This is a genomic window from Brachybacterium sp. SW0106-09, assembly GCF_001293905.1.
Classification (GTDB): domain Bacteria; phylum Actinomycetota; class Actinomycetes; order Actinomycetales; family Dermabacteraceae; genus Brachybacterium; species Brachybacterium conglomeratum.
In genome coordinates this window covers 57435-112960 of record NZ_BCAK01000058.1, presented here as the reverse complement: position 1 = coordinate 112960, position 55526 = coordinate 57435, and the positions used below count along the sequence as shown (strand labels likewise).

53 protein-coding genes and 1 riboswitch (2 of these 54 cut by a window edge) are annotated in these 55526 nt (G+C 71.9%); of the genes, 19 read left to right on the top strand and 34 right to left on the bottom strand.

What is annotated here, in order from left to right; genetic code table 11:
• Both Y09_RS16090 and Y09_RS16085 read left to right on the top strand, forming a co-directional pair.
• Window positions 1-740, top strand: partial view of an Fpg/Nei family DNA glycosylase gene (locus tag Y09_RS16090; protein ID WP_053918879.1) — the 3' portion only. It extends 292 nt beyond the left edge of the window; 740 of the gene's 1032 nt are visible here — the last part of the coding sequence; its start codon lies off the left edge, out of view; the stop codon is at window positions 738-740.
• Window positions 741-769: 29 nt separating this feature from the next.
• On the top strand, window positions 770-1246 hold the full coding sequence (locus Y09_RS16085) for a GNAT family N-acetyltransferase (protein WP_234695770.1): 477 nt from the start codon (window positions 770-772) through the stop codon (window positions 1244-1246).
• A 16-nt stretch (window positions 1247-1262) separates the two neighbouring features.
• Here the strand turns inward: Y09_RS16085 and Y09_RS16080 are convergent, their stop codons facing one another.
• From Y09_RS16080 to Y09_RS16055, 6 genes are all read right to left on the bottom strand, one after another.
• Window positions 1263-1664 carry an ankyrin repeat domain-containing protein gene (locus Y09_RS16080; protein ID WP_053918877.1) on the bottom strand — a complete coding sequence of 134 codons (402 nt, stop codon included), beginning with the start codon at window positions 1662-1664 and terminating at the stop codon, window positions 1263-1265.
• Between the two features lie 12 nt (window positions 1665-1676).
• Window positions 1677-3734 carry an ATP-binding cassette domain-containing protein gene (locus tag Y09_RS16075; RefSeq protein WP_053918876.1) on the bottom strand — a complete coding sequence of 686 codons (2058 nt, stop codon included), beginning with the start codon at window positions 3732-3734 and terminating at the stop codon, window positions 1677-1679.
• A 26-nt stretch (window positions 3735-3760) separates the two neighbouring features.
• Window positions 3761-4342, bottom strand: coding sequence for an ECF transporter S component (locus tag Y09_RS16070; RefSeq protein ID WP_053918875.1), 582 nt, complete (start codon window positions 4340-4342; stop codon window positions 3761-3763).
• Between the two features lie 47 nt (window positions 4343-4389).
• Window positions 4390-4495, bottom strand: a riboswitch (TPP riboswitch).
• A 31-nt stretch (window positions 4496-4526) separates the two neighbouring features.
• Window positions 4527-5093, bottom strand: coding sequence for a hypothetical protein (locus Y09_RS16065; RefSeq protein WP_053918874.1), 567 nt, complete (start codon window positions 5091-5093; stop codon window positions 4527-4529).
• Window positions 5090-7114: a M13 family metallopeptidase gene (locus Y09_RS16060; RefSeq protein WP_053918873.1), complete on the bottom strand. Its 2025-nt coding sequence runs from the start codon at window positions 7112-7114 to the stop codon at window positions 5090-5092. Before Y09_RS16060 ends, Y09_RS16065 begins: the two co-directional genes overlap by 4 nt.
• Window positions 7115-7145: 31 nt before the next feature.
• On the bottom strand, window positions 7146-7949 hold the full coding sequence (locus tag Y09_RS16055) for a hypothetical protein (RefSeq protein WP_053918872.1): 804 nt from the start codon (window positions 7947-7949) through the stop codon (window positions 7146-7148).
• A gap of 70 nt (window positions 7950-8019) precedes the next feature.
• On the opposite strand from Y09_RS16055, the gene Y09_RS16050 reads away from it, so the two are divergent.
• Window positions 8020-9075 (top strand): ADP-ribosylglycohydrolase family protein, encoded by a 1056-nt coding sequence (locus Y09_RS16050; protein WP_053918871.1) that lies wholly within the window; start codon window positions 8020-8022, stop codon window positions 9073-9075.
• Window positions 9072-9809 (top strand): endonuclease/exonuclease/phosphatase family protein, encoded by a 738-nt coding sequence (locus Y09_RS16045; RefSeq protein WP_053918895.1) that lies wholly within the window; start codon window positions 9072-9074, stop codon window positions 9807-9809. Before Y09_RS16050 ends, Y09_RS16045 begins: the two co-directional genes overlap by 4 nt.
• A gap of 18 nt (window positions 9810-9827) precedes the next feature.
• Here Y09_RS16045 and Y09_RS16040 read toward each other — a convergent pair whose 3' ends face one another.
• Together Y09_RS16040 and Y09_RS16035 are read right to left on the bottom strand one after the other, a co-directional pair.
• Window positions 9828-10586, bottom strand: coding sequence for a PIG-L deacetylase family protein (locus Y09_RS16040; RefSeq protein WP_053918870.1), 759 nt, complete (start codon window positions 10584-10586; stop codon window positions 9828-9830).
• Window positions 10583-11791, bottom strand: a complete 1209-nt coding sequence (locus Y09_RS16035) for a glycosyltransferase (protein WP_053918869.1) — start codon at window positions 11789-11791, stop codon at window positions 10583-10585. The genes Y09_RS16040 and Y09_RS16035 overlap by 4 nt, the downstream gene beginning before the upstream one ends.
• 125 nt (window positions 11792-11916) lie before the next feature.
• Here Y09_RS16035 and Y09_RS16030 point away from each other — a divergent pair, with 125 nt between their 5' ends.
• Window positions 11917-12516 (top strand): trans-aconitate 2-methyltransferase, encoded by a 600-nt coding sequence (locus Y09_RS16030; protein WP_053918868.1) that lies wholly within the window; start codon window positions 11917-11919, stop codon window positions 12514-12516.
• A gap of 60 nt (window positions 12517-12576) precedes the next feature.
• Here Y09_RS16030 and Y09_RS16025 read toward each other — a convergent pair whose 3' ends face one another.
• From Y09_RS16025 to Y09_RS16005, 5 genes are all read right to left on the bottom strand, one after another.
• Window positions 12577-14358 (bottom strand): HNH endonuclease, encoded by a 1782-nt coding sequence (locus tag Y09_RS16025; protein WP_053918867.1) that lies wholly within the window; start codon window positions 14356-14358, stop codon window positions 12577-12579.
• Between the two features lie 352 nt (window positions 14359-14710).
• Window positions 14711-15352 (bottom strand): response regulator transcription factor, encoded by a 642-nt coding sequence (locus tag Y09_RS16020; RefSeq protein WP_053918866.1) that lies wholly within the window; start codon window positions 15350-15352, stop codon window positions 14711-14713.
• The gene (locus tag Y09_RS16015) at window positions 15340-16659 is read right to left on the bottom strand and encodes a sensor domain-containing protein (protein WP_053918865.1); all 1320 of its coding nucleotides are present in this window, start codon (window positions 16657-16659) and stop codon (window positions 15340-15342) included. The genes Y09_RS16020 and Y09_RS16015 overlap by 13 nt, the downstream gene beginning before the upstream one ends.
• Before the next feature lie 99 nt (window positions 16660-16758).
• On the bottom strand, window positions 16759-17178 hold the full coding sequence (locus Y09_RS16010; protein ID WP_053918864.1) for an SRPBCC family protein: 420 nt from the start codon (window positions 17176-17178) through the stop codon (window positions 16759-16761).
• On the bottom strand, window positions 17175-18143 hold the full coding sequence (locus Y09_RS16005) for an NAD-dependent epimerase/dehydratase family protein (protein WP_053918863.1): 969 nt from the start codon (window positions 18141-18143) through the stop codon (window positions 17175-17177). Before Y09_RS16005 ends, Y09_RS16010 begins: the two co-directional genes overlap by 4 nt.
• Window positions 18144-18252: 109 nt before the next feature.
• Here Y09_RS16005 and Y09_RS16000 point away from each other — a divergent pair, with 109 nt between their 5' ends.
• A complete protein-coding gene (locus tag Y09_RS16000) occupies window positions 18253-18948 on the top strand; it encodes a TetR/AcrR family transcriptional regulator (protein ID WP_053918862.1) in 696 nt (231 codons plus the stop codon).
• On the opposite strand, the gene Y09_RS15995 is transcribed toward Y09_RS16000, so the two are convergent.
• A complete protein-coding gene (locus Y09_RS15995) occupies window positions 18935-19270 on the bottom strand; it encodes a hypothetical protein (RefSeq protein ID WP_053918861.1) in 336 nt (111 codons plus the stop codon). The genes Y09_RS16000 and Y09_RS15995 overlap by 14 nt on opposite strands.
• Before the next feature lie 145 nt (window positions 19271-19415).
• Between Y09_RS15995 and Y09_RS15990 the strand changes: the two genes are divergently transcribed.
• Entirely contained in the window at window positions 19416-20192 is a 777-nt protein-coding gene (locus tag Y09_RS15990) for a class I SAM-dependent methyltransferase (RefSeq protein WP_053918860.1), read from the top strand.
• A 16-nt stretch (window positions 20193-20208) separates the two neighbouring features.
• Here the strand turns inward: Y09_RS15990 and ilvD are convergent, their stop codons facing one another.
• The 3 genes from ilvD to Y09_RS15975 are packed head-to-tail and all read right to left on the bottom strand — an operon-like array spanning window position 20209 to window position 24995.
• Window positions 20209-21951, bottom strand: coding sequence for a dihydroxy-acid dehydratase (gene ilvD, locus Y09_RS15985; protein WP_053918859.1), 1743 nt, complete (start codon window positions 21949-21951; stop codon window positions 20209-20211).
• Window positions 21952-22001: 50 nt separating this feature from the next.
• On the bottom strand, window positions 22002-23261 hold the full coding sequence (locus tag Y09_RS15980) for an alpha-hydroxy acid oxidase (protein ID WP_053918858.1): 1260 nt from the start codon (window positions 23259-23261) through the stop codon (window positions 22002-22004).
• A gap of 48 nt (window positions 23262-23309) precedes the next feature.
• The gene (locus Y09_RS15975) at window positions 23310-24995 is read right to left on the bottom strand and encodes an L-lactate permease (RefSeq protein WP_053918857.1); all 1686 of its coding nucleotides are present in this window, start codon (window positions 24993-24995) and stop codon (window positions 23310-23312) included.
• Window positions 24996-25251: 256 nt separating this feature from the next.
• On the opposite strand from Y09_RS15975, the gene Y09_RS15970 reads away from it, so the two are divergent.
• A complete protein-coding gene (locus Y09_RS15970) occupies window positions 25252-26037 on the top strand; it encodes a FadR/GntR family transcriptional regulator (RefSeq protein ID WP_053918856.1) in 786 nt (261 codons plus the stop codon).
• 27 nt (window positions 26038-26064) lie between these two features.
• Here the strand turns inward: Y09_RS15970 and Y09_RS15965 are convergent, their stop codons facing one another.
• Genes Y09_RS15965 through Y09_RS15950 form a run of 4 tightly spaced genes read right to left on the bottom strand, consistent with a single transcriptional unit; the run spans window position 26065 to window position 30429 of the window.
• A complete protein-coding gene (locus tag Y09_RS15965) occupies window positions 26065-27231 on the bottom strand; it encodes a bifunctional 2-methylcitrate synthase/citrate synthase (protein WP_053918855.1) in 1167 nt (388 codons plus the stop codon).
• Window positions 27232-27236: 5 nt separating this feature from the next.
• Window positions 27237-28190, bottom strand: coding sequence for a methylisocitrate lyase (gene prpB, locus Y09_RS15960; protein ID WP_053918854.1), 954 nt, complete (start codon window positions 28188-28190; stop codon window positions 27237-27239).
• The gene (locus tag Y09_RS15955; protein WP_053918853.1) at window positions 28190-29707 is read right to left on the bottom strand and encodes an MmgE/PrpD family protein; all 1518 of its coding nucleotides are present in this window, start codon (window positions 29705-29707) and stop codon (window positions 28190-28192) included. Before Y09_RS15955 ends, prpB begins: the two co-directional genes overlap by 1 nt.
• Window positions 29704-30429 (bottom strand): GntR family transcriptional regulator, encoded by a 726-nt coding sequence (locus tag Y09_RS15950; protein WP_053918852.1) that lies wholly within the window; start codon window positions 30427-30429, stop codon window positions 29704-29706. Before Y09_RS15950 ends, Y09_RS15955 begins: the two co-directional genes overlap by 4 nt.
• 376 nt (window positions 30430-30805) lie before the next feature.
• Between Y09_RS15950 and nagE the strand changes: the two genes are divergently transcribed.
• Complete coding sequence (nagE, locus tag Y09_RS15945; RefSeq protein WP_053918851.1) at window positions 30806-32746, top strand: N-acetylglucosamine-specific PTS transporter subunit IIBC; 1941 nt, start codon at window positions 30806-30808, stop codon at window positions 32744-32746.
• Window positions 32747-32824: 78 nt separating this feature from the next.
• Here the strand turns inward: nagE and Y09_RS15940 are convergent, their stop codons facing one another.
• Window positions 32825-33673, bottom strand: a complete 849-nt coding sequence (locus Y09_RS15940; protein ID WP_053918850.1) for a spermidine synthase — start codon at window positions 33671-33673, stop codon at window positions 32825-32827.
• Window positions 33674-33745: 72 nt separating this feature from the next.
• Here Y09_RS15940 and Y09_RS15935 point away from each other — a divergent pair, with 72 nt between their 5' ends.
• From Y09_RS15935 to Y09_RS15915, 5 genes are all read left to right on the top strand, one after another.
• The gene (locus Y09_RS15935; RefSeq protein WP_053918849.1) at window positions 33746-34228 is read left to right on the top strand and encodes a GNAT family N-acetyltransferase; all 483 of its coding nucleotides are present in this window, start codon (window positions 33746-33748) and stop codon (window positions 34226-34228) included.
• Between the two features lie 172 nt (window positions 34229-34400).
• The gene (locus Y09_RS15930; RefSeq protein ID WP_053918848.1) at window positions 34401-34685 is read left to right on the top strand and encodes an FmdB family zinc ribbon protein; all 285 of its coding nucleotides are present in this window, start codon (window positions 34401-34403) and stop codon (window positions 34683-34685) included.
• A gap of 58 nt (window positions 34686-34743) precedes the next feature.
• Window positions 34744-36000: a formamidase gene (fmdA, locus tag Y09_RS15925; RefSeq protein WP_053918847.1), complete on the top strand. Its 1257-nt coding sequence runs from the start codon at window positions 34744-34746 to the stop codon at window positions 35998-36000.
• Window positions 36001-36112: 112 nt separating this feature from the next.
• A complete protein-coding gene (locus Y09_RS15920; protein ID WP_053918846.1) occupies window positions 36113-36679 on the top strand; it encodes an AAA family ATPase in 567 nt (188 codons plus the stop codon).
• On the top strand, window positions 36676-37401 hold the full coding sequence (locus Y09_RS15915) for a DNA alkylation repair protein (RefSeq protein ID WP_082358928.1): 726 nt from the start codon (window positions 36676-36678) through the stop codon (window positions 37399-37401). The genes Y09_RS15920 and Y09_RS15915 overlap by 4 nt, the downstream gene beginning before the upstream one ends.
• A 28-nt stretch (window positions 37402-37429) precedes the next feature.
• Here the strand turns inward: Y09_RS15915 and Y09_RS15910 are convergent, their stop codons facing one another.
• On the bottom strand, window positions 37430-38338 hold the full coding sequence (locus tag Y09_RS15910) for an alpha/beta fold hydrolase (protein WP_053918845.1): 909 nt from the start codon (window positions 38336-38338) through the stop codon (window positions 37430-37432).
• Between the two features lie 88 nt (window positions 38339-38426).
• On the opposite strand from Y09_RS15910, the gene Y09_RS15905 reads away from it, so the two are divergent.
• Window positions 38427-38981 carry a TetR/AcrR family transcriptional regulator gene (locus tag Y09_RS15905; RefSeq protein ID WP_053918844.1) on the top strand — a complete coding sequence of 185 codons (555 nt, stop codon included), beginning with the start codon at window positions 38427-38429 and terminating at the stop codon, window positions 38979-38981.
• 39 nt (window positions 38982-39020) lie between these two features.
• Here Y09_RS15905 and Y09_RS15900 read toward each other — a convergent pair whose 3' ends face one another.
• The 6 genes from Y09_RS15900 to Y09_RS15875 all read right to left on the bottom strand — a co-directional run bounded on the left by Y09_RS15900 (window position 39021) and on the right by Y09_RS15875 (window position 45717).
• Window positions 39021-40022 (bottom strand): endonuclease/exonuclease/phosphatase family protein, encoded by a 1002-nt coding sequence (locus tag Y09_RS15900; RefSeq protein ID WP_053918843.1) that lies wholly within the window; start codon window positions 40020-40022, stop codon window positions 39021-39023.
• Window positions 40019-40438 carry an MmcQ/YjbR family DNA-binding protein gene (locus Y09_RS15895; RefSeq protein WP_053918842.1) on the bottom strand — a complete coding sequence of 140 codons (420 nt, stop codon included), beginning with the start codon at window positions 40436-40438 and terminating at the stop codon, window positions 40019-40021. The genes Y09_RS15900 and Y09_RS15895 overlap by 4 nt, the downstream gene beginning before the upstream one ends.
• A gap of 11 nt (window positions 40439-40449) precedes the next feature.
• Window positions 40450-41220, bottom strand: a complete 771-nt coding sequence (locus tag Y09_RS15890; protein ID WP_053918841.1) for a hypothetical protein — start codon at window positions 41218-41220, stop codon at window positions 40450-40452.
• A gap of 353 nt (window positions 41221-41573) precedes the next feature.
• Window positions 41574-41885, bottom strand: a complete 312-nt coding sequence (locus Y09_RS15885) for a putative quinol monooxygenase (protein WP_053918840.1) — start codon at window positions 41883-41885, stop codon at window positions 41574-41576.
• A gap of 7 nt (window positions 41886-41892) precedes the next feature.
• Window positions 41893-42441 (bottom strand): type 1 glutamine amidotransferase domain-containing protein, encoded by a 549-nt coding sequence (locus Y09_RS15880; RefSeq protein WP_010550963.1) that lies wholly within the window; start codon window positions 42439-42441, stop codon window positions 41893-41895.
• A 597-nt stretch (window positions 42442-43038) separates the two neighbouring features.
• Window positions 43039-45717 (bottom strand): excinuclease ABC subunit UvrA, encoded by a 2679-nt coding sequence (locus tag Y09_RS15875; protein ID WP_053918839.1) that lies wholly within the window; start codon window positions 45715-45717, stop codon window positions 43039-43041.
• 225 nt (window positions 45718-45942) lie between these two features.
• Here Y09_RS15875 and Y09_RS15870 point away from each other — a divergent pair, with 225 nt between their 5' ends.
• The gene (locus Y09_RS15870; RefSeq protein ID WP_053918838.1) at window positions 45943-47136 is read left to right on the top strand and encodes an alcohol dehydrogenase catalytic domain-containing protein; all 1194 of its coding nucleotides are present in this window, start codon (window positions 45943-45945) and stop codon (window positions 47134-47136) included.
• 338 nt (window positions 47137-47474) lie between these two features.
• Here Y09_RS15870 and hxlA read toward each other — a convergent pair whose 3' ends face one another.
• Both hxlA and hxlB read right to left on the bottom strand, forming a co-directional pair.
• Window positions 47475-48098, bottom strand: a complete 624-nt coding sequence (gene hxlA / locus Y09_RS15865; RefSeq protein ID WP_010550966.1) for a 3-hexulose-6-phosphate synthase — start codon at window positions 48096-48098, stop codon at window positions 47475-47477.
• A 53-nt stretch (window positions 48099-48151) separates the two neighbouring features.
• Window positions 48152-48724, bottom strand: coding sequence for a 6-phospho-3-hexuloisomerase (gene hxlB, locus Y09_RS15860; protein ID WP_053918837.1), 573 nt, complete (start codon window positions 48722-48724; stop codon window positions 48152-48154).
• Between the two features lie 92 nt (window positions 48725-48816).
• Between hxlB and Y09_RS15855 the strand changes: the two genes are divergently transcribed.
• On the top strand, window positions 48817-49668 hold the full coding sequence (locus Y09_RS15855; protein ID WP_053918836.1) for a LuxR C-terminal-related transcriptional regulator: 852 nt from the start codon (window positions 48817-48819) through the stop codon (window positions 49666-49668).
• Between the two features lie 210 nt (window positions 49669-49878).
• Here the strand turns inward: Y09_RS15855 and nhaA are convergent, their stop codons facing one another.
• The gene (gene nhaA / locus Y09_RS15845; protein ID WP_148639702.1) at window positions 49879-51693 is read right to left on the bottom strand and encodes a Na+/H+ antiporter NhaA; all 1815 of its coding nucleotides are present in this window, start codon (window positions 51691-51693) and stop codon (window positions 49879-49881) included.
• An 829-nt stretch (window positions 51694-52522) separates the two neighbouring features.
• On the opposite strand from nhaA, the gene Y09_RS15840 reads away from it, so the two are divergent.
• Window positions 52523-53545, top strand: coding sequence for a S66 peptidase family protein (locus Y09_RS15840; protein WP_053918833.1), 1023 nt, complete (start codon window positions 52523-52525; stop codon window positions 53543-53545).
• On the opposite strand, the gene Y09_RS15835 is transcribed toward Y09_RS15840, so the two are convergent.
• Together Y09_RS15835 and Y09_RS15830 are read right to left on the bottom strand one after the other, a co-directional pair.
• Window positions 53519-53875 carry a hypothetical protein gene (locus tag Y09_RS15835; RefSeq protein WP_053918832.1) on the bottom strand — a complete coding sequence of 119 codons (357 nt, stop codon included), beginning with the start codon at window positions 53873-53875 and terminating at the stop codon, window positions 53519-53521. The genes Y09_RS15840 and Y09_RS15835 overlap by 27 nt on opposite strands.
• Window positions 53876-54119: 244 nt before the next feature.
• Complete coding sequence (locus tag Y09_RS15830; protein ID WP_053918831.1) at window positions 54120-54674, bottom strand: GrpB family protein; 555 nt, start codon at window positions 54672-54674, stop codon at window positions 54120-54122.
• Between the two features lie 183 nt (window positions 54675-54857).
• On the opposite strand from Y09_RS15830, the gene Y09_RS17375 reads away from it, so the two are divergent.
• Window positions 54858-55526, top strand: the 5' portion of a protein-coding gene (locus Y09_RS17375) for a hypothetical protein (RefSeq protein WP_148639698.1). The gene runs 318 nt beyond the window's last position; only the first 669 of its 987 coding nucleotides appear in the window; the start codon lies at window positions 54858-54860; its stop codon lies beyond the right edge, outside the window.

Genomic DNA, 55526 nt, shown 5'->3' with positions numbered 1-55526 from the left:
GCGCCCCGCGCCTGCGCGTCGGCGAGCGGGAGGAGGAGAGCGAGGGCACCGTCGACTGGCGGCGGATCGTGCCGCGGGAGACGGTGCGGCTGCGGATCGCCGGCCCCCGCGGCCTCGCCGACCTCACCGGCCCCACCGCCTGCGAGGTGCTGGACGCCGAGGGCCGGCAGCGGGTGCTGGACCGGCTCGGCCCGGACCCGCTGCGCCCGGACCCCGACGGCTCCGCACGGCGCCGCTTCGTCGAGGGGATCCGGCGCTCCCGCACCACGATCGGCGCGCTGCTGATGGACCAGAAGGTCGTCGCCGGGATCGGGAACATCTACCGCGCCGAGCTGCTGTTCCGGGCGAGGCTGGATCCCTTCGTGCCCGGCCGCGATCTCACCGCCGGGATGTGCGAGGAGATGTGGGAGGACCTGGTCGCGCTGATGGCCTACGGCGCACGGACAGGACGGATCGTCACCACCCAGCCCGAGCACCGGCAGATCGAGGCGCGGATCGTCGAGCGCTCCCGCGGCACCCGCCAGAACGGGGACGAGGACCCGGACGTGGTGCCCCGCGGGGAGTCCTTCTACGTCTACTACCGCCAGACCCTGCCCTGCCGGCTGTGCGGGACGACGGTGCGCTCGGGCGAGATCGCCGCCCGCACGGTGTTCTGGTGCCCGCGCTGCCAACGGGTCCGCAGCCGACGCGCGGGATGGACCCGCGAGCACCCCGCCGCGCCCTGGGCGCTCGCGCGGTGATCGGTGCCGACGGCAGTACCCTGACGCCCATGCCCGACCAGCCCGTCGCCCCGCCCGACCTGCACCGCGCCGTCCTCGACGACCTCTCCGCCCGCACCCTCTACCTGCTGGTGACGCTCCGCCAGGACGTGTTCACGATGGAGCAGGGCGCGACCGACGCGGACCTCGACGGGCGCGAGCTCGAGCCGACCACGGAGCTGCTGTGGCTCGAGGAGGAGGGCGCGCCGATCGCGCACCTGCGCCTGCTGCGGGAGACGGACGGCACGCTCCGCATCGGCCGGGTCGCGGTGCGCGCGGACCGTCGTCGTGGCGGCCACGGCAGGCGCCTCATGGTCGCCGCGCTCGAGCGGGCCCGGCAGCTCGCCCCGAGCGCCGAGGTGCACCTCGACGCCCAGGCGTATCTCGAGACGTGGTACGCCTCGATGGGCTTCGAGACGGTGAGCGACGTGTTCCTCGAGGCAGGGATCGAGCACGTCGCGATGGTGCTGCGCCCCGCGAGCGCCTGATCCCGTCCCCGTCGGCTCAGGCCCGACGCGCCTCGATCAGCTCCACGATCTCGGCCCGCTCGAAGTAGCGCGCCGTCGCCAGGCCGCTCGGCTCGCCGAGGTCCGGGTCCGCCCCGGCCTCGAGCAGCGCCGTCGCCACTTCGGTCAAACCCTTGAAGGCGGCGCCGGCGAGCGGGGACTGGCCGCGGTCGTTGAGCAGGTCCACGTCGGCGCCGCGGGCGGCGAGCTCGCTCACCAGCGCGGCGTGCCCGTGATAGGCGGCGAGCATGAGGGGGGAGTTCCCGGAGGCGTCGCGCAGGTTCGCCGGCGCGCCGTTGTCGAGGAAGGCGCGCACGGTCTCGGCGTCGCCCTTCCGGGCGGCGTCGAGCAGGGTGTTGGCGAGCTCGATGAGCTCGGGATCCAGGGAGTCGTCGGTCATCGCCCCAGCGTATTACGCGGGGCCGACGAGCAGCTCGGCGATCAGCGGCCACACCAGCAGCCCCGCCGCGATCAGGACCCCCAGCAGGTCCGCGGGTCCGACGGGGCTCGGCGCCGCCCAGGTGCGGTGCGTCGCGGTCGCGAAGCCGCGGGAGTCCATCGCCAGGGCCTGCTGCTCGGCGCCGCGCAGCGTGTCCACGAGCAGGGCGAGGGTGGCGCCCGCGAGCACCCGGGGGGAGCGGGGACCGCCGAGGCCGCGGCGAGTGCGTGCCTCGAGGATCGCAGCCCACTGCCGGCCCAGATGCCCTACCCGCACCAGCGCGATCACGGAGGCGGCGACGGGCCGTCCGGGCAGGTGCAGGCGCTGGCCGAGCGCGTCCCCGAGCGGGGTGGGGCGCACGGAGGCGAGGGCCAGCACCCCGGGGGCGACGAAGGCGGTGATCCGCGCGGCCTCCTTGAGGCCGACGAGCCATGCCTCCCCGGACAGCGCCGGCGCCTCGCCCAGCAGCGCCGTGGTCCAGGCGAGCCCCGCCGCGGAGAGCACGATCGGGAGCAGGCGCAGGGCCGCGCCGCGCAGGCTCCGCACCGCCAGCGGGGCGAGCAGCACGGTCGGGGCGAGGGCGAGCAGCCCGCCCTGCCAGCTCTGCACGGCGAAGGAGCCGATCGCGGCGAGGATCCCGATCAGGCTCAGCGTCAGCGGGTTCAGCGCGTCGGCCGGGACCCGGCGGGGCGCGGGCGTGGGGACCGCGTCCGGTGCCGGGGCGGGCAGGTCGTGGCGCGCGTCGGCCGCGGCGACGAGGAGCTCGTCGTGGCTCGCGGCGAGCACCGCCGTGCCGCGGGCCCTCGCCTCGCGCAGCAGCTCCAGCACCTCGCGGCGCCGCCGGGCGTCCAGGCCCACGGTCGGCTCGTCGAGCACGAGCAGGCCGGGCCGCTGGGCGAGGGCCGCGACGATCGCGAGACGGCGCTGTTCGCCGCCGGAGAGGCGGTGGGGGTGGGCGCCGGCGAGCGGGGCCAGGCCCGCCCGCTGAAGGAGCTCGTCCGCGAGGTCCTCGTCCGTGGCCCAGGGGGAGGCGAGGACCTCCTCCCGCACGGTCGTCGCGACGAAGGAGTGCTCGGGGTCCTGGGGGACGAGGGCGATTTGGGAGGGCTCGGGGCGGGACACGGCGCCCGCTCCCGGCTCCGTCGCGCCGACGAGGACGCGCAGGAGGGAGGTCTTGCCCGCACCGGACGGGCCGGTCAGCGCGGTCAGCCGCCCAGCGCGCAGCTCGAGGTCCTGCGGTGCGGTGAGTCCCCGGGCGGGCACGGTGACGCCGCGCAGCGCGGCGACGGTCTCGCCGGGCCCGACAGGGCCCGGTGCCTCCTCGGCGGCGGCCTCCTCCTCGAGCACTCCCGCCTCGATCAGCACCTCGCGACGGTGGGAGAGGAGCTGGTCCGGATGCCCGTCGGCGAGCACCCGGGCGCGGGAGCCGAGCACGATCAGCCGGTCCACGTGCGGCAGCCAGGGCCCGATCCGGTGCTCGGCGACGACGAGGGTGCGGCGGCCCGTGACCGCGAGGATCGCCCGGCGCACCTCCTCGGCCGTCGGGGCATCGAGCATGGAGGTCGGCTCATCCAGGAGCAGCAGGTCGGGGCGCAGGGCCAGCGCGCCGGCCAGCGCGATCCGCTGCTGCTGGCCGCCCGAGGCGTCCAGCGGCGCCCGTTCGGGGTCGAGGTCGACTCGCGCTGCCTCGAGCGCCCGGGCGGCGCGCTCGGTGAGCTCCGGCCGGGGCAGTCCCGCGTTCTCCGGTCCGAAGGCGGCGTCGCGGGCGACGGTCGCGCCGACGAGGGCGTGCACCGGGTTCTGCAGCAGCAGGCCCCGCTCCCCGGGCCGGCTGGGCGCGGGGACGAGCCCCTCGCCGTCCCCGTCCTCGGGGTCCAGCAGCCCGGCCAGCGCCCGCAGCACGGTCGACTTCCCACTGCCGCTCGCCCCGGCCAGCAGCACTCGCTGCCCGGGCGGGATCTCGACGTCGAGCCCCTCGATGGTCGGCTCGCGCCGGCTGAGCGGCCGCCAGCGCAGCCGGTCGACGTGCACGGGCGCCGCCGGGACGGTCCCGGTGCTCAGGCCTCCACCGCGCGGGCCGCCTCCCGGCCGGAGGCCAGGGAGTCCACCGCGCCGGTCGCGATCAGCGCCCGGCTCGCCGCCCAGCCCAGCACCCCGCACAGCAGCGCCCCCGAGAGCAGGAAGAAGGCGAGCATCGTGCCGGAGAAGGCCCAGCTCATCTCCTGGTAGTAGGCGACCTTCTCCCATCCCCATTCGAGCAAGGCAGAGAGCACGCCGCCGAGCACCGCCACGGGCAGGGTGAAGCGCCGGTAGCGGGTGAGCAGGAAGGCGAGCTCGACTCCACCGCCCTGCATGAGACCGGACACGGCGGTGCCCCAGCCCCACTGGCTGCCCAGCAGCATCGAGAGCACGGCGGCGACCATCTCCGCGAGCAGGGCGGCGCCGGGCTTGCGCACCAGCAGCGCGGCGAGCACGGCCGGCAGGAACCAGATCCCCGCCAGCAGCCCCTCGGCAGGCTTGAACGCCGCGGTCAGCGGGCCGATCAGGGTGTAGAGCTGGCCGTAGCCGAGGAAGGCGACCCCGAAGGCCGCCCCGATCAGCACGGTCACCAGCAGATCGACGGTGCGATAACGGGTCATCACGTCTCCTCCCAGGTCCTGGAAGGGGCGCGGAGCACCGGCGGTGCTCCACGGAAATCCCGACTCCCTACGCCGGTGCGAGCCGGATCAGGTTCGAGGGTCTGCGCCGTCGGCGCACTCTCAGCACCGGACGGTGCTCCCCTGTCAGTGGATGACGAGCAGACAGTCTAGCCCAGGAGCACGCTCAGCGGCGGGCACGGATGGCCTGGTCGATCGCATCGGCGGCCGCCTGGGGGTCGACGGGGGAGAGGATGTAGCAGGTGTCCTTCGTCCCGATGATCTCCACGCTCGTGCCCGGCCGGGTGACCAGCATCCGATAGGGTCGCTGCTGCTCGGCGAGGGTGAAGATCTTCCGCCGGCCGACGGGGGTGAGCTCCTCGGGCTTCGGGGTCATCGCCCTCCCGCGCCGCCAGCCGTAGCCGCCGAGGGCGACGCCCACGGTGCCGGTGGGAATCTCCCGCAGCTGCACGGTGCGGAAGTCCTCGATCGGCCAGACCCGGCGGGGGAGGAAGCCGCCGAGGCTGACGGTGACCCCGTGCTCGTCGACCACGAAGCGGGTGGCCTGGCCCATCCACGTCCACAGCGCCAGCAGCGCGAAGGCGGCGAGCACCGCGATCGCACCCGGAGCCGATCCGCGCTGCAGCAGCAGGCCCGACACGATCAGGCCCGCCACCACGGTGACGACGACGCGGGTCCAGCCCACGGAGGAGGGCACCGTCCGCCCGACGTGGAAGGGCGCATCGGGCCTCACCAGATGCTCACCCGCTCCTCGGGAGCGCGGTACATGCCATCGCCCTCGCGCACGTCGAAGGCCTCATGGAACTCGTCGAGGTGCCCGGCGACCGTGTTGCAGCGGAACTCCATCGGCGCGTGGAGGTCCACGGCCAGGCGGCGGATCGCCTCCTGGGGCCGGTTCCGGCCCCGCCACACGGTCGCCCAGGACCAGAACACGCGCTGCAGGCCGGTGAGCCCGTCGAGCTCGGCCGCGGCCTGCTCCTCGGAGCGGCTGGCGAGATAGGCCTTGACCGCGATGGAGAGCCCGCCGAGGTCGCCGATGTTCTCGCCGATGGTGAGGGCGCCGTTGACGCGGTGGGAGTCGTCGAGCTCGCGCGGGGAGAGCTCCGAGTACTGCGCGATGAGACGGGCGGCGCGGGCGTCGAAGGCCTCGCGATCCTCCGCCGTCCACCAGGAGACGAGGTTGCCGTCCCCGTCGTACTTCGAGCCCTGGTCGTCGAAGCCGTGGCCGACCTCGTGGCCGATCACCGCGCCGATCCCGCCGAAGTTCACGGCGTCGTCGGCCTCCGCGTCGAAGAACGGGGGCTGGAGGATCGCGGCGGGGAAGACGATCTCGTTCCGGCCGGGGTTGTAGTAGGCGTTGACCGTCTGCGGGGTCATGTGCCACTCGGTCTCGTCCATCGGCCCGCCGACCTTCGAGAACTCGAAGTCCGCCTCGAAACGACGGGAGGCGCGGACGGACGCGACGAGGTCGCCGGGGACGAGCTCGAGGCCGTCGTAGTCGCGCCACTTCTCCGGGTACCCGATCTTCGGGGTGAACCTCTCGAGCTTCGCGAGCGCCTTCTCGCGGGTGGCCGGGGTCATCCAGTCCAACGAGCTGATCGAGTCGCGGTAGGCGTCCATCAGGGCGTCGACCAGCGCGGTCATACGCTCCTTGTGGACGGCGGGGAAGTGGCGGGTGACGTACTCGCGGCCGACGGCGAAGCCGACCGCGCCCTCGACCAGGGCCACGCCCCGCTTCCACCGCTCCTTCAGCTCCTCCGCACCGGAGAGGACGCGACCGGAGAAGTCGAAGTCCTCCTCGACCAGCGCGGCGGGGAGATAGGGGGCGTAGGAGGAGACGGTGTGCAGGGCGAGCCAGGTGCGCAGCACGGCGAGGTCCTCGCCGGCCAGCAGCTCCGCGGCGGCGGAGACGAACTCGGGCTGGCCGACGGAGACCACGTCGAAGGCCGTGGCCGGTGCGCCGGTGCCCTCGATGAACGCGTCCCAGGGGAAGGCGGGGGCGAGCTCGCGGCGCTGCGCGGCGTCCATGGGGTTGTCGGACTTCTCCCGGTCGCGCAGGCGGACCACGTCGACGTGGCAGGCGGCCAGGCGGGTCTCGAAGTCGAGCACGGCGTGGGCGAGCTCCTCGGGGCCGCCGGCGGCGAGCCCCGCACGGCCGGGCAGCTCGGCGAGGCGGGCGAGGTTCGCCAGGTGCGCGGCATAGGCCTCGCGGGTCTCGGCGTGGTGCTCCTCGCGGTAGTAGGACTCGTCGGGCAGGCCGAGGCCTCCCTGATGGATCTTGACCTGGTACTGGGAGGAGTCGTGGTCGTCGGTCCACACATAGGCGAGCACCGCCGAGGCCCCCGAGTCGGGCGCCGCCATCCGGCGCACGAGGCCCTCGAGGTCCCGGGTCGCCCCGATCTCGTCGAGCAGGCCGGCGAGGCCGGACAGGCCGGCGGCCTCGATCGCCTCGGTGTCCATGAACATGCGGTGCAGCATGCCGATCCGGGCGTGGTCGGTGGTCGGGACCGGCAGGGTCCCCGCCGCGTCCGCGGTGCGCGCGACATCGTCGGCCGCCTCCTCGACGATCTCCCGCACCCGCTCCTCGGACAGGTCGCGCAGCGCGTGGAAGGCGCCGTCGCTGGACCGGTCGGCGGGCATCACGTGCTCGGCGAGCCAGCGGCCGTTGACGTGGCCGAAGAGGTCGTCCTGGGGGCGGGCGGCGGCGTCGACCTGCTCGAGGTCGAGTCCGGAGGGGAGGGCAGCGGTCATCATCGGCTCCTGCGGGGGTGGTGGGGTCGGTCGGTCAGAGGCTCAGCAGTCCGAGCACGGCCAGGGCGAAGGTCAGCGCACCGAGGGCGACGGGCATGTACGCCCAGGGGGTGCGGGAGCGCTCCGCCGGCGGCCTGCGCTGGAGGACGAGGGTCGACAGCCCGGCGCCGATCGAGAGCACGGCGGTGCCGATGGCGAGGACGGGCGAGAGGATCACGAGCACGGTCGCGCCGAGCTGGAACATCACGGTGCCGAGCACGTCCAGCAGGCGCATCACGACGGCCTCACGGGCGCCGACGCGCTGGGAGAGCAGGGTCGAGATCGCCTCCTCGGACCAGTCGCCGGGCTCGGCGATGCGGCGCCGGGTCGCGATGGTCTGCGCGGTCGCCAGCACGATCCACACCAGCGCGCAGCCGGCGCCCACCCACACTCCGAGCTCGGAGCGGATGTCGGCCGGCCACAGCACGAGAGCGAGCAGCACCGCGGCGATGCGCAGCACCTCCTCGAGCACGCTGCGCACCGCGACCAGCCCCGGGTTCACGGCGAGCTGGCGGCGGGTGCGGGCGACGAAGAGGCTCGTCGCAACGAGGGAGACGAGCTGCAGGGCGCCCAGCCCGATGCCCAGCAGCAGCGGCACCGGCGTGGTGGGGGCGAAGGGCAGGATCGCCACCAGCATCACGATCGCGAGGGCGGGGATCAGCAGGGCCTGGATCGACAGGCCCTTGACGAGGTCCCGGACGAGATCCGCCCCGGTGGGGGGATGGTCATGACCGGTGTGGTCATGGGGATCGTGGGGGTCGTCGCAGTGCGGGCGGGGCTCCGCGGGGGTGTCGGTCATGGGGCTCCTTCTCGGTCCCCACCAGGGTAACGGGGCTCGGCCCGGGGCTGACCTGTGGAACCATGGGTTCGTGAGGACCCACGAGAAGCTTTCCCAGGCCCCCGGGCTGACCGCGGCGCAGCGGCAGCGGGCGGTCGGCGCCGTCGTGGCCGCGGCGACCGGGGACGCGCTCGGAGCGCCCTACGAGTTCCAGGCCCCCGTCGTCGACTCCGAGGAGATCGACATGATCGGCGGCGGCGTGCTCGGCTGGCAGCCGGGGGAGTGGACCGACGACACCTCGATGGCGATCGTCGTGCTCGAAGCCGCTCTAGCCGCCTCGGACCACCATGACCTGCGGCTCGAGTCCGCGCAGGACCACATCGCGCGCGAGTGGTACTCGTGGTCGTTGGGCACGCCGGACATCGGGAACCTCACCTCCCACGTGCTGCGCTCCGCGGCGGACATCGGCCGCGCGGCCGGCCACTACGCGCCCCGCGCGGTCGACTTCCGGGCCGCGGCCGCGAAGGCGCACGAGGACCACCCGACCTCCGCGGGCAACGGCTCCCTGATGCGCGCCCACGCCTCGGTGCTGCCCTATCTGCTCTCCCCGGACGCGGACGCGGCCGAGGCGATCGCCTCGGTGTGCCGCTTGACACACGTGCATCCGGACACGATCGAGGCCTGCATCCTGTGGGGCTTCGCCGTGCGCCACGCGATCCTCACCGGCGAGCTCGACGTGCGCGTCGGCCTCGACCAGCTCGAGCCCGAGCGCCGCACGATCTGGCAGGACCGGATCGAGGAGGCGGAGGAGTCGACCCCGGTCATGTTCCGACGCAACGGCTGGGTCGTCGGCGCCTTCCAGGCGGCGTGGGCGGCGATCGCCGGCGTCGGCCCGATCCCCGAGGGGAAGTTCGCCCAGCGCGACGCACTGGTCGCGGCGCTCGAGGCCGCGGCCCGGGCCGGCTACGACACCGACACCGTCGCCTGCATCACCGGCTCCCTGATGGGGGCGGCGCTCGGCCACAAGGCCGTCCCGCCCGAGTGGCGACGGGTCCTGTTCGGCTGGCCCGGCTACGAGGTCGAGGAGCTCACGAACCTCGTCGAGCGGGTGATCGCCCCGCAGGTGGCCGAGGAGCCGTGCCCGTGAGCGCCGCCCGGGTCGGTGCGGGGCGCGGCGGCCGGGACCTGCGGATCCTGTCCTGGAACCTGTGGGAGCTGCGCGGCGACCTGCACGCGCTGATCGAGGCGGTCGAGGATCTCGACCCCGACCTGCTGCTGGTCCAGGAGGCGCCCCGCTTCGTGCTGCCCACGACGCGGCTGGCCTGGTTCGCCCGGCGCATCGGCCGAAGGGTCCTGGTCGGCGGGCTCGGCGGGCGGGGCCTCGCGATCCTCGCGACCGAGGACGTCGCCGCGCAGGTGATCCGCCGCGGCATGCACCCGGTCGCGCAGAGCGTCACGGACCTGAACTCCACCTACCCGCGCGGGGTCGCCGCGGTGCGGCTGTCGGTGCCCGGCGGCGGCGAGGTCGTCGTCTCCTCGCTCCACTTCGCGCTCCAGGAGGACAACCGTCTGCGCCATGCCGAGCACGTCGCGGCGCTGGTGCGCGGGGCGGGGGCGCCGGTGATCGTCGGCGGCGACCTCAACGAGACCGCCGACGGCGCGGCGCGGCGTCTGCTCGATCCGCTGCTGCGGGACCCTGCCGGGCAGTCCGAGCACACCTTCCCGGCGGCCGGACCGGTGCGCCGGATCGACGCGATCCTCGTCGGCGAGGGCGTGCAGGTGCGCGGCGCACGGGCCGTCCGCTCCACCGCGCGGGTCGGCGAGGAGCGGCTCTCGGGCGCCAGCGATCACCTGCCGACGCTGCTGGACGTCAGCCTCTGACGCCCCTGAGCGGGGTGCTCAGCCCCGGAGCCCGGTGCGCAGGGCGACCGTGTCGTCCTGCCCGCCGACGTGCCGGATCGCGAACCCGCCCTCGACCGGTCCGCGCAGCGTGAGCTGGGTCCGGTAGGAGTCCACCGCCCGCTCCACCGCGTCCGCGGTCTGCGGGAGATCGCGCACCACGGTGCCCGGTGCCGCGGCGTCGCTCGCGATCTGCACCAGCGGCACACCGGTCCGCTCGGCCGCGGCGACGGCGACGTGGTGGGCGCGCACATGGTCGGGATGCCCGTAGGTGCCCTCGTCGTCATAGCCGATCAGCACGTCCGGACGGGACTGCTCGACGAGGGCGACGAGGTCGTCCGTGGCCTGCTCGAGCGGGGCGAGGGAGAAGCTGTCGGGGCCGGCGTCGGCGGAGGGGCCGGCGAGCCCCTCGCGCACCCAGGCCATGCCCGAGTCGCGGTAGCGGCGCGGGGCCGCGCCGGCCGCGAGAGCAGGAGCGGTGCCCAGCCAGTGCCGTTCGGCGATCCCGAGCGCGGCGGTCGCGGCATCGATCTCCTGCTCCCGGATCTCCTCCAGGGGGCGCTCGTCCCCGTCGGCGACGGCGCCGGGGACGACCTCGCCCTCCTCGCCGCGGGTCGCGGTGACGAGCACGACGCGGGTGCCGTCGGCGGTGAGCGCGGCGAGCAGCGCGCCGGTGGAGAGCGACTCGTCGTCGGGATGGGCGTGGACGGCGAGCACGGTGCGTGCGGTCCCGAGCAGCTGCCAGGGGTCGGTGCTCATGCGCGCTCCTCCACGAGACGGGTGTACTGGGAGGCGAGCGCCTCGGCGGTCGCCTCCCAGGTGCGGGAGGCGGCGAACTCGCGGGCGGCGCTGACCGCCACCGCGTAGCGGTCCTCGTCGTCGAGGAGCGCCTCGAGGGTCTCGGCCCAGACGTCGGGATCGCGGCTGCCCTGCACCAGGCCGTCGGGCGCGACGGCCTCCCGCACCCCGCCGGCCGCGCGCCAGGCCAGGACGGGGGTGCCGCTGGCCTGCGCCTCGAGGGCGACGAGACCGAAGGTCTCCGACCAGCTGGTCAGCAGCAGCGCGCCGGCGCAGCGCATCGCCTCGGCGAGCTGATCGCGGTCCAGGGTGCCGACCATCTCGACCCGGTCCTCGACGCCGAGCTCCTTCGCCAGCGCCCGCAGCGACTCGAGGTACTCGGCGAAGGCGGGGGCGGCGGAGCCGGCCAGCACGAGCCGCGCGCCCCGTGCGGGGTCGAGCCGGGCGAGGACCTCGAGCGCCAGGTCGGGGCCCTTCAGCGGCTCGATCCGCGCGGTGAACAGGAGGGTGGGGCGGTGGCGCCGGGCCTGCACGTCCTCGCAGGGGTGGAAGCGTTCCACGTCCACGCCGGGGCGGACCACGGCGAGGCGCTCGCCGGGGACGCCGTAGCGCTCCACGACGGTGCGCGCCTCCGCGTCGGAAACGGCGATGACCAGGTCGGAGCCGGTCGCGGCGAACTGCTCGCCGGGGATGCGGCCCTCGGACTCCGCCGGCTCCCCGGCCTCGAGCGTCGAGGAGCCCTCGGGCGCCGCGACCGAGTGGAAGGACTGCAGGTGGGGGAGGTCGAGCTCCCGCGCGAGGGGCAGGGCGGAGACGCCGCTGAACCAGTGGTGGGAGTGGACGAGGGAGTACTCGCCGCCCGCGAGGTGCGGCCGCAGCTGCTCGCGGAAGGGCCGGATCATCGCGTCCATGTCGCCCTTGGCGACGGGGGCGGCGGGCCCGGCGTCGAGGTGCAGCAGGCGCACCCCGTCGGCGACCTCGACCACGGCCGGGGCGTCGGGGTCGGAGCGTCGGGTGAAGAGGTCGACGCGATGGCCCAGCCGGGCGAGGGCGAGGGACTGCTCGAGCACCACGACGTTCATGCCGCCCGCGTCCGCGCCTCCGGGCTCGGTGAGCGGTGAGGTGTGCAGGCAGACCGCGGCGATCCGCAGGGAGGTGGCCGTCATCCCGCCATCCTAGAGGGGCCGCGCGGCGGCGCTCCGAGGGGCCGCTGTTCGCCCGTGACGAAATAGGACGCGGCCTGGGTCACGGGAAGTTGAACCGGGAATCAGCATGGTGGAGCCTGACAGACATGGACACGGCGGAGAAGGTTGACTGGGCGGCGCTGAACGCCCACGCCGCGGGCCGTCCCGCCCGTCGGCTCGTGGGGAAGGCGATCTCTGCGGCCGGAGGTGACCGCCGTCCCGGGGTCGTGCTCGATCTGGGGGCCGGCGCCGGTGCCGACTCCCTCCAGTTCGCCCGGCGCGGCTGGCAGGTCCATGCCTACGACAGCGACGACACCCTCGCTGCCCGCCTGGTGGAGAACGAGCGCATGAGCGGCTCGGTGACCTTCCACCACACCGACATCCAGGACGTGGCGGAGTTCCCGTCCGCGCAGATCGTCTACTCGACCTACACCCTGGGCCTGCTCGGCCCGGAGGCGCTGCCGGAGGTGTGGGCGAAGCTCGTCGGCGCCCTCCCGCGCGGCGGGGTGATGGCGGTGGACTTCTTCGGCCCCCACGACTCCTGGGCGGAGCTGCCCGATGTCGCCACGCTCCCGCTCCACGAGATCGACGCGATGTTCCGCGATTTCCACGTGATCGACCGCTCGGTGCGGGACGAGGACGGCCGCTTCCTCGCGGAGAAGAAGCACTGGCACGTCATCACGACGCTGGCCCGGAAGGTGCGCTGAGCCGGGATCCAGTCGGTCCGTCGGCCGTCAGCGCGAGCGTAGGCGGCGGGGCGGCGGGAGTCACGGAGTTCCTGCATCGCCGCCGAGCGGGGAGCCCCCGTCCTCCGTCGGGGCGGAGTCGTCCCCAGAGGTATGAGAGGACCCTTCGGCGCGGAGGGGCGGAGGGACCACGCTCGGCGGGGACGAGTAGCCGACGGCTCCGTGCGGGCTGATCCAGCGATGTCGGGTCGCGCCGTCGGCCCCGGCCCCGGCCCCGGCCTCCGCGTCGGCTGCCGTGACCTCCCACTGCCCGTGCTCTTTGGCCACGTTGCAGCGCACGCACAGGCCCTGGCCGTTCTCGTAGCTGGTCGGCCCGCCGCGGTGATGGGGCACGACGTGGTCGATGTGGCGGATCACCGCATTGCACCAGGGCGTGCGGCAGGTGACGTCCCGCAGACGGATCAGCCGGGAGAGCCCGACGGGGAAGGCGCGCGCCCGGGACTCCATCGCCACCAGCTCGCCCGGGCGCGGACTCGCGTACAGCCGACGGAAGACGGCGGCGGCTTCCTGGTCGGGGTGCTCGATCGAGGCGGATGGGTCCGGTGGATCGCTGGCACCGGCACCGTGTGGATCGTTGGTCCCTACGGGATCGTCGGCGTCGAACGGACCTTCCGCAGCAGGAGTCCCGCTGATGACCGGCGGATCCTCGGACCCCACCTCGTGAATCCGTCCCGGAGGCCGGCCCTGCAGGGTGTCGGTGATGACGTGGGCGGGGATCGTTCCGTAGCCCTCGAGCAGGGCGCACTCCTCCTCGTCACCGCGACCGAGCAGCGCCCTGTCGGTGATGACGATGCCGAGGTCGAGCCGTGGCCGGGAGGCGGTGGGGGTGAGGGCGGTGCGCCTGGGGGCTGCTCGCAGCACGGTATCCACCAGCAGGTCCGCCTCGAGGGCGCGTGCGGGTGTGCGGGAGCCGGCGGCGCGGAGCGACTCGGCGCGGGCCCGGAGGGTCTGCATCACGGAGGTCGCCTCGAGGCCGGGCAGCACCGCGCTGAGCCGCGCCATCCCGTCGGCCAGCGGCGTCATCGTCACGTGGCGTGCGCGTGCGGCGCGCTCGGCCCGGTCCCGTGAGCCCTCGGGCTCGAGCTGCTGGACCATGCCGCGCAGGTCGGAGGCCAGGCGCTTCCTCCCGCGTCCCTGCAGCGCCTCGGGGTCCTCGGCGATCAGTCGGTCGATCCGTGCACAGGTCTCCGGGGAGGCGCCGTCGAGCGTGGTCGTGACGGTCGAGGCCTGTTCTGCGGTGAGTCGTCCGCTGCGCAGCGCAGAGGTGGTGCCGGGTAGCTGCTGGACGAGCCGCCTCGCCGCGGCGAGGGAGTAGGAGCCGGAGGAGGGGGAGACGCGACGGGCGAGCGAGATCTCGTGGGATGCACCCTTTCCCCGGCGGGAGGCGGGGACGTCGTGCGCCTCGTCGTCGCGAGCGATCCTCTGCTCGGCCTGCACCTGCCAGATCGAGTCGATCGCGGCGAGTGCGGAGCGCAGGTGATCGAGCCCGGCGAGCACGGCGAGGGCCTCCTCGGCGCTGCCGGGGGCGGTGTCCGGCAGCGGATCGCGCGTGGACCGGGTGCGGGTGAAGGCGTGGAGGGTGGAGGTCAGCACCTCGGCGAGGACCGCGCGGGCCGACGGATCGGCGCCGAGGCCTGCGAGCTGCGCGGCGGCCCGATCCAGGACGTCGACCTCTGCAGAGCCGCCGGCCGGCTCAGAACCGCCGTCAGGCCCGGACGCGCGGGCCGACGGGGGCTCTGCGCCGGGGCGGGGTGAGTCCCCGCCGGGGCGGTCCCCGTCGTCCTGCAGTCTCGTATGATCCATGCCTCCATCGTACTTGTGTGCGATTTGTGACACCAGGCCCGGGGGGAATCCGTGGATGAATCCGACGGTCTCCTTGTAAATGTGGACAGAGCTGTGGAGAACGTGGGTGTGTGGAGGAAAGGTCGAGGTGGCCGTGTCGACGTCTGCGCGGTGAGAGTGCTGGTCATGCGTGACGTGGCGTATGGTTGTCCGCCGCGCGTGCCTCGTCGGGCTCGTCGCGTGAATGGTTCGACGTTGAGTTCTCACGCTGACCGTCAAAAATGCGTTCATCTGCCACTGTCAATACCTCGACAAGAATTGTGCACACCCCCGACTGTGGAGGAAAGGCGGGCCGCGCGAGTCGGCCGCTCGGCTATTTCCCGAGCAGCGTCAGCACCGCCGTCACCCGGCGGTGCACGCTCGCGTCGTCGCTGAGCCCCAGCTTCGCGAACAGCCGCTGGGTGTGCTTCTCGATCGCCCCGGTGCTGAGGAACAGCCGCTCGGAGATCGCGGCGTTCGTCAGTCCCTCGCCCATCAGCTCGAGCACCTCCCGCTCGCGCGGAGTGAGATCGTCCAGCGGTGAGCGACGCCGGGAGGCGATCACCTGAGCGACCACGTCGGGATCGATCGCGACCCCGCCTGCGGCGACCCGCTCGATCGACTCGAGGAAGGAGCGGATGTCGAACACCCGGTCCTTGAGCAGGTACCCGGTCGACTCGGCCCCGGATTCGATGAGCTCGGTCGCGTAGCCCACCACCACGTACTGGCTCAGCAGGACGATCGGCGCCTGCGGCCACGCCGCCCGGATCTCCTTCGCGGCCCGCAGTCCCTCGTCGCTGTGGGAGGGAGGCATGCGGATGTCGGAGATCACCAGGTCGGGCCGCAGCTCGAGCGCCCGGGCCACGAGCTCCGTGCCCGTCGCGGCGGTGCCCACCACCTCGTGCTCCGCATCCTCCAGCAGCAGGCGCAGTCCCTCGCGCAGCAGTGCCGAGTCGTCGGCGATCAGGACGCGCACGGGATCACCGCCTCGACCCGGGTGCCGTCGCCCTCGGGGGAGTGCACGCTCAGGCGGCCCTCGAGCGAGGCGACCCGTCCCGCGAGCCCGGCGAGCCCGCCGCCGGTCCGCATCTCGGCGCCGCCGCGTCCGTCGTCCTCGATCCTCACCCGCACATCCTCGCCGATCCGCGCCACCTCCACCACGACGGACCCCGCCCCGGAGTGCTTCGCGGCATTGGTCAGCGCCTCCGAGACGACGTAGTAGACGCCGATCTCGACATGCTCGGGCAGGTCCAGCTCCGGGGCCTCCACCGTCGTGGGCAGCGTGGAGATCGCCGCGAGCTCGGCGAGCGCCGCCGGCAGGCCGCGGTCCACCAGGATCGGCGGGGCGATCCCGCGCGAGAGCCGACGCAGCTCGTCGAGGGTGAGGCCCAGCTGCTCGCGCGCCTCGCGCAGCACGGCCTGTGCCCGCTCGGGATCCTTCTCGGTGAGGGACTCGATCCGGGCGAGGTCCATGGAGGCGCGCACGAGCCGCTGCTGCGGGCCGTCGTGCAGGTCCCGCTCGAGGCGGCGCAGCGCCGCGGACTCCGCCGAGCGGCCCGCGGCCCGGGAGTCCTCGGCGCGCGCCAGGCGCTGCTGCTCCTCGTGCCGCGAGCTCAGCAGCCCGCGGCCGACCCCCTGATGAAGCGCGGTCAGCCCCCGTACCACGGGGCCGACGGTGAACAGGAAGAACAGGCCCGCGAGACACTGGAGCAGGACATCGGCCGGGAGCACGTACGGTTCGGGCACGCCGAGCAGGGTGCCCAGCCCGTCGGTCTCCTCCGGCGGCAGTACGTTCTCGAGGATCAGCGTCGCCACCGGCCCGCCGACGGTCCCGATCGCCCCGAGGGTCCAGCCGATCACGAGCGGGAAGCTGATCAGGGCGAGCAGGAAGTTCACCAGCACCCACAGCGAGTCCAGCCAGCGCTGCGGATCGGTGAGCGGAGTGAGCATCCGACGCACCCACCCGGCGCCGGCGCGCGGCTGCTTCGGCAGCGGCGTGGGCAGGTGCGTGCCGAGGATCGCGGACTGCAGGGCCCGCTCGGCCGCCGCGAAGCCGCGGGCGACGAGCACCCCGCCCACCAGGATCGGCAGCCCGACCCACACCACCACCGTCGCCGCGCCCGCCGAGAGCAGGGCGATGACGAGGGAGAAGCCGATCGCGCCGAGCACCAGGGCGAGGAACGAGTAGCCGAGGAAGCGGCCGATTCGGGACGCCCAGGCGCCGACGCCCCGGGCCGGGGCGGGGGTCTCGTCGGCCGTGCGGGGCAGGGTCATCGTGGTCATGCCTCCACTCTCGGGCCGGATCGCCGGGAGGCCCATCCTGTCACCGGGACGGTCGGTGTCGGGCTGGCCCGACACCCCTGGGCATCCCTGCCCGGAGGATCAGCCCTGCTCGCAGATCTCCTTCAGCGTCCCGAGGTCGGCCCGGACAGCCGCGGCGTCCTCGTCGAACTCGGCCTCGCTCATCGAACCGCGGCGCAGAGTGAACACCACCTCGCAGCTCTCCTCCGTCAGCGTCAGCACCCGCAGCGGGTTCAGCACGGACTCGCCGGTGGGGAGGGTGACGGTGTGGTCCACCACGCCCAGCTCGTTCTCGGGGACGAAGCTGACCAGCACCCGCCCCATCGGCGAGCTCATCGACCACTGGGAGACCTCGCGCTGCACCTCGCTGCCGGCGAGGCCCGCCGCCCAGCGGGGCAGGTTCCGCGGATCGCTCACGTACTCGTACACACGACGCCAGGGGCGGTCGATCACGACGGAGAGATGGAGGGAGGGGCCGACGGGGGCAGCGGAGTCGCTCATGGGGCGACGCTAACAGCCCCTGTGTCGCGGGCGCCCTGCGCCGCCCTGAACGTCGCGCCGACCGCGTCCTCCCAGCTCGTCGCGACGAGCCCCTCCTCCCGTTCGAGACGCCCCGGCACCTGCACGCACGGCCCGTACCAGAGCCCGGAGATCCCGTGGAGCTCACGGGCGAAGGTGTTGAACGGCGCGAGCAGGGTCAGTGCTGCGCGGGGGATCGGGATCGGCCGACGGGCGGGCAGGCCCACGAGCCGGGACGCCTCCGCGATCAGCTCCCGCTGGGTGCGGGCGGGGGCGGCAGGGGCGTTCAGCACCGCATCGCCCGCGGCTCCGGTCAGGTGCTCGGCGCGGCGGGCGGCGTGGAGCATCGCCGCCGCGAGATCCGGCACGTGGGTGAGGGTGTGCGGCGCGTCGGCCCGGCCGAACAGGATCGCGCGGCGCCCGGTGAGCAGCGGCTCGATCACCATCGCGGTCGCGACCGCCGCCCCGGTGCCGACGGTGCTCGGCCCGATCAGGTCCGAGGCGATGACGCTGAGGGTGCGGGCCCGGTGTGCGCGGCGTACGGCCAGGAGCTCCACCCGGACCCGTCCCTTCTCGTCCTGCGGACTGGGCGAGGCGTCCTCCGCGAGATGCGCGGCGCCGCCCTGGTAGCCGTAGAAGGACTCGGGGAAGACGACCGGGATCCCGCGCTCGGCGGCGGCATCGAGCACGGCGAGCTCGCGGGGCGGGAGCTGCTCGCGCCAGAGCCGGGCGTCGTAGGGGGCGTGGAAGGTGGCGTGGACGGCGCCCGCGCCGTCGATCGCGGCCCCGAGCGCCGCCGGGTCGAGCACGTCCCCGGCGACGCGCCGGATCCCGGGGGAGGGGTCCTTCGCGGTGCGGCGCAGCACGGTGACGGTGTCGCCGTCCGCGAGCGCCCGCTCGATGATCGCGCGGCCGATCTGTCCTTCTCCGATGACGAGGTGATGCATGACTGCCTCCCGGAAGTGAGCACTGCTCTCTGTTCTGTCGGGGACAGTGAACACCGCTCTCGGTTCGGAGTCAAGAGCAGTGCTCTCGGAATGTGGGAGGATGCGGAGCATGAACGCCGCACCGACACCCCGCGCCCTCGCCCGGGAGCGCACCACGGCCCGCATCGTCGAGCTCGGGAACGCCCAGCTCGCCGAGAGCGGCGTCGCCGGCCTCAGCGTCCGCGAGATCGCCCGCGGCCTCGGCATGGTCTCCTCGGCGGTCTACCGCTACGTGGCCAGCCGCGACGAGCTGCTGACGCTGCTGATCGTCGATGCCTACGAGGACCTCGCCGCCGCGGTCGAGGAGCGTCTCGCGGGCGCCGGCGACGAGCCGCGCGAGCGCTTCCTCGCCCTCGGCGGGGCGATGTCGAGCTGGGCGCTCGCCGTCCCGGAGCGCTGGTCGCTGCTGTACGGCACCCCGGTCCCGGGCTACGCGGCGCCGTCGGAGACCACGAACGCGCCCGGTACGCAGGTGACCCGCGAGGTGCTCGCGATCGCGGCCGACGCGGCCCGGGGGGATCGACCGCTCGGCGAGTCGCCGGCGCTCGCCCCCTCCGTCGCCGACCTGCTCGCGCAGCACCTCGGCGAGTTCGACATCGACGCCGACGCCGCGACCGCCGCCCGCGCCGTCACGGCCTGGTCGGGACTCGTCGGCGTGATCAGCGCCCACCTGTTCGGCCAGCTCGGCCCCGATGCGGTCGCCCTCGGCGAGGGCATCCTCCGCCCCCAGATCGAGATCCTCGCGGACCTCATCACACCGCGCTGAGCGACCTGCCCGTCGCGTCCTCGTCGAGAGCGGCGAGGACCACCCGGACGATCGCGCCCGGCGTCGCGGGCTCCCGCACCCGCGCGCCCGCCGCCGACGGGGCGACCACGACCCAGCGGGGCGTGCCTCGCCTGCGCATCCGACCGATCTCGACGCTCCCGCCCCTGCGCAGCGGGATCACGAGCGCACCGCTCGGGCCGACGGCGAGGCGAGCGCCCAGCTCGGGACGCTGCGCGAGCAGGAGCGCACGGATCCGCTCGCGCTCGGCCCGCACCGCATCGGCGGGGACGGAGCGCGCAGCGGAGCGGCGCGACGGCGACATGCTCAAGAGCCTAGGAGCGGGGTGCGACAGAGGAGCGGAGCGACGCGGGCGGTCCCACCGTTCCCCCGCACGGGGGAGTGCGGTCGCTCGCGGGAGGGAGGTGGGTGGCGCGGGTGGGGGCGGTCCCCTCACTAGGCTGACACCCATGGCACAGCGCAGGCAGGACGGCAGCGCAGGGGATGCGGACTACGGCGCCCTCGGGTCCACCTACTCCCGCTACCGACGCCCCGACCCTCGCCTCGCCTCCGTGATCGCGCAGGCGCTCGGCGAGGCGCGCACCGTGCTCAACGTCGGCGCCGGGGCGGGCTCCTACGAGCCGACGGACCGGGAGGTCACCGCCGTCGAGCCCTCCGCCGTGATGCGGGCCCAGCGCCCCGCCCACCTGGCCCCGGCCGTGGACGCGACCGCCGAGCAGCTGCCCTTCGCCGACGACTCCTTCGACGCCGCCATGACCACCTTCAGCGTCCACCAATGGCAGGACCTTCCTGCGGGCCTGGCGGAGCTCCGACGCGTGACGCGCGGCCCGGTCGTGATCCTCACCTGCGACCCGAGCCGCGTCGAGGAGTTCTGGGTGCGGGAGTACGCGCCGGAGGTGCTCGAGGTCGAGGCGCGCCGCTACCCGTCGCCGGACGCGCTCGCCGACGGGCTCGGCGGCAGCGTCTCGATCAGCACCGTGCTCATCCCGCAGGGCTGCACCGACGGCTTCACCGAGGCCTACTTCGGACGGCCCGAGCACCTGCTGGATCTCGAGGCGCAGCGCGCCTGCTCCGCCTGGTCCCTGGTGGAGCCCGCGGTGATCGACCGCTTCACCCGGGAGCTCGCCGGGCACCTGCTCGACGGGACCTGGGACGCCCGTCATGGCGCGCTGCGCACCCTGCCGTGCTACGAGGGGTCCCTCGTGCTGCTCGTCGCCGAGCCCTGAACCGTGCTCGCCCCGCTCAGTCCCCGAGGATCGCGCCGCGGGAGGCGGACTTCACGAGCTTCACGTACTTGCCCAGCACGCCCTTGGTGAACTTCGGCGGCAGCGGCTCCCAGCCCTCCCGGCGCACGGCGAGCTCCGCCTCGTCGACCAGCAGGTCGAGCGTGCCCGCGCCGACGTCCAGACGGATCCGGTCCCCGTCGCGCACGAAGGCGATCGGCCCGCCGTCCAACGCCTCCGGAGCGATGTGGCCGACGCACAGGCCCGTCGTCCCGCCGGAGAAGCGGCCGTCCGTCATCAGCAGCACGTCCTTGCCGAGCCCGGCGCCCTTGATCGCGCCGGTGATCGCGAGCATCTCGCGCATGCCCGGCCCGCCCTTCGGGCCCTCGTAGCGGATCACCACCACGTCGCCGTGGTCGATCGTGCCGTCGTTCAGCGCGTCCAGCGCCTGCTGCTCCCGCTCGAACACGCGCGCGGTCCCCTCGAAGACGTCCTCCTCGAAGCCCGCGGACTTCACCACCGCGCCCTCGGGGGCGAGCGAGCCGTGCAGGATCGTGATCCCGCCGGTCGGGGCGATCGGCGCGGACGCCGGGCGCAGCACGGTCCCGTCGGCCGGGCGGGGCGAGAGGACCTCGAGGTTCTCGCCGATCGTGCGGCCGGTGACGGTCAGGCAGTCCCCGTCCAGCAGGCCCTCGTCCAGCAGCGTCTTCATCACCACCTGGATGCCGCCCACGTGGTCGACGTCGTTCATGACGTAGCGGCCGTAGGGCTTGAGGTCCGCGAGGTGCGGCACCTTCGCGCCGATCCGGGCGAAGTCCTCGAGGGTGAGGTCCACGCCCGCCTCGTGCGCGATGGCGAGCAGGTGCAGCACCGCGTTGGTCGAGCCGCCGAAGGCCTGCACCACGCTGATCGCGTTCTCGAAAGCGGCCTTGGTCATGATGTCGGAGGTCGTGATGCCCTGCCTCAGCATCCCCACCACGGCCTCGCCCGCACGGCGCGCGTCGGCGTCGCGGCGCCGATCGGCCGACGGGGGAGTGGCCGAGCCGGGGATCGACATACCGATCGCCTCGGCGACCGTCGCCATGGTGTTCGCGGTGTAGAAGCCGCCGCAGGCTCCCTCGCCGGGGCAGATGGAGCGCTCGATCCGGCCCACGTCCTCCCGGCTCATCAGCCCGCGGGCGCAAGCGCCGACGGCCTCGAAGCCGTCGATGATCGTCACGTCCTTCTCGGTGCCATCGGAGAGCGAGGCGCGGCCGGGCATGATCGTTCCCGCGTAGACGAAGACGCTCGCGAGGTCGAGCCGCGCCGCGGCCATCAGCATCCCCGGCAGGGACTTGTCGCAGCCGGCCAGCAGCACGGAGCCGTCGAGCCGCTCGGCGAGCATCACCGTCTCGACGCTGTCGGCGATGATGTCGCGGGAGACGAGGGAGTAGTGCATGCCCTCGTGCCCCATCGAGATCCCGTCGGAGACCGAGATGGTGCCGAACTGGAGCGGGTATCCGCCGCCGGAGTGCACGCCCTCCTTCGCGGCACGGGCGAGCCGGTCCAGCGACAGGTTGCAGGGGGTGATCTCGTTCCAGGAGCTCGCGATGCCGATCTGGGGCTTGTCCCAGTCCGCATCGCCCATCCCCACCGCGCGCAGCATGCCGCGGGAGGTGGTGGCGGAGAGGCCGTCGGTGACCGTGCGGCTGCGCGGCTTGATGTCCGGGGCGCGGCGGTCGGCGGGGGAGGGAGCGGCAGGGGCGGCGTCGTCAGCGGTCATGGCCCGACCTTAGGACTCCGCGCCGCCGATGTACACGGGCGGCGGGGCGGTCAGAGCACCCGGGGGCGGCTCTCCTCCTCGCCGAGGCGGGTGAGGCGGCTGAGCTGCGTGACGTGCTGGGGGCCGAGATCGGCGAGGGTGGGGACCTGCAGCAGCTTCATGGTCTGCTCGACCTGGCTCGCGAGGATCTCGATGGTGCGGTCCACGCCTTCCTTGCCGCCGGCCATGAGCCCGTAGAGGTAGGCGCGGCCGATCATCGTGAAGTCGGCGCCGAGCGCGATCGCGGCGACGATGTCGGCACCGCTGCGGATGCCGGTGTCCAGGATGATCTCGACGTCCTTGCCGATCTCGCGGGACACCTCGGGCAGAAGATGGAAGGGCACGGGGGCGCGGTCCAGCTGGCGGCCGCCGTGGTTGGAGAGCACGACCGCGTCGACGCCGAGGTCGGCGAGCTTCTTCGCGTCCTCGAGGGTCTGGACCCCCTTGACCGCGAACTTCCCGGGCCACATCTTCCGGATCTCGGCGAGGTCCTCGAAGTCGATCGAGGGATCCATCGCGGAGTTCAGCAGCTCCCCGACGGTGCCGCCGGTCTCCGAGAGCGAGGCGAACTCGAGCTTCGCCGTGGTCAGGAAGTCCCACCACCACCAGGGGCGCGGGATCGCGTTGACGACGGTGCCGAGGCTGAGCTGCGGCGGGATCGAGAACCCGTTGCGGGAGTCGCGCAGCCGCGCACCGGCCACGGGGGTGTCCACCGTGAAGAAGAGGGTGTCGAAGCCCGCCTCGGCCGCGCGCTCGACCAGGCCGTAGGAGATCTCCCGCTGGCGCATCACGTAGAGCTGGAACCAGTTGCGACCCAGCGGGTTCGCCTCCTTGACGTGCTCGATCGAAGTCGTGCCCAGCGTCGAGAGGGTGAAGGGGATACCGGCCTCGCCGGCCGCCGAGGCACCTGCGATCTCGCCCTCGGTCTGCATCAGGCGGGTGAAGCCGGTGGGGGCGATGCCGAAGGGCTGCGCGGAACTTCCGCCGAGGATCTGGGTGGTGGTGTCCACCGAGGAGACGTCGTTCAGGATCGAGGGGTGGAACTCGATGTCCTCGAAGGCCTCGACGGAACGGCGCATCGAGATCTCCCGTTCGGCGGCGCCGTCGGTGTAGTCGAAGGCCGCGGCGGGAGTGCGACGCTTCGCGATCGTGCGCAGGTCCTCGATCGTGAGCGCCGAGGAGAGCCGTCGCCGCTTGGGGTCGAGGTCGATCTTCTTGAACTTCATGAGCTCGAAGAGCTCGGAGGGGCGGGGGATCTGACGCTGGACCATGGGTCCTCCTTCGTGTCGGACGGTCGTATCGGGGCGTGCGGGAGCGGGTCAGGGGGCGGGGATCATCCAGGACAGCACGTTCGACTGCAGCCCGACCAGCAGGCACAGCGCGACGAGCATGCCGAGGCTCCACCAGATCACACGGCGGAAGATCGCGGACTCCTGACCGACCAGGCCCACGGCCGTGGCCGCGATGGTGAGGTTCTGGGGGCTGATCATCTTGCCGACCACGCCGCCGGAGGTGTTCGCGGCCACCAGCAGCGCCGGGTCGAGGCCGGCCTTCTCAGCGGCGGTCTGCTGGAGCGTCGCGAACAGGGCGTTGGCGCTCGTGTCGGAGCCGGTCACCGCGGTGCCGAGCCAGCCCAGGATCGGGGAGAGGAACGCGAAGGCGGCGCCGGTGCCGGCGATCCAGGTGCCGATGGTGATCGTCTGGCCCGACTGGTTCATGACGTAGGCGAGCGCGAGCACCGCGGCGACGGTGAGGATCGACCAGCGCATCTTCACGAGGTTGGTGACGTACACGTCGACGGCGTCCCGCGCGCTGAGTCGGTAGACGAGCGCCACCACGATCCCGGTGAGCAGCAGCAGGGTGCCCGGCGAGGAGAGCCACTGCAGGGTGTACACCGTGCTGGTGGAGACCTCCCCGGCGGCGGTGAGCACCCGGCCGTCCAAGCCCGGCCAATGGATCGTCAGATCCGTCGAGGCGAGGAAGGTGTTCAGCGCGGGCACCAGCTTCGAGGCGGAGAAGACGAGGATCACCAGCAGGTAGGGGAACAGGGCCATCAGCACGCGGCCCGGGGTCAGGGCGGTGTCGGGTCGGGTGCGGGTGGCGACCGCGCCGCCGCCGGTCGCGTCCTGCGGGGCGTCGGCCTGCTCGGTCTCGCGCTCGCGACGCATGTTCGCCAGGGCGTCCTTCCCGCCGACGGGCGTCCACACGCGCAGCATGAGCACCGCGGCGCCGAGCCCGGCGAGGGAGGCGATGATGTCGGTGAGCTCGACGGAGATGAAGTTCGAGGAGACGTACTGGCTGATCGCGAAGACGAGGCCGACCACGAGCGCGAGCGGCCAGAGCTGGCGCACCCCGCGCCGTCCGTCGACCAGCAGCACCAGGAACAGCGGCACCACGGTGGCGAGGAACGGCGCCTGGTGTCCGATGATCGCGCCGATGTGCTGGTACGGGATGCCGGTGAGGTTGCCGGCGGTGATGATCGGGATCGCGATCGCGCCGAAGGCGACCGGGGCGGTGTTGGCGATGAGCACCACGGTCGCGGCGCGCATCGCCGTGAAGCCGACCGCCATCAGCATCACGCCGGTGATCGCGACGGGGGCGCCGAAGCCGGCGAGGGCCTCGAGCAGGCCGCCGAAGCAGAAGGCGATGATGATCGCCTGGACCCGGGGATCGTCGGAGATCTTGTCGATGACCAGGCGGAGGTCCTCGAAGCGTCCGCTGCGGACGGTGAGTTCGTACAGCCAGATCGCGTTGAGCACGATCCACATGATCGGGAAGAGCCCGAAGGCGAACCCCTGCGAGGCGGAGAGGGCGACGAGGTCCAGGGGCATGCCGTAGACGACCGCGGCGACGAGGCCGGCGACGGCCAGCGCCGAGAGACCTGCCCAGTGCGCCTTCCAGCGCAGCACGCCGAGGGTCACGAAGATCGTCAGCAGCGGCAGGATCGCGACGAGCGAGGACAGCATCAGGCTGCCGGCCAGCGGTGCGAGGTCTGGGGTGTACATGGGAACCTCCGAGGCACGTCAGCGGCGGTGCTGCACTGCATCGCCGTCGATGTCGTGCCTGGTGAGTCGTGAGAGGAGTGGGAGCGGGGGACCACGGTGTGGTCCGACCACATAGCGATGGTAGGGCCAGGGCGGCGGCGAGGCAAGCCCCGGGGAGTCCCGGACGGGACGGGCCCGGGGCGAGACTCGTCGAGCGCGGGCCGTCGGAGAGAGGGGCCGTGCGCGCGCGCAGAGCCGGCTGTGCTAGAACGGGCCCATGGTCGAGAACGCGCACCACTCGGAGGTCGGACCGCATCGGAGCACGGCCGGAGCCGGCGGCGCGGCCTGGGGACCCGTGTCCCGTCGCAGCACCCACGAGCTGGTGATCGACGCGATCGAGGACCAGATCATGAGCGGTGTGCTGGCCGTCGGGGACCTGCTCCCGCCCGAGCGGGAGCTCGCCTCCCGGCTGCAGGTGAGCCGCACCGGGGTGCGCGAGGCGATCCGGGTGCTCGAGGCCCACGGGGTGCTCCGCTCCGAGGTCGGCTCCGGACGCGGGGCCGGCACCTTCGTCGCCGCGCTGCCCCGCGCCGCCCTCGAGCGCTTCCTGCGACTGCACGTCGCCCTCGCGAACTTCCCCGTCCACGACGTGGTCGAGACGAGGGTCCTGCTCGAACGGGCCAGCGCCGCGCTCGCCGCGGAGCGCGCGGACGCGGAGGCGCTCGCGGAGCTCGAGGAGCTCCTGGCGAGGATGGACCGTCCCGGTGCGAGCCGCGAGGACTTCAACGACGCGGACACCGAGTTCCACGTCGCGATCGCGCGGGCCGGGGGCAATGCGCTGTTCGCGGAGATGACCGGGGCGATCCGCGCCTCGCTGCGCGCGCCGATCCTCGAGGCCTTCACCAAGGTCGAGGACTGGGACGCGATGGCCGGCATGCTCCGCGCCCAGCACCGCGAGATCCTCGACGCGCTCCGGGCGAGGGAGTCGGAGAAGGCCGCGAGACTGACCGCGGAGCACATCCGCGCAGCCGCCGCGGCCCTGCCCGACCTCCCCGGCGCCTGAGCGCCACGCCTCGCGGCGCAGGCCGGATCAGGCGCCGGGGACCGGCCGCTCGTCCACCCCGTCGTACTGCGACAGCGGACGGATCAGCGCGTTCGACGCCCGCTGCTCCATCACATGGGCCGTCCACCCGGTCACCCGCGCCGCGATGAACAGCGGCGTGAACAGCTCGGTGTCGAAGCCCATCAGGTGGTAGACGGGACCGGCGGGATAGTCGAGGTTCGGCGTGATGCCCTTGGCCTCGTCCATCGCCTGCTCGAGCCCGTCGTACAGGCCCAGGATCTCGTCGCGGCCGGTGTGGGCGATCATCGCGTCCAGCGCCCGCTTCATGGTGGGCACGCGCGAGTCGCCGTGCTTGTAGACGCGGTGGCCGAAGCCCATCACCTTCTTCTTCTGCGCGAGCGCGTCCTCCATCCAGGCCTTCGCCCGCTCCTTCGCTTCGGCGCCGGACTCCTCGGGCCGGATCCCGATCTCGTCGAAGGTGTGCATGACCGCCTCGTTCGCCCCGCCGTGCAGCGGGCCCTTGAGCGCGCCGATCGCCCCGGTCACGGCCGAGTGGAGGTCGGCGAGGGTCGAGGTGATCACGCGCGCGGTGAAGGTCGAGGCGTTGAAGGAGTGCTCGGCGTAGAGGATCAGCGAGACGCGGAAGGCGTCGACCACCTCCGGCGCCGCCTCCTCGCCGAAGGTCATCCACAGGAAGTTCTGGGAGTGGTCGAGGTCCTCGCGGGCCGGGACCGGCTCGGTCGGTCCGGCGGCGCGGCGCCGACGCTGCTCGTAGGCGATCACGGCCGGCAGCTGCGCAGTGAGCCGTTCGGCCTTGGCGAGCTCGCTCCCGGGAGAGGAGTCGTCGGCCTCGGGATCTCGTGCCCCGAGGACCGAGACGGCCGTGCGCACCGAGTCCATCGGGTGGCAGGTCGTCGGCAGCGCATCGAGGGCCTGCTTGACCGTCGGGTCGAGGTCGCGGTGGGCGCGGAAGCGTCCCTGCAGCGCGGTGAGCTCGTCCGCGTCGGGCAGCTCCCCGGTCCACAGCAGATGGGCGACCGCCTCGAAGGACTGCGTCGCGGCGAGCTGCGGGACGGGATAGCCGCGGTAGAGCAGCGAGTTGGTCTCGGGGTTCACCTTCGAGATCGCGGAGACGTCGGCGACGACGCCGTTCAGGCCCTTCCTGATCTCGGAGGTGTCGGTGGCGTGGTTCATGGGGCTCACTCCTTCGTCGACGGCGGTGTCCGGTCGGGGGCGTGCGGGTCGGTGCCGTGCGCGGCGGGGACCTCGAAGTCGAAGACCGAGGCGTCGAAGCGGCTGTAGGACTCATAGTCCACCAGTTCGTACAGGCGCGCACGCGTGAGCATCTCCGGGACACGGGATTCCTGCGTGCCGGTCTCCAGGATCGTCTCCAGCACCCGCTCGGCCGCGCCCAGCGCGGCGCGCAGCAGGGTGACCGGATAGATCACCATCGCGACGCCCGCCTCGGCGAGCTGCTCGCGGGTGAACAGCTGGGACTTCCCGAACTCGGTCATGTTCGCCAGCACCGGGACGTCCAGCGCCGCGCAGACCTGCTCGAACTCGCCGAGGTCCGCCAGCGCCTCGGGGAAGATCGCCTCGGCTCCCGCGTCCACCAGCGCCTTCATCCGGTCGATCGCGGCGGGCAGGCCGTCGGTCGCACGCAGATCGGTGCGGGCCATGACCAGGAAGCCGGGGTCGCGCCTGCCGTCGGCGGCGGCGCGGATCCGCTTGGTCGCCGTGTCGAGGTCGACCATGGTCTTGCCGTCCAGGTGCCCGCAGCGCTTGGGGTTGACCTGGTCCTCGATGTGGCAGCCCGCGAGCCCCGCGTCCTCGAGCTCCTGGATCGTGCGGGCCACGTTCATCGGCTCGCCGAAGCCGGTGTCGGCGTCGATCAGGCAGGGAAGGTCGGTGGCGCGGGCGATCTGGGCGCCGCGCGCGGCGACCTCGCTGAGGGTGGTCAGGCCGGTGTCCGGCAGGCCCAGCTCGTTCGCGATCACGGCTCCTGAGATGTACGCGCCTGGGAAGCCCTTCTCCTCGATGAGCGTCGCGGACAGCGGCGTGAACGCGCCGGGGAACGGGGCGGCCGCACCGGGGGTGAGCAGGGAGCGCAAGTCCTGGCGCTTCTGGGCGGGGGTGCGGGTCGAGGACAGCATCAGAACAGTCCCTTCGGGGCGGCCGACGGGTCGAGCACGCCGGGCGCGGCCAGGACGTTCAGGCGGTGCAGCTCCCCGGCGGGCAGCTCGGCGAGGTTCTCCGCGGCGTCGAGGAAGCGGGCGATCTCGCGCTCCTCGAGCACGCCGTCGGCGAGGCTGCGGAACTTGTCGACGTACTGCGCGCGGGCGAAGGGGCGGGCGCCCTGGGGGTGCGCATCGGCCACCGCGATCTCGTCGCGCAGCGTCGTGCCGTCGGCCAGGGTGATCACGACCTCGCCGCCGAAGGCCTTCTCGGTGAGGTCCAGGGAGTGGTAGCGGCGGGTCCACTCCGCGTCCTCCTCGGTGGTGACCTTCTGCCACAGCGCGACGGTGTCCTCGCGGGCGGCGCGCTCGGGGGCGTAGGAATCGACGTGGTGCCAGGTCCCGTCCTGCAGGGCGACCGTGAAGATGTACGGGATCGAGTGGTCGAGCGTCTCGCGGGACGCGGTCGGGTCGTACTTCTGTGGGTCGTTCGCGCCCGAGCCGATCACGAAGTGGGTGTGGTGAGAGGTGCGCAGCAGGATCGAGTCGACGTTCGCGGCGTCGGCCAGCTCGGGGTGCTCGGCATGCAGGCGCCGGGCCAGGTCGATCCAGGCCTGCGCCTGGTACTCGGCCGAGTGCTCCTTGGTGTAGGTGTCCAGGATCGAGCGCTTGGCCTCGCCGGGCCCGGGCAGCGGCACCATGTAGCGGGCGTCCGGGCCGCCCAGCAGCCAGGCGATCACCCCGTCCTCGCCCTCGTAGATCGGGACCGGGGAGGTCTGGCCGCGCATCGCGCGGTCCACCGCCTCCACGGCCATCTTCCCGGCGAAGGCGGGGGCGTGCGCCTTCCAGGTGGAGATCTCGCCCTTGCGGGACTGGCGGGTGGCAGTGGTGGTGTGCAGCGCCTGCCCGATCGCCTGGAAGATCGTCCCCGCGGGAAGGCCCAGCAGCGTGCCGATCCCGGCGGCGGCCGACGGGCCGAGGTGGGCGACGTGATCGATCTTGTGCTCGTGCAGGCAGATCGCGCGCACCAGGTCCACCTGCAGCTCGTAGCCGGTGGCGATGCCGCGCAGCAGCTCGGCGCCGGTGCGGCCGGCGTGCTCGGCGACGGCCAGCAGCGGCGGGATGTTGTCGCCGGGGTGGGAGTAGTCCGCGGCCAGGAAGGTGTCGTGGTAGTCGAGCTCGCGCACGGCGACGCCGTTGGCCCAGGCGGCCCATTCGGGGGAGGTGCGCGTCTCGAGGCCGAAGACGCTCGAGCCGGTGCCGCCGGCGGGGACGGGATGGCTGAGCGCCTGGGCGCGGGCGGAGACGATCGGGGCGCGGGCGAGGGAGGCGACGGCGACGGCGGCGTTGTCGATGACGCGGTTGATCACCATCTCGGCGACCTCGGGCTCGACCTCGGCCGGGTCGACGGCGACCTGCGCCATCTTCCAGGCCAGCTGGTCCTCGTGGGCGAGGTTCTCCTCGGAGCGGTGGACGCGGACGTCGTGGTCGATCATGCGGTGGCCTCCTGGTGGGCGGGTTCGGCGGATGCGGCGAGTGCGGTGGAGTCGGTGGGGATGCCGGCGCCCTGCAGGTGGGCGAGGGCGCGGCGGAGGTGGACGAGGGTGCTCGCCGCGGCGAGCTCGGGATCCCCCGAGGCGATCGCGCGGGCGATGTCGGCGTGCTCGCGGGCGGAGTCGGCGAGGCGGTCCGGGGAGTTGCGCGCCAGGCGTCGCAGCCGGCCCAGGTGCAGGCGGAGACCGCGCAGGGACTCGGCGAGATAGGTGTTCTGGCAGGCGGTGTCCAGCGCGGCGTCGAGCTCGCGGGTCAGGGCGTAGTAGGCGGTGGGGTCGGTGCCGGCGGCGAGGAGGCCGCGCGCCTGCGCGAAGCGGTCGGCGAGAGCGGCGAAGGCGTCGGCCCCGCCCCGCGCACCGGACGTCCCGTCGGACCGTGCGATGCGCTCCGCCGCGCGACGGGCGGCGAGGGTCTCCAGCGCGATGCGGAGGTCGAACAGCGGAGCGGTCTCCTCGAGGGAGACGGCGGTGACGACCATTCCGCGGCCCGCGGCAGGCTCGGCAAGCCCGTCGGAGACCAGTCGGGCCAGGGCCTCGCGCAGCGGGGTGCGGGACAGGCCCAGGCGCCGGGACTGCTCGACCTCGCCCAGCACGGCGCCGGGCGCGAGGGAGCCGTCGATGATCTCCTCGCGCAGCGCCGTGTAGGCGCGGTCACTGGCCCGCATGGCATGAGTGTATGCAGAGTTGCCGTCCCTGTGCGAGAGCGGCGGCTACTGCTGCGGAATCGTGTCGTCGATGTATGCACTGCGCGGGGGATGGCTCGTCGTCCGGAGCCCGGTCCGTCGGGACCGGGGAACCGGCGTGATAGCGTCCACGCGGCCCGAAACCGCCGTCGGCCCCCGCACCGGGACCCTGCTCGGCGACGCCGCCGGTCCGACGGGTGCCTGGCAGGTCCTGCCGCGCCGCCACCGCACGTCGGCGCGATCCCGGACCCGGGAGCGGGACCCACCGCCCCCCGCACCGACCCTGACCATCCTCGGGCACGCTCCGCCTCGCGGCCCCGCCGCGGGCTCCGTCGTGCCCCACCCCCGAGAGGCAACGATGAAGTTCTTCCAGCGCCTGGGCAGATCGCTGATGCTGCCCGTGGCCGTCCTCCCCGTCGCCGCGATCCTCAGCGGCATCGGCTACTGGATCCTGACCGCCACCGGGAACGACGCGAACCTCGTCGGCGTGTTCTTCCAGACCGCCGGCGGCGCGCTCCTGGACAACCTGCCGCTGCTGTTCGCGATCGGCGTCTCGCTCGGCATGGCCACCAAGCCCGACGGCACCTCCGCCCTCGCCGGCCTCGTCTCCTGGCTGGTGGTGACCACGCTCCTGTCCGCTGAGAACGTCGCCCTGTTCCAGGGCATCGACGAGGCGGAGGTGGACCTCGCCTTCTCGAACCTCGAGAACGTCTTCGTAGGCATCCTGTGCGGCCTCATCGGCGCCTGGTCCTACGACCGCTTCAAGGAGACCGAGCTGCCGGACGCCCTCGCCTTCTTCTCCGGTCGCCGCTCCGTCGCGATCGTCTCCGCCGGCCTCTCGCTCGTGCTCGCGCTCGTGCTGTTCTTCGTCTGGCCGCTGGCCTTCGGCGGGCTGGTCGCCTTCGGCGAGTTCATCCTGACGCTCGGGCCGGTGGGCGTGGGCCTCTACGGCTTCCTGAACCGCCTGCTGATCCCGCTGGGCCTGCACCACGCGCTGAACTCCGTGTTCTGGTTCGACGTGGCCGGCATCAACGACCTGGGCAACTTCCTGGACGGCTCCGGCACCTACGGCGTCACCGGCCAGTACATGACCGGCTTCTTCCCGATCATGATGTTCGGACTGCCCGGTGCGGCCCTGGCCATGTACGTCACCGCGAGGACCTCGCGGCGCAAGGTCGCCGCGGGCGTGCTCTTCTCCAGCGCCGTCGCCGCGTTCTTCGTGGGCGTGACCGAGCCGCTCGAGTTCGCGTTCATGTTCCTCGCCCCCGGCCTGTACGTGCTCCACGCGCTGTTCACCGGCATCTCCATGGCGATCAGCGCGCTGCTGCCGGTGCGGATGGGCTTCGGCTTCTCCGGCGGGTTCATCGACCTGGTCCTCGGCTGGGTGAACCCCATGGCGCAGAACCCGTGGGCGATCCCGCTGATGGGCATCTTCTGGTTCGCCGTCTACTTCCTCGCCTTCCGCTGGATCATCCTCAGGTTCGACCTGAAGACCCCCGGCCGCGACGACTCCTTCGACGGCCGGGTCGAGGGGGAGGACGCCGCGAGCGACGGCAGGTACGCCGCGACCGCGACCGCCTTCCTCGCCGCCCTCGGCGGCGCCTCGAACATCACCGACCTCGAGAACTGCGCGACGCGCCTGCGGATGGAGCTCGCGGACGTCTCCAAGGTCGACGAGGCGGCGCTGAAGCGCGCGGGCGCCGCCGGGACCATGAAGCCCGGCGGGCACTCCGTCCAGGTGATCTACGGGACCTCCGTCCAGTTCGTGAAGGACGCGATGGAGCGGATCATGAGCGGCACGGACCGGCCCGTCGCGGAGGAGGACGTCCGCGCCCTCGAGGAGCAGGACGCCGCCGAGGCGGGAGGCGGGAGCGCCACCGCGCTGCGGGCCTCCTCCCTCGTGCGCCTGCGCCGGCCCGTCGAGGGCACCTCGGTGCCGCTCGACCAGGTGCCGGACCCGACCTTCGCCCAGGGGGTCATGGGTCCCGGCATCGCGATCGAGCCGAGCGACGGGCTCGTGCTCGCCCCGGCCGAGGGCACCGTCGCCCACGTGTTCCCCACCGGTCACGCCGTCGCGCTGACCCTCGAGGACGGCGTCGAGGTGCTGATCCATGTGGGCCTGGACACCGTGGAGATGAAGGGGCACGGCTTCGAGACTCTCGTCGCGACCGGTGATCGCGTCGTCGCCGGCACGCCGCTGCTGCGCGCCGACCTCGCCGCGATCCGTGCGGCCGGGCACCCGACCGTGACCCCGGTGATCGTGATGAACGATCCCGGCGCCCGCATCGAGCTGGTCTGAGCCGATCTCGCCATGACGGCCGTCGCCCCGTCACCGGGGCGGCGGCCGTCGTCGTGGCAGACGCGTGGTCCCGTCCCGTCAGGAGCGGGGGCGCGAGGCGCCGAAGGCCCGGTCGGTCTCGGTCGGGTCGAGCACCGCGGCCGGGTGCGGCCCGGCCGCGAGCCAGGCTGCGCGCCAGTCCTCGACCGCCGGGGAGGCGAGCGCCCCGCCGGCCAGCAGCACCATGTTCCCGTCGGCCGGGCGGGTCAGCAGCTGCGCGTCGGTGAGCGTCCACACCCCCGTCACGCCCACCTCCGCCGCGGCGGCCTCGAGCTCCCGCACCTGCGCGGCGAGGAAGAGCTGCCCCGCGTCGTCGCCGACGTTCACCATCAGCAGCCCGTCGGCCCCCAGGCGGGAGAGGGCTTCGCGGTAGAACGCGGCCTCGGCGAGATGGGCGGGGGAGTCCTGGCCGGAGAAGACGTCGAGCACGATCACGTCGAACTCCCGCTCCCCGAGCGCGGCGAGCTCCTCGCGCGCGTCCCCGATGACCACCTCGAGCTCCGTGCCCTCCGCCAGCGGCAGCGCGGTGGTGACGAGGGTGGGCAGCTCCCGCTCGATCTCGATCACCAGCTGCGCGGAGCCGGGCCTGGTCGCCTGCACGTAGCGGACCAGGGTCAGCGCCCCGCCGCCGAGGTGCGCGATGCGCAGCGGCGCCCCGGCTGGCCGCACCTGGTCCAGCACGTTGCCCATCCGGCGCAGGTATTCGTGGACGAGCCGCGTCGGATCCTCGAGGTCCACGTGGGACTGCTCCACGCCGCCGATCAGGAGGGTCCAGCCGCCCACCACCTCGTCGGCGACGATCCAGGCCGGCTGGTCCGAGAAGGACAGCTGCGCGCTGCGGGGCGCGCCGGGGGAGAAGGGCGTTGCGGAGGTCGGGGGCGCGTTCATGGGGCCATTGTGCCGAGGACGGGTACCCGGAGCGCGTGCCCACCTCCTGACGGGCACACGCACAGTGGCGTCATGACCGCTCTGGACATCCTGGACCTCCCCACCGGCCCCGTCGCACTGCACCGCGCGCGCGAGGCGGACCTGCCCGAGCTCGTCGCCCTGCTCGCCGACGACGTGCTGGGCCGGGAGCGGGAGGCCCCGGAGCTCGGCCCCTATCGCCGGGCCTTCGCGGCGATCGACCAGGATCCCGCGCATCTCCTGCTCGCGGCGCGCGACGAGGCGGGCGCGCTGCTCGCCACGCTGCAGCTCACCCTGCTGCCGTCCCTCTCCCGCGGAGGGTCGCTGCGCCTGCAGATCGAGTCGGTGCGCGTGGCCGCCGACGCGCGGGGGAGCGGCCTCGGGTCCGCGCTGATGCAGTGGGTCCATGGCTGGGGGCGCGAGCGCGGCGCCGCGCTCACCCAGCTCACCACCGATGCGGCTCGCACGGACGCCCACCGCTTCTACACGCGGCTCGGGTACGCCCAGAGCCACCTCGGGTTCAAGCTCCCGCTCTGAGCCGGCTCCCGCCCAGTCCCTGCTCCGAGCCCGGCACCGGCCCCGCTCCCACCCGACTCCCGCCGCGCTCCCGCCCGGCGACCGCCCGGTCGTCGAAGTCGTCGCGGAACCGCCGCGAGTTGCCTAGGGTGGGCCCATCACGGCGATGTGACGCAGGCTACAGGAGGGTCCGATGCCGATCTACGAGTTCCGCTGCCAGAGCGCGCACGAGTACGAGCGCTCGGTGCCCATCAGCGCCCGCGACGAGGACCTCCTCTGCCCCGACTGCGGTGCGCCGGCCCGTCGTCGGATGAGCGCCCCGCGCCTCGGCCGGCTCGGCTCGACCGCCGGACAGCTGCTGGACCGCGCCGCGAGCAGCGCCCACGAACCCGCCGTCGTCGACCGCGTCCCCGGGGCCAGCCCCGCCGCGACCCGCACCTCGACGGACCCGCGCCACGCGCGGCTGCCGCGTCCCTGAGACCGGCCCAGGACCCGGCGGGGCCGATCCGCGGACCCGTCGCTGTGGAAGGAGAAGCATGCCCCAGAACGTGTTCCCCCTCGACTCCGCGAAGCCCTTCACCGAGCAGAAGATCCTCGGTCACAACCGCTGGCACCCGGACATCCCGCCGGCCGTCAGCGTCAGGCCCGGCGACACCTTCCGCGTGGACTGCCGCGAGTGGTTCGACGGCTACATCAAGAACGACGACTCCGCCGAGGACATCGCCACCGCGCCCCTGCACACCGTCCACACCCTCTCGGGCCCCTTCCGCATCGAGGGGGCGAAGCCCGGCGACCTGCTGATCGTGGACATCCTCGACGTCGGCCCGATCCCGCAGGAGGACGACGGCCCGCTCGCGGGGCAGGGCTGGGGCTACACCGGCATCTTCGCCAAGCGCAACGGCGGCAGCTTCCTCACCGACCAGTTCCCCGACGCCTACAAGGCCGTGTGGGACTTCCGCGGGGAGAGGGCGACCTCCCGCCACGTCCCCGGTGTCGAGTTCACCGGCATGATCCACCCCGGCCTGATGGGCACCGCCCCCTCGCCGGAGCTGCTGGGGAGGTGGAACTCCCGCGAGGCGGCGCTGATCGCGACCGACCCGGACCGCGTGCCGGCACTCGCCCTGCCGCCCGAGCCGGACGGCGCGATCCTCGGCGGGGTCCCCGACGGCGAGTTCGACCGGGTCGCGGGGGAGGGCGCCCGCACCGCACCGCCGCGCGAGAACGGCGGCAACCAGGACATCAAGAACCTCACCCGCGGCACCAGGATCTTCTACCCGGTGTTCGTGGACGGGGCGAACTTCTCCGTCGGCGACCTGCACTTCAGCCAGGGTGACGGCGAGATCACCTTCTGCGGCGGCATCGAGATGGGCGGGTTCATCGACCTGCACGTCGACGTGATCCCCGGCGGGATGGAGAAGTACAACGTCGCCGAGAACGCGATCTTCATGCCCGGGAACACCGCCCCGCAGCACTCGCAGTGGCTGAGCTTCTCCGGCACCTCGGTCACCCTCGACGGCGAGCAGCGCTATCTCGACTCGCACCTCGCCTACCAGCGGGCGTGCCTGCACGCGATCGAGTACCTGACCACCTTCGGCTGGTCGGCCGAGCAGGCCTACCTGCTGCTCGGTGCCGCGCCGATCGAGGGCCGGTTCTCCGGCGTGGTCGACATCCCCAACGCCTGTGCGACCGTCTACTTGCCGCTGGACATCTTCGACATCGACATCCGCCCCGGGTCGGGCGAGGTGCCGAGGATCGATCCGGGCATCGGCGCGCCGCGCGCGAGCGTCGGCTGACCCCGAGGACCCGGCCGACAGGGGCGGGCAGAGCACCGACCGACGAGCGACGGCGGCGGGTCCGGGGCGCGTCCCGGGCCCGCCGGCGCGGCATCCGCGAGAGGCTTCCGGGATGACCGCCCCCGCCCTCCTGCTGCTCAACGGCGCGCCCGGCAGCGGCAAGTCCACCCTCGCCGCGCTGCTCGCGGCCCGGCGCCCGCTCGCGCTCGCCCTCGACGTCGACCAGCTGAAGCACTCCCTCGGCGGCTGGGAGGAGGACCTGCACCGCTCCGGGCTCCAGGCACGGCGCCTCGCCCTCGCGCTCGCCGGCAGGCACCTGGCCGACGGGCACGACGTGCTGATCGGCCAGTACCTCGCCCGCCCCGCCTTCCTCGACCAGCTCGCCCAGCTCGCCGCCGAGGCCGGGGCACGCGTCGTCGAGGCCGCGCTCGTGGCCGACGAGGCAACCCTCGCCGCGCGCCTCGCCTCCCGCCGCACCGCGCCCGACCGGCCCGAGCAGGCGGCGAACGATCGCCACGTCGGCCCCGGCGACGCCGCGGCGCACCTCGCCGCGCTCGACGCCCTGCTGGAGGGGCGACCTCGCGTCCACCGGCTCGATGCCCGCCTGCCCCGCGAGGAGCTGGCGGACGCGCTCGGCCGTATCCTGGACGCTCCCGCGAGCAAGGAGCACCGCCCATGACCGCCGCCGCCACCCCGCGCACCGCCGCCGAGCTCGAGGCCGAGGTCGCCGCCCTGCACGAGGAGCTCGCCGCGCTCGCCGACGACCGGATGCGCGCGGTGAACGAGAAGCACGGCGACGACCACGCCGTGAACCTCACCAAGCTCCGCGCGGTCGCGAAGCGGCTGAGGACCCGGCCCGACCTCGCCCGCGCCCTGTGGGAGACGCCTGCCGCGGACTCCACCCCGAAGCTGCTGGCGCTGCTGATCTCCCGCCCGAAGCAGTACGGCGAGGAGGAGCTCGATGCGATGCTGCGCGAGGCGCCGACGCCGAAGGTCCACGAGTGGCTGGTCAGCTACATGGTCAAGAAGAGCCCGCACCGCGAGGCGCTGCGCGAGGCCTGGTTCGCCGACGCCGACCCCGTCGTCGCGAGCGCCGGATGGGCGCTCACCAGCGACCGGATCGCGAAGACCCCGGCGGGTGAGGCGCCCGAGGGGATCGATCTCGATGCGCTCCTCGACCAGATCGAGGCGGAGATGAAGGACGCCCCCGAGCGCCTGCAGTGGGCGATGAACCAGTGCCTCGCCGCGATCGGCATCCACGACCAGGCCAGGCGCGAGCGCGCCATCGCGATCGGCGAGCGGCTCGAGGTGCTGAAGGACTACCCGACCCCGCCGAAATGCACCTCGCCCTTCGCCCCGCTCTGGATCGACGAGATGGTGCGCCGCGCCGAGCAGCGCTGAGACCGGCGGCGCCGCGCCGCGCGCGGGATCAGCGGGTCCGTGCGAACCACTCCAGCGCGAGCGCGGTGACCTCCTCCGGCGCGTCGTCGGTGAGGAAGTGCGCGGCGTCCTCGACGAAGGCGAGTTCGACGCGGTCCGCGCAGCGCGGTGCATGCCGGCTGATGCGGCGCACCACCGGCTCCGTCCAGGGGCGGTCCTGGTGGCCGAAGACCACCATCGTCGGCACCGCGAGGCGGCGCCGACGGTAGTGCCCGGCGCTCATCCGGAGCGCCTCGGGCAGGATCTGCCGCCAGGTCAGCGTGCGGACGGCCGCCTCGACCTCCGCGCGCCGCTGCGGCGCGAGGTGGCGATCCTTCACCTCCTCCGTCATGCCGCGTGCGACATAGGCGGGGGAGAAGATCCTGCGCAGCGAGGTCCCGCGTCGGTGGAGCAGGAACTGCGGCAGGTGCCGGAAGCCCGGCACGATCCGCGGGGAGAAGGCGAAGAACGCCGGCGGCACCGAGAGCTGCACCGCGGAGAGCACCCGCTCGGGATGCCCGTAGCTCAGCTGCATCGCGGTGAGCGCCCCCATGTCGTGGCTGAGCAGCCGCACGCGCTCGATCCCGAGGGCGTCCAGCAGCGCGAGCACGTCCCGCAGCCGGGAGGTGCGGTCGAGGGCGGGGGAGTCCGCCTCCGTCCACCCCGCTCCGCGCAGGTCCGGGATCAGGGCGCGGTACCCGGCCGAGGCCAGACCCGTCGCCACGTCCCGCCACTGCCACCAGCGCTCGGGGAACCCGTGCAGGAGCAGCACCGGCTCGCCCTGCCCGCACTCCGCCAGATGGGTGCGCAGGCCGGGCGCGGCGATCCTGCGATGGGTGATGCCGTCGGCCGGAGGGAGCGGCGGGGACCAGGCGCGGCCCTCGGGGGAGGCCAGGTGGAGGGACTCGGATGCGCTCATGACGACGCTCCTCGAGGGGGAGTCCTCGGGGCGAGGGCTACTATGGGCATAGTAGATCGAGTGCGGGCGCAGAGGAAGAGGGGAGCCCATGGCGGCCACGACGAAGGAGCGGAGCCTCGAGGCGGCCGTCGCGCTGCTGGGCGAGGAGGGGATCCGCGCGCTCACCCACGCGCGGATCGACGCCCGCGCTGAGCTGCCCGCCGGCTCGACCTCGAACTGGTTCCGCACCCGCCGCGCCCTCCTCGCCGGGGTCGTGGACCACATCGCCGAGCGCGAGCGGGCCGACGCCGACCCCTCGGCGCTACCCGACCTCACCGCCCCGGCGCAGCTCGCGGACCTGCTCGCACGCATGCTCGAGGTGCTGAGCGGACCCCTCGCCGCCCGCACCCGCGCCAGCTACGCGCTCTTCCTCGAGATCGGCGCCGACGAGGAGCTGGCCGCGCCCCTGCACCGACAGCGCGCGGCCTTCGAGGCCTGGACCGAGCAGATCACGGCCGACGTCGGCCTCGCGGACCCCGTCCCCGCCGCGCGGGCGCTGATGGCGTTGTGCGACGGGCTGCTGCTGCACCGGCTCACCGTCGACCCGGCCCTCGAGGTCCGGCCCGTGCTCGAGCGCGCGGTGCGCGACCTCGCGAGGAGCTGAGGGGCCGACGGGCTGCGGGGACCGCCGCGACGCGCGGGGTCAGTCTCCGTCCGCCGGGGCGGGGGAGACCTGCACCCGCAGCGCCTTGTGGTCGGTGCCCGGGATCGTCAGATAGCTCGGCACGGGGCCCTCGACACCGGGGCCGACGAGCGCATGGTCGATCCGGGCGAAGGGCGGCACGCTGCGGCCGACGGGCCAGGTCGGCTCCCACAGCCCCTCCCCGCGGCCCCGCCCGGGGACGGCGAGGGAGCGCAGGGAGCCGTCGGCCGTGAGCTCGCGCATCGTGAGATGCTGCGCGATCGCGTTGAAGTCCCCGACCAGCAGCAGGTTCTCCTCGGCGTACGGCGCCACCATCTCGCCGACCGCTGCGGCATCGGCGGTCCATGACTCCGCGCCCATCTGCGGCGGCGCCGTGTGGATCACGCCGAGGTGCCAGCGCGTGCCGTCGACCGTCGTGGCGGCGAGGAGGTTGTCGAAGACGGTGCCCTCCGTGGAGTCGACCAGATCGACAGGGGTGCGGGAGAGCAGCATCGTCCCGCCCGCATCGTCGCGGGCGGTGCCGACATGATGCGGGAAGTTTTCCAGCAGGCCCGACGTCTCGAGAGCCTCCTCGAACTCCGGCGTCACCTCCTGCAGCGCGATCGCGTCCACCCCCTGCTCGGCGAGACGGGTGATCTCGTCGATGTCGGCGCCGCCGTACTCGATGTTCGACGAGAGCACGGTGAGCGTGCCCTCGGGGGTGACCTGCGGGGTGTCCGACCGCTCCGGGGCGGGGAGCATCGGCCAGGCCGTCACCGCTGCGAGCACGAGGGTGAGCGCCGCGGCGAGCAGTCGCCACCGGGCGCGCAGGAGCAGCACGAGTCCTAGCGCCGCGACCAGCAGCGGCAGCCAGAGCAATGGGATGAACGACGCGGCGGCGATGAGGTACTCGTGCCAGGTGTGGATCACGGTGACCCGCCGCAGCACGAGCAGCGCCGCGGCGCCGAGCACGCCCAGGACCAGCAGCACCCAGCCCGCGCCGCGGACCGCGCGGCCGATCATGCCGCCGGCCCGTCGGTCGAGGAGGTGCCGGTGCCGCCCTCGGCGGCGAGGAAGGTCTGTGGATCCACGGGCCGCCGCGCCCGCGGCAGCGTCTCGACGACCAGAAGGTAGGAGTCCGTGACGAGCTCGCGCACGAACTCCGCCTCGAGCCCGCCGGGGTTCAACGTGATCCAGTGCCGCTTGTTCATGTGATAGCCGGGCGTGATCTCCGGGTGCGCCCCGCGCAGCGCCTCGGCGTCGCGCGGCTCGGCCTTCACCACCGCGACGGGCGTCCCCTTCGCCTCGGTGAGCAGCAAGAACATCTTCCCGAGCACCTTCGCGACGTCATAGTCCGGACCGAACGGAAGCGTCATCTTCGCGGCCGGAAGCTCCTCGGCCCGTGCTCGAGCCACCTGCTGCAGCGCGGTCCCGTCCATCGCCACTCCTCTCATCCCTGCTGCTGGATGATGCCGATCTTCTGCCACACCTTGCGGGCCATGTCCGAGGTGAGCGCCTCGATGCCCTCGACCGCGTCGAGCACGTCGCCGTCGGTGGTGTGCTCCGCGAACAGGGCCGCGCTCTTGCCCACGAGCGAGAGCATCTCCGTGCAGAAGTCGAGATAGCGGGTCAGCTCCGTGCGGTCCAGGTCCAGCCCGCCGTCCGCGCGCGAGCCGCGCTCGAGCCGCTCGGGCACCTTGGTCAGCTGGTGCATGTCGATCACGTGGGCCAGGGAGCGCAGACGGTGCAGGATCCGCAGCACGCGCGCCCGCTCCATCCTCTCCGGGATCCGCAGCAGGAAGAACACCGCGATCCCGCCGAAGACGAGGTCGTTGATGATCGTCTCGAGCAGCGGGAGCACGTCCAGCGGGCCCAGCACGTCACGCTCCGCGAACAGGTCCACCGCCGCGAGCGCGACAGCCCCGCCGAGGAACAGCGTGACCGCGAGCATCGCGAGCCGTGAGAGCAGTCGGGCGAGCCGCACCCGTCGGCGGCTGATGCCGGTGCCGGCGTTGATCTCGTCCACGAGCCCCACCACCTCCCGGCACACCTCCCACAGAGTGCGATCGGGGAAGCGGGTCATGATCCGGTGTTCGAGCGCCGCGGCCGAGCGGCGCACCGCCTGCCCGTCCAGGCGCTGGAAGCGGCTCGAGGAGGGCGGCTCGTCGGAGTGGTCTTCAGGGCGGGGCGCGGGGGCCGACGGGTCGGTGGTCGGAGACATGCAGCGAGGCTAAGGGATCCGACGGGAACGGGAGTGCGTCGACCCCGAGCTCACCCGGGGACCCCTCGAGCGCCCGCAGGTCCGCGCCGGGACCGTCGGCCTCGGCGACGGCCCACCGAGGGCGCGCAGGGCCACGGAGGCAGCACTGACCTGCCGACCATCGAGGAGGGGCTGATGCGTCAACGGGGCGGCATGGCGGTCTGGGTGCCCCGCTGAGGGGACCATCGGCCGCCAGCGGGCAGCGCAACTCGCACGGTCCTGGATCGGGACGCCCCGGGTATCGGCTCCACAGCCGTGGCCACGGCTGTGGAGCCGATCGGGGCTGCACCCCGATGTCAATCGAGGCTGATGCTCTAGGTGGTCTCGCCGGGCAGCTTGTACGCGATCACGTCGACGTTCTGGATGCTCGGCTCGGTGCTGAACAGATCAGCTCCCTGTGCAGCGAGTGCCTGACCGACGCCACCGGAGAGGTGGGTCTGGCGGGCCTCGTCGTCGGGGAACACGTCGAAGATCCCGAAGGTCGATTCGTCGAACTGCAGGGCGAACCAGGCCTGCGTACCCTCCTCCTGCTCGACGATGGGTCGGGCGCTGCGGAGGAAGTCCGCGACGTCCTGCTCCTTCCCGGGCTTGGCGTGCACGACGACCGACAATGCAACGTTGATCATGTTTTCCTCACTTGTCCTGGCTGAACAGCTCGATCATCGCGGCGTTGAAGGCCGGGAGATCCTCGGGCGAGCGGCTGGTGATCAGGTTCCCGTCGCGCGCCACCTCTTCGTCGACGACGTTCGCTCCGGCATTGCGCAGGTCGGTGCGGATGCTCGGGTACGAGGTCAGCGTCCGACCCTTCGCGACACCGGCCTCGATCAGCGTCCACGGTCCGTGGCAGATCGCGGCGACCGGCTTGTCGGCGGCCATGACGTCGCGCACGAATCCGACTGCGTCGGTGTCCACGCGCAGCTGATCGGGGTTGACCGTGCCGCCGGGAAGCAGCAGGGCGTCGTACTCGTCGGCCGAGGCGGACTTCACCAGGGCATCGACCGGGAATGTCCCGGCCTCGTCCAGGTCGTTCTCGCGGGCCTTGATCTCGCCCTCGTGCAGCGAGAGCAGCACGGTCGTGGCCCCGGCGTCCTGCAGAGCCTGTCGCGGCTGCTCGAGCTCCACGCGCTCGACGCCGTCCGCGGCCAGGATCGCGATCCGTTTCCCTCGTAATTCGTCTGCCATGTTCTGCTCCGTTCTGTGGGAGGTGACGGCCTGCCCGTGCGGGCGAGCCGCACGCTGTCCGTACCGGGCAACGTGGTTCGGGTGCAGGACGACTCGCGTGCAGTCGTCATTGCGCTCATCGGAGTGCCGGCAGGCGTTGGCTGCCGATTCTCGGGCCGGATCCTGGGAGACGGTCAAGAAGCTTCGGCCCTGTGGTCGACGATGACCTTCCGCCATCGACGGTTGTCGTTCTTCACCGGGGCCTGGCCGGATGTGAGCGCCGGGCCCGCATTCCAGCCTAGACCTCGTTGGTCAGGGACGGGCCGCACGTGGCCATCTCGTTCTGGACGCCTGGGCGCCTGGGCGCCGGGACACCGGAGCACGAAGACGTCGGCGACTCCGATGCCGCCGGGGGGACCGCGCCGATCGCATCCGGCGATTCGGGCCCGTCCCCGGATCTCCGGTCGGGCACGACGCACGGGATCGGCCGTGGAGTCGTCGACGGCTATGGCGACCTCTTGTCGACGAGCTCGACGTCATCGTTCTCCATCTCGACCCAGGCCTGGCGGGCCCGCAGGCAGTCCTGGCCGCCGGAGGGAGCTCGCAGCCTTCCGACTCTCACATCCGGGAGGTGGCCTCCTGGAGCGCGGCCTCGAGGTACGGTGCCGACGCACCGGCTCCGGACGAGGCGACCTGCGCGGGCGTGCCCGAGGCGACCACCGTGCCGCCATCGTCTCCCGCGCCGGGCCCGAGGTCGATGACGTGGTCGGCCACGGCGACGATGCGCATGTCGAGCTCGACCGCGACGACGGTGTTGCCTGCGTCCACGAGGGTCTGGAGATGCGTCACGAGCCGGTCGGAATCGGCGCTGTGCAGCCCGGACGTCGGCTCGTCCAGGACGTAGAGGGTGTCCCCGCGCTGGGATCGTTGGAGCTCGGAGGCGAGCTTCACCCGCTGCGCCTCACCTCCGGACAACTCGGTGGCCGGCTGTCCGAGACGGAGATATCCGAGGCCCACATCGATCAGTGCCGTGAGCGAGCGCATGATGTCGAACTCGCCGTGGAAGAAGTCGTGGGCCTCCTCGACGCTCATGGCGAGGATCTCCGCGATGTTGCGGCCGCGCCAGGCGATCTCCAACGTGCTGGACTGGTAGCGGGTGCCGTGGCAGTCGGGGCACTCGGTGTAGACCGAGGGGAGGAAGAGCAGCTCCACCATGACTGATCCTTCGCCCTTGCAGGTAGGGCAGCGACCACCGGTGACGTTGAAGGAGAATCTGCCCGCCTTGTACCCGCGAGCGCGAGCCTCGGGCGTCTCCGCGAACCTCCGCCTCACGTGGTCGAACAGGCCCGTATAGGTGGCGACGTTCGAGCGTGGGGTGCGACCGATGGGCTTCTGGTCGATGCTCACGACACGCCGCACCCCCGCGACGTCGCCGCGGATCTCTCCCTCGAGCTCATCGGGCTCGTCCGACAGCAGGAGCTCGTCCCCTTCGGGGGCGGCGGCACCCTCCGCCTGGTCGGCTCGTCCCTGCCGTTCGCCGAGCAGCGCGGGCAGTGCCTGGCTGACCAGGCTGGACTTGCCTGATCCCGAGACTCCGGTGACGGCGGTGAACACCCCGAGCGGGAAGGAGATCGACACGTCGCGCAGGTTGTTGCGCGTGACGTTCTCGAGCTGCAGCCATCCCTGCGGCTCCCGGGGCGTCCGCCGGGGCAGGCCGCTGCCCCCGAAGACATAGCCGCGGGTCACGGACTCCTCCACCTCGGCGAGCCCTTCGTAGGGCCCGCTGTAGACGACGCGGCCGCCGCGCTCACCCGCGCCGGGCCCGATGTCTACCAGCCAGTCGGCGTGCCGCATCACATCCACCGAATGCTCCACCACGAACAGGCTGTTGCCCCGGCGCTTGAGCCCGTCGAGGATGCCGAGCAGAGCGCTGACGTCCTGCGGATGAAGACCCGCGGACGGCTCATCGAGCACATAGACCACACCGAACAGCTCAGAGGTCAGCTGGGTCGCGAGTCGCAGTCGCTGCAGCTCCCCGCCGGAGAGGGTGGGGGTGGTGCGGCCCAGGGAGAGGTACCCCAGACCCAGATCGATGATCGGACGCAGTCTGTTGACGAGCTCCGCGCCCAATCGCGCTGTCGCGGCCAGCTTCTCGACCGAGCGGTCAGGGGACATGCGCGCGTCCTCGACGGCCGCGGGGGCGGATCCTCCGGCGTCGATCCGCTGCCCGGCGTCGCGTCGGTCATCCTGGCCACCTGTGCGGCCCGCCGACTCAGCCCCGTCGAGAGCGCCGGTGGCCCGTACGACCGCCTGGTCGATCAGCGTGGAGAGCTCCGCGAGCGGCAGAGCGGAGAGATCTGCGACGTCGAGACCCTCGAACGTCACGGACAGGGACTCCGGCTTCAGCCGCTTCCCCTGGCAGGCAGGGCAGGGAGCGACCGAGAGGAACTCCGCCACGCGTCGCTTCATCGACTCGCTCTTGGTGTTCGCGAAGGTGTCGAGCACGTACCGACGCGCGCCGACGAAGGTGCCCGAGTAGCTCGGTTCGATGCCCGCCGCGGTCGCGGCCCGGGCCTCGGAGAGTGTGAGCCGCGAGTGGACCGGGACATACGGCGTCTCATCCGTGTAGAGGATCCAGTCCCGATCCTCCTTCGGCAGATCCTTCCAGGGCACATCGACGTCGTAGCCGAGCGCGACGAGCACATCGCGCAGCTGATGACCGTGCCAGGCCGTCGGCCAGGAGGCGATGGCCCGCTCGCGGATCGTCAATGAAGGGTCCGGCACCATCGTGTCCTCGGTGACCTCGTACACCCGGCCGATGCCGTGGCACTCCGGGCATGCGCCCTGCACGGTGTTGGCGGAGAAGTCCTCGGCGTAGAGCATCGGCTGATCATCGGGGTAGTGGCCGGCCCGGGAGTAGAGCATGCGCACCAGCGAGGAGAGCGTGGTGATGCTGCCCACCGAGGACCGCGCGCTGCGGCCTCCACGCTGCTGCTGAAGAGCGACGGCCGGCGGCATGCCCGTGATGGAGTCGACGTCCGGGACACCGGCCTGGTCGATGAGGCGACGGGCGTAGGGAGCGACGGACTCGAGGTAGCGGCGCTGGGACTCCGCGAACAGGGTTCCGAAGGCCAGGGAGGACTTCCCCGATCCCGAGACCCCGGTGAACACCACCAGCGCGTCGCGGGGCACCGTCAGGTCGATGTCCTGGAGGTTGTGCTCGCGCGCGCCGAGAACCTGCACGTCGGGCTGAACGGGTGAGGAGTCCGACGATGCGGATCTGCGTGCTTCGACCATGCCGGCGAGACTAGCAACGCGTTCCACCGATCGGTCGGTGCATGCCCCAGTCCTCCACGGTCCACCTGCCCGTGGTGCCTGTCGCCGCAGCCGCGGCGGGCACCTCGATGGAGGGCGAGGTTCCCTCTGCCCTATGCTCGAGGAGAGCCGAGGTCGCGGGCGACGGGCATCCATATGACCGTGGCACTTCCGCGACCGGGCCATCCCCAACTGGAGGAGAACGTCATGGCAAGCAGCAACCGCGCCGTCGTGTTCCAGAACGTCAAGGACATGCGCGTCGAGTCCCTCGACTTCCCGAAGCTCGAGATGCCGAACGGCAGGAGCGCCCCGCACGGAGTCATCCTCAAGATCGTCGCCACCAACATCTGCGGTTCCGACCTGCACATCTACCGCGGGTCCTTCCCTGTCCCCCAGGGCATGGTCGTGGGCCACGAGATGACCGGAGAAGTCCTCGAGGTCGGCCCCGACGTCGAGTTCCTCTCCGAGGGCGACCTGGTCTCGGTCCCCTTCAACGTCGCCTGCGGCCGATGCCGCAATTGCCGCGCCCGCCACACCGAGGTGTGCGAGACCGTGAACCCCGACGCGGCCTGCGGCGCCTACGGGTTCAACCTGGGCGACTTCCAGGGTGGGCAGGCGGAGTACCTGTTCGTCCCCTACGCCGACTTCCAGCTGCTCCGTTTCCCGGACAAGGACCAGGCCATGGAGAAGATCCGTGACCTCGCCCTGCTCTCGGACATCCTGCCCACCGCGTTCCACGGCCTCATGGAGGCCGGGGCGAAGCCCGGCTCGACCGTCTACATCGCCGGCGCCGGTCCCGTCGGTCGCTGCGGCGCCGCGGCAGCCCGTCTCCTGGGCGCTTCCTGCATCATCGTCGGTGACTACCATCAGGACCGGCTGGACCTGGTGAAGAACAACGGCTGCGAGACCATCGACCTGAACCAGGACGTGCCGCTGACCGATCAGATCGAGGCCATCCTCGGCGAACCCATGGTGGACTGCGCCGTCGACTACGTCGGCAACGAAGCCCACGGGATCGGCCGTGAGGCCGAGGACATGAACCCGGCCCACGCCATCAACCAGGTCATGGACGCCACCCGCGCAGGCGGTGCCACCGGCATCGTCGGCGTCTACGGCCCCGACCCGCTGGCCTCGTCCAAGGCCGAGCAGGAGGGCACCTTCTCGCTCGACTTCGGCAAGGCGTGGATCAAGTCGCCTCGGATCTCCGGCGGCCAGGCCCCGATCATGCACTACAACCGTGAACTGATGATGTCGATCCTGTGGGACCGCATGCCCTACCTCAGCGACATGCTCAACACCAAGGTCATCAGCCTCGACGAGGCCCCCGACGCCTACGCGAAGTTCGATGCCGGTGTCTCGGAGAAGTTCATCATCGATCCCCACGGCATGATCCCCGCCTGATCCCGGGCCGTCATGCACCCGGCCCGCGATCGTCGCTCCAGCGGCGGTCGCGGGCCGGCTCTGTGCACGGATCCGTCGCCGATCCCGTCCTGGACGATGCCCGGCGCGGGCCTGGGGCAGGTGGGGCCGGCATGCCGGAGCTCAGCGGCAGGGATGAGTGCTCCGACCGACGCCGATGCCGGGCACGCCTCGGCACGCCCTGCGGGGAGGAGGATCACGTGGCGCTCTGCGCCACGCGGGGATCGACTGCGGCATCAGTCCACCGCACCCGGTGGGAGGGGGCAGGGGCCGGGCGTGCCGTCACCTGCCCTCTCTCCACGGGATGCGGTGGGCGGTGGTCACCTGATGGCGGAGCGGATGGCGGCGGCCGCGCCGGCGACGTCCGATGCGCTGTAGATGGCGCTGCCCGCGACGGCCACGTCTGCTCCCGCCCGCTGGACGGCCTCGACGGAGTCCGCACTGACGCCGCCGGCGACGGAGAACGGGACCTCGGCGGCCTCGCCGGCGGCGAGCAGGGCGTCGAGGCTGTAGCCGTCCTCCGCCTGCTCGTCGAGGCCGGCGTGCATCTCCACGAACACGGCGCCGAGGGCGACGACCTCTCGGGCCCGTGCGGCCTTGTCGGCCACGCCGATCAGATCGACGACGACGCCCTTGCCGTGCTTGGTCGCCGCGGCGACCGCGCCGGCGATCGTGCTGTCACCGGCGACGCCGAGCACGGTGACCAGATCCGCTCCGGCAGAGAAGGCGATGTCAGCTTCCAGCTCGCCGGCATCCATGGTCTTGAGATCGGCGAAGACGGTCTTGTCGGGGTGGGCGGCCTTGACCGCCGTGATCGCCGCGAGGCCCTCGCTCTTGATCAGAGGGGTGCCGAGCTCGAGGATGTCGACGTAGGGGGCGGCCTTCGCGGCGAGGTCGAGGGCGGACTCGGTGGTCAGGGTGTCCATGGCGAACTGCAGTCGCATATCAGGGTGTCTCTTTCTCGTGGTGGTGTCGATGATGGAACGGGGAAGAAAGGTCATTCGAGGTTGGCATGACGGGGCCAGAGCGCATCCGCACTCTGACCGCTCTTCTGCCACAGGACGTCGAAGAGAGCGTCGCCGACGAGGACGAGGAGCTGCTCGAAGAGGCTGCCGGCGTACTGGGCCGACTGCTGCTCGGACCGGTCTGTCTTCGTCGCCGCACGGATGACCAGGACGGCGTGGGACAGCTGAGCAAGCGGTGACTCGGGGTCGGTCGTGATCCCGATGACGCGGGCGCCGACGGATCGCGCCGTCTCAGCCGCGCTCACCACTCCCGAGGTCGTGCCGGAACCGCTGGCGGTCAGGAGCAGGTCGCCCTCTCCGATCGCCGGGGTCGTCGTCTCACCGACGACGTGGACCTGCAGCCCGAGGTGCATGAGGCGCATGGCCGTCATACGCAGCGCGAGCCCGGAGCGCCCGGCGCCGTGGACGAAGACCCGCCGGACGTCCGCTGTCAGCTCGACGGCGGCCGCGAGCGCGGGCGCGTCGGGCAGGGCAGCTGTCCCCTCGATCTCGTTGACGATCCGCGTCAGCGAATCCTGGATGCTTCGTTCTTCCATGCCGACCATCTTGGGCCGGTCTGCGGTGGTCCACTGCTGCCCGATGAGCGGGGTGCCCCGTTCGATCGGGTGGGCCTCCCAGGTCGGGCTAGAGTAGCGGAGTGAGCGACCTCCCGACCCCGCTGGAACGTGCAAGCTCCCTGTCGCGGGACCGTGCCCTGACCGAGCAGGCTGATCAACATGCGATCACCCTCGAATCGATCCTCGCCGTGCTCCGCTCCGGCCGACTCGCGGATGCGGCCGCGCGCAGGGAGGCCACGGAGATCGCCTCCTCCGCACTCATCCGTGCTCGTTCGGTCCATGAGCAGCAGGAGAGCGTGCTCGAGCCGGTAGCCGAGGCATTCTCGCGCCTGCGCACCGAACTGCGTCCTCTGATCCGCTCCGGGCCCCTGCAGGTCCAGTTCGCAGAGCCTCCTGCGCGAGGACGGGCGCTGCCGGGCCCGGTCGCTCGGGAAGCCCGCGCCATCTCCCGCACAGCAGTGCTCTCGCTCATGGACCGCGCGGACGCTGCACGCGCCCGGATCGGCTGGGACTGCGATGGCCGCAACCTGCTGATGGAGGTCCGTGACGACGGGGGAATCGCGGTGACAGCGCACGACGACACACTGCGTCCGATCGTGGAGCGAGTGGCGGCGCTCGACGGAACCATGGACGTGGAGACGACCCCGGGCTGGGGGACGACGCTGCGGATCGAGATCCCGCTGGACCCACCCAGCGCAGCGCTCACCGTGGAGGGCGCCGAGGAACTCACCGACCGCGAGAAGCAGGTGCTGCGCCTGGTCGCGACCGGGATCTCGAACCAGCGCATCGGCGACCAGCTCGGGATCACGGCCAACACCGTGAAGTACCACGTGGCCAACTTGCTGCGGAAATACGGCGCCCGCACGCGCGCCGAGCTCGCAAGCATCACTCACTCCCATGATGCGCACTCTCCGAGCGCCCAGACTCGATAGTGGGCCTCGGTCCGGACGTCGGCAGCGGTGCCGCACCCACTGCGCTGCGAGGCTCATGGCCGTGACCTCGAAGAGCTGGTGGCCGGCGGTGAAGGCGATGCCGCACGCCGTCCAGGAACAGCCCGACGCGAAACCGGTGAACGCGCAGCTGTGACTGATACGCGCCGGCACGGCCCGCGTCCCACCGTGTTCCGGGTTCGCGGATCGTCCTCAGGCGTTCGCCGCCTGGGTGCGGCTCCCGCGACGGCTGGATTCCAGCATCTCGGTCAGTGAGCGCGCGTCATAGCTGCCCACCATCCGACAACCATCGATGAAGAACGTCGGGGTCATCCTGGCGCCGCTCGCCTCCGCGCTCGCGATGTCCCGCTGCACCCTCGCAGCAACCTCGTCGCTGTCGAGATCCTCGATGAACGCCTCGACATCGAGCCCCAGCTCAGCCGCGTAGCCGATGAGATCCTCCCTCTCCAGCGCGTGCTGACGAGTGAAGACGAAGTCGAGCCACGGCCAGAACACCCCCTGCTTCGCGGCCGCCTCGGCGGCCCGTGCGGCGAGGGGGCCGTGAGGATGGTGAGGCAGATGCCGCACGACGTAGCGCAGATCGTCACCGAAGCGCCCGTGCAGGTCTTCCCATGAGCCAGTGGCGTGCGCGCAGTACTCGCACTCGAAGTCCACGAACTCCACGAGGGTGAGCCGGGCGTCCTCCGGTCCGCGGATGTGATCCACCTCGGGGTCCACCGGAGAGTCGAGCGTCATCGGGAGATCCGCCGTCTCCTCTCCCCACCGACGGGCCGCGACCTTGAAGATCGACCAGCCCAGAACAGTGGCGAGCACCATCGCCACGAGCACGCCCAGCGTCGCCTGGCGCCCCAGATCCGAGGAGGAGTCGAAAGCGAGGCTGATGACCAGCAGCGACACGGTGAAACCGATGCCCGAAAGTGCTGCCCCGCCGAACACGCTGCCCATTCCGACCCCCTCCGGCAGTCGGCCTGCGCCCATCCGAACGGCGAGGAGCGTCGCGATGCCGATTCCGAGGAGCTTGCCGAGCACGAGCCCCGCGATGACGCCCCACGTCACAGGCGAGCCCAGCGAGTCGGCGACCACCCCGCCGCGCAGGTCGACGCCGGCATTGGCCAGAGCGAAGATCGGCACGACCAGCAACGCCGTGGGGAGACGGAGGTACTCGTGCAACCGCTCGTTGACCGACACGCCCTTGGACAGCCCCCGTCCGACGGCACGCGCCGAGGAAGCGCTCGGGGATTGCCAGAAGTCGCGGAACAGCTGCCGGGCGGCGACCACCTTGTGCCGTTGCGTCGGGTAGGCAGGGATCAGAAGGCCGGCGATCATGCCCGTCAGCGAGGCGTGGATGCCGGAGGACAGAGTCGCCAGCCACAGCACGATGACGATCCCGACGTACGGAGCGGCACTCCACTGCCGGGAACGGCCCACCAGCCACAGGGCGATGAGGCAGCCGAGAGCGACCAGCAGCGGGACGGGCCGGATCTCGTCGCTGTAGAACACCCCGATGATCGACACCGCGAGGAAGTCGTCGACCACCGTGAGGGTCAGGAGGAAGACGCGCAGCTGCCCGGAAAGCCGGGGGCCGACGATCGCGAGAGCACCGAGCATGAACGCCGTGTCCGTTCCGACGACCGCCCCCCACCCGCGAAGCCCCTCGCCACCGGACGCGCCGACGACCAGGACGTACACCAGCGCAGGCACCGCCACACCCGCGACGCCCGCGATCGCCGCCAGGCGGGCGCGACTGCTGTCCCGCAGAGCCCCGTGTGCGAACTCCTGGCGCACCTCGAGGCCCACGACGAAGAAGAACACGACCATCAGTCCGTCGTTGATCCAGTGGTGCAGATCCAGATGCAGGCCGAACGGACCGACGTCGATCCCCACGCTCTGTTGCCACAGCTCGACATAGGAAGAGGACAGCGGCGAGTTCGCCCAGAGGAGAGCGAAGGCCGTGACGACGATGAGCAGCACGGCCGAGCCCGACTCCGTGCGGAGTCTTCCGGCTATTCCGCGCGAGGGTGAGGTTGAGTGGGGCACGGCGCGATTCTGCCTGACCGTGCTGGCCGGCGCCACTAGGTCGTACCGGGTCCGATGCCGCTGCTGTTCGGGGCCGAGGGGATGGACGGGCGGCCGTAGGAGATCGATCCCCAGCTGCGCGCGAGGTGCGCGGCTCGTGCGAGAGCTCCCGCGGGAGTTCCTCTCCCACCTCGCGGCAGTGGTCGCGGCCGCTTGGCAGGACGGCTTCCCGTGGGGGTCCGTGCGGCGCTGTCCGGCGCTGGACGATGTCGACGGCGGGACCAGTCCGGGTGTCACCAGCGCAGGGACTGCCGAGGTCAAGCGAACGAAGGCTGAGAACGATCAGCTGTGCGAGGACCAGGAGACGCTCCGCCCGGTCTCAGTTCTCTGCGCGGCGAGCTCGACCCGCGCAACCAGCGATCCTGGCGTTCGGCGACGTGATGAGAGGCGAGGGCTGCGGGGGCTGCCGGGCCTGGAGGCGTCGGGCCCGTATCGCAGCCCGCACCGTCGTCGATGCCCTGGCCCAAGACAGGATCCGCGATCCAGTCACGCCAGTGACAGATCGGTGAGATCACTGCCACCTCGTCGAGAATCTGCGGATGTTGTAGGTTCTCGCGCGAGCTGTCAGAAAGACGACGCTGTGACCAGCAGTGCGACATCGTCGTGGCGCTCACGGATTCTCAGTATCTTGTCCAGTTCCTCACGCGTGTGAGCCGTTCTCGGCCGGGCATGAAGGTCTCCCGAAAACGTCTTACCTGTGGGCCGGGACCCGCGGTGCGGTCCCGCACCGCACTGTGGGTATGTTCTGTAGGCTCACATTATGAATCTACGATTCCCCGATCGCCTACGGCCGGGTGATCTCGTCGGGATCACCAGTCCCTCCTCGGGAGCTTCAGGGCCGCTCCAGGCACGGCTGGACGTCGCGATCGAAGTGGTCCGGGGTCACGGTTACGAGGTCGACGTTGGCGACTGCATGAATGGCTCGTCGCACGTCAGCGCCCCAGTGCCAGAGCGTGCGGCTGAGCTGCAGCGTATGCTTCTCGACCCCGCGATACGTGCTGTCGTTCCTCCCTGGGGAGGCGAGACGGCCATCGACCTGATCCCGCTGCTGGACTGGGACGCCCTTGCCGCTGCAGAGCCGACCTGGGTCGTCGGGTTCTCCGACATCGCCACCATCATCACCCCGCTGACGCTGATCGCAGGGTGGGCGACGATCCACGGCAACAACCTCATGGACACGCCATATCGCACGCCCGAGGGTCTCGTGGACTGGCTCGACATCGTGTCGATGGCCCCGGGCTCGACCTTCGAGCAGACGCCGCCTGGAGTGCACCGACAAGGATATGTGGACTACGTCGAGCATCCTGAGGTGGACGAGTACGTGCTGGAGACCCCCGGCAGTTGGACGCGGCTGGACTCCCTCGGCGGCGACCTCGACGTGAGGGGTCGCCTCATCGGTGGCTGCATCGAGACCCTGACGAATCTGGCCGGCACCCGGTACCTCGACACGGCCCGGCTCGCCGGCCTCGGTGACGGTTTGCTCGTCTATGTCGAGGCAGCTGGCCATGACGCCGCGACGATCTGCCGTCACCTGCACGGTATGCGCCTCAACGGTGTCTTCGACCGTGCTGCAGCTGTGCTGGTCGGCAGGACATACGCGCCTGCCATCGACACGCTCACGCAGCATGAGGCTGTGGTCGATGCCCTGGGCGGCCTCGGGGTCCCGCTTCTCGCCGACGTCGAATGCGGTCACTGGGCTCCGTACCTGCCGCTGGTCAACGGGGCACTGGCGATCGTGGAGCACTCCGCGCACAAGTCAGCGATCACACAAACCCTCGCCTGATCCCACCGGAACTGGTTCACGAGACGGTGACTGAAGTTCCGTGGACTGTCTGGGCCTGTCGAGTTCGGAGAGGTGCTCTGCGGGGAAGCAAGCGCTGTAGCGGTCCGCCAACCAGAGCCGGTCCAGCTCCAGCAGGCTCTCGTAGACCAGAGTTCGATCGTTGGTCGCGGCCCAGAACAGGCCCGGGTAGCTCCGTTGGCCCTGGTAGGTCGGTGGCACGCGCATGGGAAGGCCCTCAACGATCAGATCGGCACGTGCTTGCTCCCACGTCGTCGCGACCTCGTCGCCGGCGACGGTGCAGTACCGCACGGTGGTCCCGTTCGCGCCCACGTCCCCATCGTCGTCTACTGACAGATCGATGAGACTACTGACACGCCACTGACAGATCGATGAGATTACTGCCAACTTGTCGAGAACCTACATGCGTTGTAGGTTCTCGCGTGATCTGACAGAAGCTGGCCACCGTGGCCTGCGGCGCGACGAGTAGGGCAAGTACCCAGATTCTCGCTAAGTTGTCAGATTCCTCAGGAGAACCGCGTCCATGCGCAGTAAACGGTTTCAGCTGGTCCGAGCGTCACTGGCTATGGCGGGCACGTTCCTTGATCTGGGTAATGACCTCTGTCTTGGCGTCGGCATAGGCGTTCATGTCCGGCCAGTCCTGGGCTGATAGTCGGTACTTGGTGCGAGCGTAGAGGTCGCGGTCCGTCTCGTCGCGTCGTAGGTGATCACGCAGGAGAAAGTACTCGTCGATGCGCGGGTCGCCCGTTTCAAGGATGTGAACGTGGACGTCGAGCTGCGGGGTCCGCACCAGGCGATGGCCGGGTTCGCGGACCCGCAAGACATAGCCCGCTTCCACGAGCTGTGGCAGATAGTCCTCCTCAGCGGTGATGTCGTTGACGACGATGAGGATGTCAATGATCGGTTTCGCGGCCAAGCCCGGCACCGACGTCGATCCGATGTGCTCGATGGCGGCATCCAATCCAAGGGCTATGCGGATGCGGCTCTCATGGTGCTGGTAACTCCGCGGCCACGTGGGATCGGAGGCGACGACTGAGATGTCCCGCTTCTCCTTGCCGCCGATCAGCTTGGCGACGGTGACGTCTGCACGACGGTGAGCATGGGATGGCATTGGCACGACGCCATTGTACGGAGCCATCAGCCATGGCCCGGATCGCCACTGGGTAGCTTCGCTGATGCCGGTAGGACTGAGATGACCAGAACCGGGAGACCGTCGATGATCAGGTCAGCAAGTGCGTCGTCCCACGTCGTCCCAAAAACCTGGGGAGTCAGCCGCTGCAAGTAGCATTGAGTGGTGGATATCCTCTCGGTCGAGCAGTATGAAGTCATGGCGTTCGTCGCCGCGTGCAACCAGAACTACTACAACCCGACCCGGACTCAGGTCGAGTTGTGGCGGAACAATCGAGAGCCAAGTGAAGCGGTGTATAGGACAACTCGTCGGAAAGTGTCCGAAGGTACACTGACAGGCGATTTTTTCGGACTACAGACGGCGAGTAACCGTATGGTTGCCTCGATTGTTGGTGACTCATTCCGTCCATTCCGGGAAATGTTCGCTTCGCGCATTGGGCCATTTGCGAATCTCGGTCCCGTCGCCGGCCCCCGGTATGTGACAGAGCGTGAGCTTGTGTCGCCGGCTGAGTCGACGGTCGGGCACCTTGTTCGCCTCACATGGTTGGCTGAGATTACTGCTCCCGCTGACGGAGAAGCGGGGCTACGGCTCACGGATCTGGGCCGTGCTTTGTTGCGAGATGCTGAAACCGGCGACGAGAGCGAGGAGGAGGTGAGTGTTGTCCTCCTCGGCCGCGAGGACCCTCTCGCATACCCGATTCTGGTCGGGCAGCTCGCCGCAGCTGGCCCAGGTATGTTCGTGGACCCGTACCTAAAGTTGGCGGACCTGCACACGATAATCGTTAGCACCCAGCTCACCCGGCTGCTCGTGTCCGGCAAAATGAATAACTGCCGG

Coding starts and splice junctions, on each gene's coding strand:
- Y09_RS16085 (WP_234695770.1), top strand. CDS start 770: ATGCCCGACCAGCCCGTCGCCCCGCCCGACCTGCACCGCGCCGTCCTC.
- Y09_RS16080 (WP_053918877.1), bottom strand. CDS start 1,664: ATGACCGACGACTCCCTGGATCCCGAGCTCATCGAGCTCGCCAACACC.
- Y09_RS16070 (WP_053918875.1), bottom strand. CDS start 4,342: ATGACCCGTTATCGCACCGTCGATCTGCTGGTGACCGTGCTGATCGGG.
- Y09_RS16060 (WP_053918873.1), bottom strand. CDS start 7,114: ATGATGACCGCTGCCCTCCCCTCCGGACTCGACCTCGAGCAGGTCGAC.
- Y09_RS16055 (WP_053918872.1), bottom strand. CDS start 7,949: ATGACCGACACCCCCGCGGAGCCCCGCCCGCACTGCGACGACCCCCAC.
- Y09_RS16040 (WP_053918870.1), bottom strand. CDS start 10,586: ATGAGCACCGACCCCTGGCAGCTGCTCGGGACCGCACGCACCGTGCTC.
- Y09_RS16035 (WP_053918869.1), bottom strand. CDS start 11,791: ATGACGGCCACCTCCCTGCGGATCGCCGCGGTCTGCCTGCACACCTCA.
- Y09_RS16030 (WP_053918868.1), top strand. CDS start 11,917: ATGGACACGGCGGAGAAGGTTGACTGGGCGGCGCTGAACGCCCACGCC.
- Y09_RS16025 (WP_053918867.1), bottom strand. CDS start 14,358: ATGGATCATACGAGACTGCAGGACGACGGGGACCGCCCCGGCGGGGAC.
- Y09_RS16015 (WP_053918865.1), bottom strand. CDS start 16,659: ATGACCACGATGACCCTGCCCCGCACGGCCGACGAGACCCCCGCCCCG.
- Y09_RS16010 (WP_053918864.1), bottom strand. CDS start 17,178: ATGAGCGACTCCGCTGCCCCCGTCGGCCCCTCCCTCCATCTCTCCGTC.
- Y09_RS16005 (WP_053918863.1), bottom strand. CDS start 18,143: ATGCATCACCTCGTCATCGGAGAAGGACAGATCGGCCGCGCGATCATC.
- Y09_RS16000 (WP_053918862.1), top strand. CDS start 18,253: ATGAACGCCGCACCGACACCCCGCGCCCTCGCCCGGGAGCGCACCACG.
- Y09_RS15995 (WP_053918861.1), bottom strand. CDS start 19,270: ATGTCGCCGTCGCGCCGCTCCGCTGCGCGCTCCGTCCCCGCCGATGCG.
- Y09_RS15990 (WP_053918860.1), top strand. CDS start 19,416: ATGGCACAGCGCAGGCAGGACGGCAGCGCAGGGGATGCGGACTACGGC.
- ilvD (WP_053918859.1), bottom strand. CDS start 21,951: ATGACCGCTGACGACGCCGCCCCTGCCGCTCCCTCCCCCGCCGACCGC.
- Y09_RS15980 (WP_053918858.1), bottom strand. CDS start 23,261: ATGGTCCAGCGTCAGATCCCCCGCCCCTCCGAGCTCTTCGAGCTCATG.
- Y09_RS15975 (WP_053918857.1), bottom strand. CDS start 24,995: ATGTACACCCCAGACCTCGCACCGCTGGCCGGCAGCCTGATGCTGTCC.
- Y09_RS15970 (WP_053918856.1), top strand. CDS start 25,252: ATGGTCGAGAACGCGCACCACTCGGAGGTCGGACCGCATCGGAGCACG.
- Y09_RS15965 (WP_053918855.1), bottom strand. CDS start 27,231: ATGAACCACGCCACCGACACCTCCGAGATCAGGAAGGGCCTGAACGGC.
- prpB (WP_053918854.1), bottom strand. CDS start 28,190: ATGCTGTCCTCGACCCGCACCCCCGCCCAGAAGCGCCAGGACTTGCGC.
- Y09_RS15955 (WP_053918853.1), bottom strand. CDS start 29,707: ATGATCGACCACGACGTCCGCGTCCACCGCTCCGAGGAGAACCTCGCC.
- Y09_RS15950 (WP_053918852.1), bottom strand. CDS start 30,429: ATGCGGGCCAGTGACCGCGCCTACACGGCGCTGCGCGAGGAGATCATC.
- nagE (WP_053918851.1), top strand. CDS start 30,806: ATGAAGTTCTTCCAGCGCCTGGGCAGATCGCTGATGCTGCCCGTGGCC.
- Y09_RS15940 (WP_053918850.1), bottom strand. CDS start 33,673: ATGAACGCGCCCCCGACCTCCGCAACGCCCTTCTCCCCCGGCGCGCCC.
- Y09_RS15935 (WP_053918849.1), top strand. CDS start 33,746: ATGACCGCTCTGGACATCCTGGACCTCCCCACCGGCCCCGTCGCACTG.
- Y09_RS15930 (WP_053918848.1), top strand. CDS start 34,401: ATGCCGATCTACGAGTTCCGCTGCCAGAGCGCGCACGAGTACGAGCGC.
- fmdA (WP_053918847.1), top strand. CDS start 34,744: ATGCCCCAGAACGTGTTCCCCCTCGACTCCGCGAAGCCCTTCACCGAG.
- Y09_RS15920 (WP_053918846.1), top strand. CDS start 36,113: ATGACCGCCCCCGCCCTCCTGCTGCTCAACGGCGCGCCCGGCAGCGGC.
- Y09_RS15915 (WP_082358928.1), top strand. CDS start 36,676: ATGACCGCCGCCGCCACCCCGCGCACCGCCGCCGAGCTCGAGGCCGAG.
- Y09_RS15910 (WP_053918845.1), bottom strand. CDS start 38,338: ATGAGCGCATCCGAGTCCCTCCACCTGGCCTCCCCCGAGGGCCGCGCC.
- Y09_RS15905 (WP_053918844.1), top strand. CDS start 38,427: ATGGCGGCCACGACGAAGGAGCGGAGCCTCGAGGCGGCCGTCGCGCTG.
- Y09_RS15900 (WP_053918843.1), bottom strand. CDS start 40,022: ATGATCGGCCGCGCGGTCCGCGGCGCGGGCTGGGTGCTGCTGGTCCTG.
- Y09_RS15895 (WP_053918842.1), bottom strand. CDS start 40,438: ATGGACGGGACCGCGCTGCAGCAGGTGGCTCGAGCACGGGCCGAGGAG.
- Y09_RS15890 (WP_053918841.1), bottom strand. CDS start 41,220: ATGTCTCCGACCACCGACCCGTCGGCCCCCGCGCCCCGCCCTGAAGAC.
- Y09_RS15885 (WP_053918840.1), bottom strand. CDS start 41,885: ATGATCAACGTTGCATTGTCGGTCGTCGTGCACGCCAAGCCCGGGAAG.
- Y09_RS15880 (WP_010550963.1), bottom strand. CDS start 42,441: ATGGCAGACGAATTACGAGGGAAACGGATCGCGATCCTGGCCGCGGAC.
- Y09_RS15875 (WP_053918839.1), bottom strand. CDS start 45,717: ATGGTCGAAGCACGCAGATCCGCATCGTCGGACTCCTCACCCGTTCAG.
- Y09_RS15870 (WP_053918838.1), top strand. CDS start 45,943: ATGGCAAGCAGCAACCGCGCCGTCGTGTTCCAGAACGTCAAGGACATG.
- hxlA (WP_010550966.1), bottom strand. CDS start 48,098: ATGCGACTGCAGTTCGCCATGGACACCCTGACCACCGAGTCCGCCCTC.
- hxlB (WP_053918837.1), bottom strand. CDS start 48,724: ATGGTCGGCATGGAAGAACGAAGCATCCAGGATTCGCTGACGCGGATC.
- Y09_RS15840 (WP_053918833.1), top strand. CDS start 52,523: ATGAATCTACGATTCCCCGATCGCCTACGGCCGGGTGATCTCGTCGGG.
- Y09_RS15830 (WP_053918831.1), bottom strand. CDS start 54,674: ATGCCATCCCATGCTCACCGTCGTGCAGACGTCACCGTCGCCAAGCTG.